The following is a 57,671-nucleotide window of genomic DNA, read 5'->3' as shown; positions in this document are numbered from 1 at the left end:
TTTGGCTGGTGGACAAGGTTCATTACCTTTGGCGGGTACGGCGGTTTATATGACTTCGTACTCTCGTTTAGAAGAAAATCGTCCTTGGGAAAAAGCCGTTAACGAGCGTGATTGGTTGTACCAAACACCGATGGATATTTTGATTAAAGCTTCAAACGGTGCTTCTGATTTTGGTAATAAATTCGGTCAGCCATTAATTACGGGTTCTGTTCTTACTTTTGAACACGAAGAAGAGTCTCGCAAATTAGGTTTCGATAAAGTAATCATGTTGGCTGGTGGTATTGGTTATGGCAAAGAAAGCCAAGCTAAAAAACAAAAGCCAACAGTAGGAGATAAAGTAGTAGTGCTTGGTGGTGAAAACTACCGCATTGGTATGGGTGGAGCAGCGGTTTCTTCGGCTGATACTGGAGCTTTTGGTTCAGGTATCGAGTTGAACGCTATCCAACGTTCAAACCCAGAAATGCAAAAACGTGCTGCCAATGCGATTAGAGGTTTAGTAGAATCAGACCATAATCCAATCGTTTCTATCCATGACCACGGTGCAGGTGGACACTTGAACTGTTTGTCGGAATTGGTAGAAGAAACAGGTGGTTTGATTGATTTAGATAAATTGCCAGTAGGCGACCCTACGCTTTCAGCTAAAGAAATTATCGGTAACGAATCACAAGAACGTATGGGCTTAGTGATTGGTGAAAAAGATTTAGAAACACTTCAACGTGTTGCAGAACGTGAGCGTTCGCCAATGTACACCGTGGGAGATATTACTGGAAATAACCGCTTTACTTTCGAATCGAAATCTACGGGTGCTAAACCAATGGATTTTGCGATTTCAGAAATGTTCGGAAGTTCTCCTAAAATTGTGATGGAAGACAAAACCATTGAGCGTAACTACGCAGGTTTGTCTTATTCAGAAGCCGAAATTCCAACATATTTAGAACAAGTATTACAATTAGAAGCCGTAGCTTGTAAAGATTGGTTAACCAACAAAGTTGACCGTTGCGTAGGCGGACGAGTAGCCAAACAGCAATGTGCAGGACCATTGCAATTACCTTTGAACAACGTAGGCGTAATGGCTTTAGATTTCAAAGGGAAAGACGGTATCGCTACTTCAATCGGGCATTCGCCAGTAGCAGCTATCGTTGACCCAGCGGCTGGTTCACGTACTGCCATTGCGGAGGCGCTTTCAAACATCGTTTTTGCTCCTTTGAAAGACGGTTTAAAATCGGTTTCGCTTTCTGCCAACTGGATGTGGGCTTGTAAAAATGCAGGCGAAGACGCACGTTTGTACGAAGCCGTACAGGCTTGTTCGGATTTTGCTATCGAATTGGGCATCAATATTCCAACAGGAAAAGATTCGCTTTCGATGAAACAAAAATATCCAAACGATGAAGTAATTGCTCCGGGAACTGTAATTATCTCGGCAGGGGCTCATTGTTCGGACATCAATAAAGTAGTTGAGCCAGTGCTACAACGCAATGGCGGAGCGATTTACTATTTGAACTTATCGAAAGATAGCTTCAAATTGGGCGGTAGTTCATTTGCTCAAATCTTGAACAAAGTAGGAAAGGAAGTACCAACGATTCAAGATGCGGCGTATTTTAAAACGGCATTTGATACTTTCCAAGATTTAATCAAAGCAGGCAAAATCGAAGCAGGTCACGACATCGGAAGCGGTGGTTTGATTACTACTTTATTAGAAATGTGTTTTGCTGATGTAAATCTTGGAGCAAATATTGACCTTTCAGGTTTAGGCGAAACTGATACCGTAAAAGCATTATTCAACGAAAACATTGCCTTGGTATTCCAAGCGGATGCTTCGGTAGAAGCGGTTTTTTCAGCAAACAATATTACTATCGTTAAAATTGGTGAAGTAGTAGAAGGTAATACGCTTTCGGTAAAAAACAAGGCTACTTCGTTTGATTTTGCTGTGGCAGAATTAAGAGATGTTTGGTTCAAAACTTCTTTCTTGTTAGATTCAAAACAATCGAAAAACGGAACGGCTTTAGCACGTTATAGCAATTACAAAAATCAGCCATTAAGCTATACTTTCCCTTCACATTTTACTGGAAAATTAACGGATAACAGCACGCTTGCGGTGCGTCCGAAAGCGGCGATTATTCGTGAAAAAGGCTCAAACTCAGAGCGTGAAATGGCGAATGCCATGTATTTGGCAGGTTTTGATGTAAAAGACGTGCACATGACCGACCTAATTGCTGGTCGTGAAACTTTGGAAGACATTCAGTTTATTGGTGCAGTTGGTGGCTTCTCAAACTCTGACGTATTAGGTTCGGCGAAAGGTTGGGCAGGAGCATTCTTGTACAACGAAAAAGCCAATGCTGCTATCAAAAAATTCTTTGCTCGTGAAGATACGCTTTCGGTAGGGATTTGTAATGGTTGTCAGTTATTTATGGAATTGGAATTGATTAATCCAGACCACGAAGTACATGGCAAAATGCACCACAACGAATCGCATAAGCACGAAAGTATCTTTACTTCGGTGACTATCCGGCAAAACAACTCAGTAATGCTTTCTACTTTAGAAGGCACTACATTAGGGGTTTGGGTATCGCACGGAGAAGGAAAATTTGTGTTGCCTTACGGAGAAGAAAAATACAGCATTGTAGGCAAATACGGTTACGAAGCCTATCCAGCCAATCCAAACGGTTCGGATTTCAACACCGCCATGATGTGTGATGCCACAGGTCGCCATTTAGTAACCATGCCACACATCGAGCGTTCGACCTTCCCTTGGAACTGGGCAAACTACCCAGCCAACCGCAAAAACGACGAAGTAAGCCCTTGGTTAGAAGCATTTGTAAATGCAAGGATTTGGATTGAGGAGAAGAATAAGTAGAAAAGTAAATAGAAATAGGAAGCCCTAAGGCTTCCTATTTCTATTTACTCAATATTTCTATCTAAATTTTCGTCTCATTCCACGGCTACCCAATCCTAATCTGTATTTGTATAGAAAAGCAAAAGTATATTTTGTGTCTTGTCCCATAGGTATCTTACGAACAATACCGTTAATAATTAATAATTCTTCTAATTCTTTCAGTGTTTCTATTAATGTATTCTTTTCTTTTGCTTTCGATAGTAAACTCTGAAAATCTCTGTTCCAAAACTCATAGTATCTATACTCAGGTGTGTCATCAATAAATTCAAATATTGCTCTCAAACTTTCATTTCCTCTTTCTATTACTAAATCTTCAAAATGCTTATTCACGGCACCTTTACGTACATTTTTATTTGTATAGTATTTACTTGGAAGAACAGCAGAATTGTCTTTGGGTTGATCTTTAAAAAACTCATCAATTGATAATTTTAGTAAATCAATAAATGGTCTAAGGCTTATTGTTTCATCTGCATTCATCACATTTTTATAAAGCCAATCATAAGATTCTCCATGAGCTTTTATATCGGGATATCTACCAAAGAAAACCCAACAAAGTTTTCGTAATGTAAACTCATCAAAATCTTTCTGGTTTTCAGTTTTAAAATCTGAATGAAATGAGTCTATCCAAGTTGTAGCATCATCAGATTCCGATTCAAAATCATAAAATTTAACAGTAGAAATAAATTCACTTTTGGCAAAAATTCTTACAAGATTGAAAAAATAATTAAAAATTTCCTCTTTTTTCCACTCTATTGAAATTGTTTTATTTACAAGTGCTTGACTATTATTTAATCCTACAATTCTTTTAAACAAATCCGTTCTAACAAATAACTTCGAATGAATTCTTTTGAAATTAGAGTACTCCCAAAAATTGATTAATGAAGCCATTTGGTATTTCCAATCAATAGGTTCAACCATTAAGTCTAAATTGTCATAAATGGCAATTATATCTATTTGCTTTGAGTTTAATAACGAATCTATGGATTCTAATTCTTTTTCGACGAGTATAATATTTTCTATATCTGAGATAAATAATATCATCTCTTTCATCTCTGTATCATTATTCTTAATCGAAAAGTTTATAGGAACCTTAGTCTTAAAATTAATTTGTTCTGCTATCTCTCCTTTTGAAATTTCATCCACTATTGCTTTCCATGTGTACACTTTCCAGAACTTTCTGTAGAAATCATTTTCACCTATTTTCTCTATTAAATCCTTAAAACTACTAAATCCTGAAGTACTTATAAAATAATTATGTGTTTTATCAACAAGATGAAGAAAATGTATGTTTAAATGTTTCTTTTGAGCCAGTTCTTTTAATCTATTTACAATATTTTCATTTTTTAGAGCTTGAAAAAGATATGATTTCCCTGTTCCTTTACTACCTGTTATTAGGAATTTTTGAAAATTAAAAATATCTTTCATTGATTCTCTGTAGAAGAATTTCCCTTTGATGAAATCCCCATTAAAATCTATTTCTCCATTATCAGCATAGAGGTCAGGCCAATTATCTCTAAGCTTAGTAAGAATTTGGCTTTGACATTCATTAAATGAATTTAACTGCTCTTCAATTTGATACTTATCTATTAATTGAGGTGAATATATTTCACTCGATGCTTTCTCGTTTTTAAACTCATTAATGAAGGAATTTAGTTTTTTTGCAATTTCAGGCTCTCCAATTCTTTCTCGGTCTATTTGTTTAAGCCAATTCTCTCTTATTTCCATACTCGTTCCTAATAAAGCTAGTTCAGGCTCGTATGGGAAATAAAAGTATTCAGGAATTAACAAACCATCTTCACTACTCAATGAATTAGTGGAGATATAATCATCAACTCTTGATTTGAAGTCCTCAAAAAGTGTCGGTGTTGAAAATGAATTTACAATAATTGTTCTAAAGTCGCTTTTAGTTTTATTTTCACTAATGTATTTGACGTTATCTATGAAATGATAAATACCGGGTAAATTTTGTACACTATTACTAAAAAAACCAACGATATGGGTTGCTAATTTAAATCCAGTTATTCCTAAAATATCAGTAAAACCGGTTCTACTGTCTATAAAAATCACATCTGGGTTGATTTGGTTAATAATAGTCTTTATAATTGCTTCAAACTTACTTATTATGTATTCTGTTGAAGAGAAATCTAAACGAGATAATCCTTCTAAATAATGATTCAAATCCGTAGAAAATTCTTCATTATCTAAGTTTTGAATACTTAAATTACCTGCTGGAATGATTCTAATTTCTCCATCTTTTGAGAATTCTTTTGATACCTCCCATGAATAATTATTTAGATTTAAGTTACTTTCAATCTCAGAGTCAAAAAAGTATTCTAATAACCCATTTTGATTTCTTGGAGCTCCAGGGTTTTCAAGGAAAAAATTAGAAAATCCTGGCGCTTCAAAGTCACAATCAATAATTACTACTTTTTTTTGATAGTGTCTTGCTAAATAGGTAGATGTAAGCATTAAATTAGTTGACCTACCCATTCCACCCTTATAGCTATAATATGTAATTATTGGTATTTCAGAGTTAAAGTTTGATACAGGATCTAACAAATTCGTTAATTTTCGTCTTGATTTTTTATAACTAACAATTTCATCATTGCTTTGGAATAGGTCACTGTAGTAATAGTCCTCAGATATTTCTGTTAGCGATAAATTAGAATACTCAAACTGTGGTTCTCCAATCTCTTCTTTGTTAACTTTTTGGGATGATACAGTTATTACATTTATCTGGTTTCGTTGGTCAATTTCTATCAAAAATTTAAGAATAATACCACCACTTTTTAGTGATTGCAATTTTCTTAATAATGTATCAAATATGTTTAAAATCTGTATCATATAAAATTTTATTTAAAGTTTTTGAATGAAGGTAGTTTACTTTCTCGAATGAAAGTGAGACACTATTTTTTCTAATGTTTCTACAAACATTCTAATATTGCCTTCATTAAGGTCTATATACTGTCTGCTCATAGCTAAACTGTAACGAATTTGAACATCCCATGACTTAACAAGTTTATTAAAAATGACATTTTGCTTGTTACCAAAGTAGGGGATATCTTGATTAAACGTAACACCATTATTTGAACATAGAGTGTTGAGATTATCAAAATTGTGAATTCTCCATTTTTTTCTAAAACTATCATCGAGAAAAGTATTAATATCATCACTTTCGTTCAATTCTTGTTTTAATTTAAATGCTTCAAAGAACGCAAATTTATAACTAAATTCAACTATATACCCTCCAAGGTAAAAAACCTTATGAAGGATTTCTTTTTTCTGTAATTCATTACAATTTTCTAAAATGTCTAACAATTGTTTGCATACGTTGAGATTCCGATAACTTGCAGTCCTAAAATCCAAATAGTTTAAATATGCCATAGTGCAAATGTGAAATAATATGCTTTTCTATAAAATGATTCAAAGGTTAGGCTACAGTTACGGTAGCAAACGATAAAAGTAAATATTCTTAACATTAAAAAGACTGTTTCTGTGATATTTTTCACTATTTTAACAACAATCATATAATTTTACAATTTAATGCTTAATCAAGCCTCTTTCTTAAAGTTTATACTTTAAGAAACGTAATTAAGTGAAAGACTTAAAGCCCGTCGTTTGTCGATGGGCTTTTTAATTTAATGCTTTCACTTCTTTTTCATAAAGTAGATTGACGAGTATCTAATTGATTCAATCGAGCATTAAAACGATACTCACGAGCATCTAATTGATTCAATCAAGCATTAAAACGATACTCACGAGCATCTAATAGATTCATTCAAGCATTAAAACAATACTCACAAGTATCTAATTTATTCCTTCGAGTCTTAAAACAATGCTCACGAGCATCTAATTAATTCATTTGAGTAATAAAACAATGCTCACGAGTATTGAATTGATTCATTCAAGTATTAAAATGATGCTCTTGCTACTTCATCACCACCCCACCTGACCCTTCCTCCGAAGGAATTAATTGAAATATATTTCTTGGAAAAAGTCCTGCTTCGTTGCGATGCGAGACATACAAAATGGTACTTTCGCTTTCGTTGGCAATTTTATTGATTAATGAAATGACAAGCGAGGCATTGTGGTCATCTAAACCGGCGATGGCTTCGTCTAAAATCAACAAAGGCGGATGTTTTACCATTGCTCTGGCTATCAAAGCCATGCGTTGTTGCCCTGTCGAAAGCATAAAAAATGGCTTTTTACTGAGCTTGTCCATCTCAATTAAAGTAAGCCATTGTTTGGCTAATTTAATTTGTAAATCAGAAGGTTTATTGTACAAACCAATAGAATCATAAAAGCCAGACATTAGCATTTGTTCTAAAGTATGGCTTGCGGTAAATAAATCTGTCATGGCAGGCGTAACATAGCCGATATTATTTTTAATAGACCAAACCGTTTCTCCAGTACCTTTTCTTCTGCCAAAAAGAGTTAAATCCTGCCCATATCCTTTGGGATTATCGCCCGTAATCATCGACAGCATGGTGGTTTTCCCAGAACCATTTGGCCCGACTAAATGCCAAAATTCATTTTTATGGATTGTCCAAGTAATGTCTTTTAAGATATGTTTTTCGCCATAACTTACATTTACTTTATTGAATTTAATCAACTCAGGACTGGCTAAATCATAATGCTTGATAGGAGGAGGGATTTCTCCTGAAAAAGAGGAAGTTTGATTTTTTCTGTAATTTTCAAGAAAAATTTGAAGGTCTTCGTGTACAACTAATTGGTTATTTTTTTCGATACTTACAACATTACTGATGAAAGACAATAAGTCTCTTTCACGATTGATTAGCTGAATTAATGAAGTATGTGTACCAATTTCATGGAGCATTGCTAATAAAGAAGCCTGAGCCGCCACATCCAAATTATCAAAAGGATTATCCAAAATCAAGTAATCGGGCTTTTGTGCAACCAAGTAATACAACAAAGCTTTTTTCTGTTCTCCGCTCGACATCGACTTCAAACTTCTGTCAAGATGTTTGGTTACAGCCGTAAATCCATGACGATTTTCTTCATCAATAAAATCATTGACCGTCAGGCTTGAAAATAACAAACCGTTTGACTTGTTTAAAACTTCAAAAATTCCCGTAGCTTTCTGAGATAGCAATTGTTGAATAAATACTTGTTTGTTGGCACTGTTTGATAAGAATATTGCCCAATGTTTGGTGTTTTTCATAAAATAAACCGCTTGATTTTGAATATTTCTGCAAGATTAAAGGCCTTTATATTTAGGAGAAATAAAAAACTCCTCAAAAGCATTGCTAATGAGGAGTTTTTTGAATGTTAATTTGAAGTTTTGAAGGATAATTTAACTCATAATTCAAAACTCAAAATTCAGAATTGATATTACATCATTCCACCCATTCCGCCGCCACCACCGTGTGCGTGTGGAGCTTCAGCAGCTGGTTTGTCAGCAATAACACATTCAGTAGTCAATAATAAACCTGCGATAGAAGCAGCGTTTTCTAATGCTAAACGAGTTACTTTAGTTGGGTCGATGATACCCGCAGCAATCATGTCTTCGTATTTGTCTTCACGAGCGTTATAACCGAAGTCACCTTCGCCAGCTTTAACAGCGTTAACAACTACAGAACCTTCACCACCAGCGTTAGCAACGATAGTTCTCAATGGAGATTCAATTGCTTGACGGATAATGTTGATACCAGTTGTTTGGTCTTCGTTGTCGCCAGTTAAACCGTCTAATGCTTTGATAGCACGGATTAAAGCAACACCACCACCAGCTACGATACCTTCTTCAACAGCGGCACGTGTAGCGTGAAGAGCATCGTCAACACGGTCTTTCTTTTCTTTCATTTCTACTTCAGTAGCAGCACCGATGTAAAGAATAGCAACACCACCTGACAATTTAGCCAAACGTTCTTGCAATTTCTCACGGTCGTAATCAGAAGTAGTATTTTCGATTTGTGCTTTGATTTGGTTAACACGAGCTTCGATACCATCTTTAGCACCAACTCCGTTTACAACAGTAGTGTTGTCTTTGTCGATGATGATTTTTTCAGCTTGTCCTAAATATTCAATAGTAGCATTTTCTAATTTGAAACCACGTTCTTCAGAAATTACAGTACCACCTGTTAATACTGCGATGTCTTCTAACATAGCTTTACGACGGTCACCGAAACCTGGAGCTTTAACAGCAGCAACTTTCAATGCACCACGGATTTTGTTAACTACTAAAGTAGCCAAAGCTTCTCCGTCAACATCTTCAGCAATGATTAACAAAGGACGACCAGTTTGAGCAACGCCTTCTAATACTGGTAATAATTCTTTCATTGAAGATACTTTCTTCTCAGAAATCAAGATGAACGGACGCTCTAATTCAGCTTCCATTTTCTCAGTATTCGTTACGAAGTATGGAGATAAATATCCACGGTCGAACTGCATACCTTCTACTGTTTTAACTTCAGTTTCAGTACCACGAGCTTCTTCAACAGTGATTACACCTTCACGACCAACTTTGTCCATCGCATCAGCAATCATTGTACCGATTGTAGCATCCGAGTTAGCAGAGATAGTAGCAACTTGAGCAATTTGTTGTGAAGTTTCGATTGCTTTAGATTGAGATTTCAACGAAGCAACAACAGCACCAACTGCTTTGTCAACACCACGTTTCAAATCCATTGGGTTAGCACCCGCAGCAACGTTTTTAGAACCGATAGTGTAAATAGCTTGTGCTAATACAGTTGCAGTAGTAGTACCATCACCAGCTTGGTCAGCAGTTTTAGAAGCAACTTCTTTTACTAACTGAGCACCCATATTTTCAACAGCGTCTTCTAATTCGATTTCTTTCGCTACTGAAACACCATCTTTAGTGATTGAAGGTGATCCAAATTTCTTGTCAATAATTACGTTACGACCTTTTGGTCCTAAAGTTACTTTAACAGCGTTAGCTAAAGTATCGACGCCTTTTTTCAGTTTGTCTCTTGCGTCTGTGTCAAAAAATAATTCTTTTGCCATTTTTTTTAATTTGAAAATTTGAAGATTTGAGGATTTGAAAATGTATATATATTATACATCTAACTTTTCCAAAACTCTATTTTTTTGTTTTACTATATTAGCGTAAACTCAAAGCTTACAGCTTATAGCTTAAAGCCACAATTAAAGAATTGCGAAAATATCGCTTTCACGCATGATAAGGTAATCTTTACCTTCTACTGCAATTTCAGTTCCTGAGTATTTACCGTATAAAACAGTGTCGCCAACTGCAACTGTCAATGGTTCATCTTTTTTACCAGAACCAACTGCTACTACAATTCCTCTTTGTGGTTTTTCTTTAGCAGTGTCAGGAATGATAATCCCAAATGATGTTTTTTCTTCTGCGGCTGCTGGTTCTACCAGAACTCTGTCAGCCAAAGGCTTGATACTAACTGTTGACATTGTTTTTTTGATAAGTTATTTTTTGTATTTGATTTTTTAGGTAATTGTTGAAATGCGATTTGATTTTTGTAAATACGTTTCAAAAAAACCAAACGAATGCTGCATACAACATTGCAATTTCATCATATTTTATGCCATTGTCTGAAAAACGGTAAAATTGTCAGGTTTTGATATAAAATAGAAATCTATGATTAGACGCTAATAACTATTTGACAGACTTTAAAATACTTTTCAGAAATCTTGGCATTTTCGTGGAAATCATTAATTTTATTATTCTAAAGCGAAAGCGAATGCTTTTAAGTTTAGTATGTTTTTAAATAATAATCCTTCACTAAATGATGTCGCCTATGAAAAGCTTAGAGAAAGATTGGCTAACCACTGGACTCATTGATTTTGAGTACAAGAAATATGTGTTACTGGCATATTTGCAACAGGTTAAAAGTAATTTTAAAAGTAAGAAGTTATATCCTGACTTACGAGATTTGCAGTATCATTACGATTATTCTATGTATTTCAAGGATGGTATTAACCAGATGAGTGTTCAGTTTCCCAAAAGAATCAGAGGAGTAAATCCTGAAAGTTTGGATGTTGAATATGAATTTTCAAATCAGCCTCAAAGTGAGTATTTATCTGAGATTGAATCAATCATGGAATATGCCTTACCAAGATTTAAAAATGCTTTGCACGAAGGCGAGCAAATTGTAGAAGAAGTACAAAAGGATATTCATATTGCGCCGATTGGGATTTTACCACTTTACAAAAATGATGGTTACTTGTTATTGCATGAACCCATTATTCATGAAACAAGGGTTTATCAGTACAATCTTACAATTTTTGAAAACAAGCATGAACGATTGCGAGGCTTAAAAACCTTTTATGTAGAGACCATTAAAAAAAGTGCCTTGAGTACTTTCGAGAACATTAAAATAGATTTAGTAAAACGTTATAAACATCTTCCTAATCCTGCTACTTATTTGGTAGAATCAAAATATGTTTTGCCATTGGAAGAAACCTTTTTGCCAATCGCTAAAAAGAAAGTAGTAGAAGTTGTAACGAATTGAGAAAATATGAGTAAATCCAAATTTTAAAATCATTAAAAAAGCGGTAGAAAAACTAATTTCGACCGCTTTTTTATGATTGAGGGAAAACGAATTCCTACTGTTTGAGCGAAGCGAGGCGGTTCGTCGCTGCGATTAGGAATTCTTGATTTTCTTTTGCGGTCCGCCGCTGCGGTTACTTTTCTTTCATCAAGGAAAGAAAAGTAAGGTCTTACTATAGTGAAATATCATTTTTAGATACAAGTCTAATCAATTTTGTAACTACTTATTAGTTAATATCTAAATCTTACTCCTTCAAAATCAAAAAGAATAATCTCCGTTCCATTTTTCTTTTTCAAGATAATCTTTTCAGGTTCTTGTTGATTTACTCTTTGAATAATTTGCGAGTTTTTAGGCAAATAAAAATTAGTAAGTTGAGCATCTACCACTGAATAGGAAGGAATATCTTTTCCGCCCGGCGTAGTATCTTGATGATTAGAATACAATACAGTATCGCCTTCAGCATAATTTTGTACAATTTTATTTGCCACTAATTGATATGGATTGTTTTTGCGTGGTTCTGCAAAACTCATAAAATATCTTGGTGGATTATCCTGCCAAATATTTTGGATGATACCCGTCAATAAGTAACACTGTACGCAACAGATTGCCAATAAAATATATTTTACATTCGATTTCAAATGCCAAATTTCTCTGATTAATAAAGCCACTAAGATAATGCCGAAAGAGTAGGAGTAACCAACATATCTTGGCATAATTCTGAAAGTATTACCATCTTGCCAAGAGAAAAATATCAAGAAAACAAAAGGTAAAACAACTAAAGAGACAAGAAATAAGATTAGGTTATTCCCTTCCTTTTTTCTATTCTTCCAAATAAGATTTATCAAGATAAATACCAATACAATATTTAGTCCTAACACCAAAAATTGCCCTTTGGCAACAGTACAGAAAACTAAAATTGCAATCGCCATTGAAGTACAGAGCGCCATTTTAAGCTTTTCAGATTTTATCAGGATGAATCCTAAGATTCCTGTCAATGAAGCCGCAATGGTTAATAAAGTGTTTCTTAAACCTGTTAACTGAAGATAAAGCCCTTCGCTACTGATAAAAGCACAAGAAATTACATGACGAATTTGTCTGGTAATATTCTTTACTGTAGCTACAGAAAGGTATTCATCGGGTGAATTTTGAGCGAGATAATTATAGGTTTTTACACTGTTCTGCACATAATCGAACAGCCATTTTCCTCCGTCTGACTTTAACCAAAGTATTACGCCAATCAAAGGAATAATCATTGATAAGCTGAGTCCAATCCAAGTACGTAAAACTCTTACATGCAAGAGTACATACAAACCATGAATAAAGAATAATGGGAAAGTAGAAAAATGGCAAAGCTCACAAGCTAATACTGTTAAGCCATAAAGTAAGTAATGTCCAACAGGTTTTTCGGCTTTTTCTTCTTTCTTGACAATCAATAACAAAAGATGTGTTGCTAAAATTGAAAGGAAATATAGTAAAGCATAATTACGAGCTACCTGCGAATAATTGATGTAAAAAGGAGAAATAGCCGCTAAGAAAGATGCTAAAAGTGCTAGTCTGACAGATTGAAAATGTGTTTTGACGAAAACGAAGATGACGAGAATCGTCAATAAATTAAATATCAGCGACGGAAATCTCAAACTTTGGTCAGATACACCAAAGGCACTTGTCCAGTAATGCAATGAATAAGTATAAAGTGCGCCATTGCCTGTATCTAAGCGAGCAATGGAATCAAAGAAATCGTGATAATCCTTTTCAGACCAAAATTCTTGAGGCGTAAAATAAGGATTTTTAGGTTTGCGAACAGAGTCTTTCTGATTGTTCCCTTCATAGCTTGTAAACTGACTTACAAAGAGAGAATACTTTTCATCACCGGCCAACCCGTGTTCGCCGATGTTATGAAAGCGTAAAAAAAAAGCAAGCATTAGTATGCTTGCTAAAATTAAGTATTGATATTTTTTCATTAAGTCTCGCATGAACTATCTTAACTAAAATGGCTATTCTAATTAATTTAATTGTAAAATACGTCTTGAATAGACGATATTCCGAAAACTATTTAATGTGATAAACCTTATTTTTTTGAAGTATCAGTAGGATTTGTTCCTAATGCTGGCGCTGCAGCTGGAATACCTGCTTTTTTAGAAGCTGCCTCTGTATTTACTGATTTGAATGCCTCTGTACTTTCGCTTGGTGTGATAAACTTAGTAGCTAAAACTAATAAAGCGATAGTAATTGCACCTCCCCAAGTAATTTGTTCTAAAAGGTCTCCTGTACGTTGAACACCAAACATTTGGCTTGCACCAGCCGTTCCGAATTCTCCTGATAAACCACCACCTTTAGGATTTTGAACTAATACTACAAAAACTAATAACACTGCAATGATGCAAATAACTACGATAATTGCTCCGAACATCTTTTATTTAATTTGAAAATTTGAAAATGAAATTCTAATATTTTTAAACTCACTGAAACGAGCTGACAAGTCCTTAAATAATAATGGTAAATTTAAAATTCTGATAGCTCTTGAATTTTGCTTGCAAAGTACGCCTTTTTTTCTGGGAATTTCAAAATTAATTTCTCATAAACTCCTATTGCTTTCTCTTTCCTTCCTTGCATCGTAAGGATTTTAGCATAGCTTTCCGTCACAATTCCTTTGTCTAATTTACCGCTATTCAATGATAAATCTTCTTGTTTTCCCATTGCTTCGAGCTGGCTTTTACTACTTCTGATTAAGCCGGGGTCTTTCAATAAAAAGTTTTCAATGATGGTATTTTGCAATTGCTGTTTCTGAGCTATTTCATTCAACAACATATCTTCTGCCACGGTTGAATAACTCAAGAATTCTTTATCCGATAATACTTCTTGCTGATACTCTTGTTGTTTGCGTTTGTCTTCATCTTCTTTGGCTTCTAAGATTGTTTCTAGCTTTCTTAAGAAATCAGAATCGAATTTTGCAGTTGTAGATATGTTCGAGTGGTTTGTAAAAGTACCATTCATGATTCTACGCAGGGCATTTCTGCTTAATGAATAAGCGGCAGCTTTACGTAATTTAGCCTGTTTGGCAAGCTCATCGTTTTCATAAGCTTTTGCCAATAAAGTATGAGCAAGCGAACAATATGGATATTGTTGAATGGTTTCTTCCAGTCCATTTATTTCAAGTGCTGAAACTTCTGAAAGGTTAGCCACCAGATATGTAAAGGTTTCTTTAGTCATTTTATCAATAGCTAGCTTTTTGAGCTTTGAATAATGGGCTTCTAATACAGGAAAAGTGATTCAGGAGTCACAAATTATGTCTTCTGATACAGGAAAAGTGATTCAGGAGTCACAAATTATGTCTTCTGATACAGAAAAAGTGATTCAGGAGTCACAAATTATGTCTTCTGATACAGAAAAAGTGATTCAGGAGTCACAAATTATGTCTTCTGATACAAGAAAAGTGATTCAAGAGTCACAAATTATGTCTTCTGATACAGAAAAAGTGATTCAAGAGTCACAAATTATGTCTTCTAATACAGGGAAAGTGAGTTAAGAGTATCAATTCGCTTTAAATCAATATTTTAAAACTCAAAATTCATAATTCATAACTCATCATTCTTAACTCACCATTCTCCCGCAGTTTTATTGAAAATATCTAATACGATTTGGTCAAGTATTTTAGGAATTAAAGTGCCTTGAGCCGCCGTAATGGTTTGTGTTTGAGGGAAATCCTGATAAAAAGAAAACTCTTGGTCATAGTTTTTGTTTTCATCCTTAGCATTCGTAAACTTCACTTGAATACGAATTGTCAACCTATTCAAACCACCTTTATCATTTGCAGTAGGTGCTTGTGCTTCTACATCAAAACCAGTGATAGCACCTTCAAACATCAAATCAGGATTGCTGTTTGTCATTTTCAAGGAAGTGTTTCTTTGAAAATACTCTTTGATTTTCTCGTTGAAAGTCAAACTCAAATTGGCTGGTCCACCTGCTGTTTGAAAAGCAAAGTTTTGAATTTGAATCGTTTTTAAATTCGGGTCTAAGCTAGCTCCACGAAAAGAATAGCAGCCACTCAACACTAACATACTCAAACTTAAAAGAGCAACAATGCTAACTTTCGAGGAAGCCCAAAAAGGAGTTTTACTCTTCTTCAATATCATACTGTTTGATTTTTCGGTACAATGTTCTTTCTGAAATTCCCAAATCTTGTGCGGCATATTTACGCTTGTTTTTGTTTTTTTGTAAAGCCTTGATAATCATGTCTTTTTCTTGTTTTTCTAAAGAGAAAGATACTTCTTCGGCTTCGTGGGTAACGTCTATGAACGCATTTTTATTCTCAGAATTATTATTTCCTAAGTTAATAATTGTTAATTCGTTATCAGGCTGATTATTCGAGAAATTATTCGCTGTTGGTGGTAATGTTCTCGGATTGCTGAATTCAGGTTGATAATTGGGTTGGAATGGAAATGAACGTTCCTTTTCAATGTTTTGGAAAAGGCTTTCATTTTGTTTCAGAATATCTGGATTCACTTCACCGTTTTGTAGTACTTCCAAGAACATTCTTTTTAATTCAGTCACATCCTTTCGCATGTCAAACAGAATTTTGTAAAGTAATTCTCTTTCGGTGAAATTATCGTTTTGTTGTGCTTCAAAATCTCTTCTAACCAAACTATTGCCCATCATTTTTCCATTGTTCATCTGGAGATAATGTGCTAGTTTTTCGCCATCCACGATTCTCTCATCAGTTTCAAGAATAGAAATCTGCTCGGCAAGATTCTTTAATTGTCTGATATTCCCTGGAAAGCGTTGGGTCAATAAAATTTGTTGTGCATCAGAAGTAAGCTGAATCGGTTTGATACGATATTTTTCAGCAAAATCGCTACTAAATTTTCTGAAAAGTAATTCAATATCCATTCCTCTGTCACGCAAGGGTGGCACAAAAATTGGAACAGTATTCAAACGATAATATAAATCTTCTCTGAATTTACCACGTTCAACGGCAGTCATCAAATTGATGTTGGTTGCCGCAACTACTCTAACATTTGTTTTCTGAACTTTAGAAGAACCTACTCTGATAAACTCGCCGTTTTCTAATACTCTTAGCAAACGAGCTTGTGTTCCCAAAGGCATTTCGGCGATTTCATCTAAGAAGATAGTACCGCCATCAGTTACTTCAAAATAACCTTTTCGGGCATCAATTGCGCCAGTAAAAGCACCTTTTTCATGTCCGAAAAGTTCAGAATCAATCGTTCCTTCTGGAATTGCACCGCAGTTTAAGGCGATGAATTGTCCATGTTTTCTGGCAGAAAGATTGTGGATAATCTTTGAAAATGATTCTTTCCCAGAACCACTTTCTCCAGTAATCAGCACGGTCATATCGGTTGGGGCAACTTGTGAAGCCACCTCAATAGCATGGTTTAATGCTGGAGAATTGCCGATAATACCAAATCGGGCTTTTATGGATTGTAGTTCGGACGTTTGCATTTGAATAAGTGTTTTTTGTAAAAATGAAATGAATCTGTTTAAACAAGGCAGATATTTCTTTTTACTCTACTTCTCCAAACAAAGTAGCTGATGAACATGAAGTGATTTTTACATTCACATAATCGCCTTTTTGATGATTTCCCTTTGGTAAAATCACCATTTTATTTTGGTCATTTCTACCTTGTAAGAAATCTGCTGAACGCTTAGAATCACCTTCAATCAATACTTTTTGAATTGTTCCAACCGACATTTCATTACGTTCTTGAGAAATTTTGCGTTGAAGTGCAATGATTTCTGCCAAACGTCTTTGCTTTTCTTCGTCAGAAATATCATCTACTAATTTCTTAGCCGCAGGCGTACCTGGACGCTCAGAATAAGCAAACATATAACCATAATCGTAGCGAACGTATTCAATTAACGAAAGTGTTTCCTGATGGTCTTCTTCGGTTTCTGTACAAAAACCAGCGATAATATCTTGAGAAATACCACATTCTTCGCCCAATACTTCACGGATTTTATCAACACGATTGATGTACCAGTCACGGTCGTAAGTACGGTTCATCAATTTTAAAATTCTACTGCTTCCGCTTTGCGCTGGTAAGTGAATATAATTACAAACATTTTCGTACTTCTTGATGGTATAAAGTACTTCGTCTGTAATATCTTTTGGATGAGACGTTGAGAAACGAACTCTCAATAATGGGTTAATCAAAGCTACTCTTTCTAATAATTGAGCAAAATTGACAGTTTCAGTTCCATCAGCGGAAGCCCATTTGTAAGAGTCAACATTCTGACCTAATAAAGTAACTTCTTTATAGCCATTGTCTAATAAATCTTGACATTCTTTCAAGATAGAATAAACATCACGAGAACGCTCACGACCACGAGTAAAAGGCACTACGCAGAAAGAACACATATTGTCGCAACCACGCATGATTGAAACAAAAGCCGTTACTCCATTTGAATTCAAACGAACAGGCGAAATGTCTGCATAAGTTTCTTCCTTAGATAAGAAAACGTTAATCGCTTTATTGCCTTCTTCTACTTCTTCAAATAAATTAGGTAAATCACGATATGAATCTGGTCCTGCTACTACGTCAACGATTTTTTCTTCTTCCAAAAACTTCGTTTTCAAACGTTCAGCCATACAACCCAAAACACCTACAACTAAGCTTGGACGTTTTTTCTTGAGATGTGTAAAGTTCTTTAAACGATTTCTTACTTTTTGCTCGGCATTATCACGAATGGCACAAGTATTCAAAAGAATAACGTCTGCTTCGTCGAATAGAGAAGTAGTCGCATAGCCATTTTCTTGTAAAATCGAAGTAACAATCTCGCTGTCAGAGAAATTCATCTGGCAACCGTAACTCTCAATGTAAAGTTTCTTTTTGTCTTGTTTTCCTATTTCATCCACTGTAGTGCGTGGAAGATCTAAAGCTTCTTTATCTTCTTCAGAAAGTATTTCTAAATTTCTCATATCTTATTGTTCACCAATTTTGCTACAAATGATTGAGCAAACGTGAAAATTATTTTTGGACTAATGGAATCACAAGCCTGTGATGAGGGGCAAAATTACGAAGAAATATTGTTATGTCTGACAGAATGTCAGTAAATTGTTGTAATTAAAAAGGATAACCAATTCCGAAGTTTAAAACCAATGGATTACGATAAGTAGAAGGCAGTTTTTCACTAGGTTTAAATAATACCCAACGATTGTTTTCTGGTAAAGAAGGATCTACCATTCTTACCGCCCAATCTAAACGCAAAACAAAAAATGATAAATCGACACGAACACCAAATCCAGTTCCGACGGCAATTTCTTTATAAAATCTATCAAACTGAAAATCGCTACCAGTAATCCCTTCCGTATTTTGTCCTTGAAAACGCCAAACATTACCAGCATCTACAAAAAATGCTCCGTTGATATTATAGTCTCCGTAAAATCTTAAAATTTTGAAACGATATTCTGCACTTGCTTCGAGAAGAATACTTCCGGGTTGGTCGAAATTACCTTGAGCTGAACCAGGGCCTAAACCTCTTGGTTTCCAAGCACGCAAACTGTTTGGTCCGCCTACAAAGAAGTTCTTTTCATAAGGCAAACCTCGTTCTGTACCATAAGCATAAGCCAAACCCGTATTGATTTTATAAACGAAAATGGAATTGCCTTGAGGATTTAAAGCAAGGTATCTCCGATAATCAGCATTAATTTTCAAGAAACGATAGAATTGTAAACTATCACCAAAAACGTCTGCGACAAAACCTATTTTGCCTTTCGGGAAAAAGTTAAGGGTAGTTCCGCCAGATTCTAAGAGTACTCTTAAATAATTTCCTTTGGTGATTTGTCCATAAGGATTATCGGTATAAGTATAAGAAGCACTGATGCTAGAAACAAACGATTTATTAAAGCTTCGCCCCAAATTGTTACCAGCATAGCGTTGAAGGCTATCCAAAAAGTTTTTGAAATCACGAGCTTGCTGATTGTTCGGATACGAAGTAGAAAGTAAGTTTAAGTCAATCAAAGAAACTTGCCAGAATTTATTTGGCGAAGGTCTCCATAAATAAGTCTGGTTAATTTTAAAGTTTAATCGGTTGTATTCTTGTCGTCCTACAAATTCAACTCCACCACCCAAACGAGTTTGTGGTGTAAAATCATTCAATCGTTGAGCGATAAAATTGGGTGCTAAAATTTTTGGAATGATAATCGAAGAGTTGAAACCCAATTCTAAGTTTCTACTCACAATATCAGGGCGAATAAAACCAGCTTGGGCTTCAAAACCAAAGCGGAAATTGGTTTCTAAGGAACTCGCACTACCTCTTAAATTACGCAGTTTGAAAGAAGTATTAAAGAAAGGTCCTAAAACCAATTTATAAATACTTCCACCTGTTTCGGCAGTGAACTGATATTTATCTAAAGGACGAGCATAAATGGTGGCGTCCAAAACACCTTTGGTTGTATCAAAATTTACTCTTGTGAATTGGAATTGGTCAAGTCCATACAGTTTTTTTTGAGTTAAAGTTACCTTTTGAAGACTGTAAGGCTCGTTCGGACGAATATCAATTTTGGTATCTAATAGCTTTTCAGAGAATTTTTTATTCACGAATAAGTACTGAATATTTCCAAAAACTACGGTATCTACTTTTGCCTTAGGAATATTCGGTGAAGTACCATCCGAAATAAATGTTACTTTGTTAAGCAAATACGATTTGTTGTAATTTGGGTTTTGCGGAGGACGGTCGGGATTTGGCACAAAAGTAATTGCCTCAATTCCTTTTGTAATGGCGGTGTCCAAATCGTTAATACGGATACTTACGTTCTCTTTTGTAAAATGATAATAGCCATTGTTTTTCAATAATTCTTCAATTCTACTTTTTTCGGCATTATAAGTTTCTACTTCTAAACGATTGCCATTTTTTAGCAGACTTTGGTGTTGGTTTTTCTTTAAAATAGCATAAATCGCTTTGTCGGGCGTAACCAACGAATCTGTTTTATAAAAAGGATAATAATTGCCTTCGTTTACCAAATAAGTAACAGCAATACTTCTTTTTTTGAAGAAAAGGCTATCAGCTTTATAGCTTACAGCATAATTGAAAAAGCCATGATTTTTGAAAAAGGTTTTAACTTTTTCTACATTTTTCTTGGCATCTTCTTCATAAAAATAAGAGGGGGCTTCGCCAAAAGTGCGCATTCCCCAATTGCCTTCGTTGATTTTTTTAGTGAGTTTTTGTGCTTTACTTTCTTTCTTTTTTGATAATTCTAAGAAAGCCAAAGAATTATTATCAATTGAATTTGCTACACGGTCGAAATCCTCGTTTAACTTTGTTAGTTCTTTTTGCCATTTTAGCTTTTGATTTTGATAATTTTGAGCAAAAAGCTGGTGAAAATATAGTCCAAGTGTAAGAGGGGTTTTAAGTATTCTTTTGTTGGGTCTTTGTGGAAGTAAAGATTCTAGTTTTTCGGTGGTAACAATTTTATTCCCTTTAAAAGTCTGTGAATACAACAAAGGGTCAGTTAATATGACTTTTGGTGAACATCCTGATAAATAGATGATTATCGAAAACAAAGAGATATGGGAAAGCGTTTTTTTCAAGGATAATAATGATAATAGATTTTATAAATAATCAATAATTTTTAGACTGATGCTATCAAAAAATCAAATTAAATACATTAATTCTCTGCAACAAAAAAAGTTTAGACAAGAGCATCAATCTTTTATTGTAGAAGGAGCAAAAAGCGTGCTCGAACTTATTCAATCTGATTTTGAAGTAGAATTACTTTTTGTTACAGATGATTTCTACAAAGAAAACGAAAGCCTTTTAGAGAAACAACCCATTCGTCCAGAAATTGTTACACAAGCTGAATTAGAACGTGTTGGTTCATTTAGTTCAAACAATGCGGCTTTGGCTACTGTGAAAACGAAAGCGAACCAAGAAATATTTGCGCAAGAAAATGAATATGTATTAATCCTCGATGATATTCGAGACCCTGGGAATTTAGGAACAATTATTCGTGTGGCAGATTGGTACGGAATCAAAAAAATTGTATGTTCGAAAGAGACAGTTGATTTTTATAGTCCAAAGGTGATTTCATCAACAATGGGTTCATTTACCCGTGTAGCAATTTATTATACAGACTTGCAGATGTTTCTGGCTGAAAACAAGCTGAAAGTTTATGGTACTTTTTTGGATTCTGCTAATGTTCATCAAACTGTTTTTGCTGAGGCAGGATACATTGTAATTGGAAATGAAGCCAATGGAATTTCGGAAGGAGTAGAGCGTTTGGTGACTGATAAAATTACGATTCCACGCTTCGGAGCAGCCGAATCTTTGAATGCTGGAATAGCCACTGCGGTTATTTGTGATAATCTTAGAAGAGGAAAATAATAAAATCTGAGGTTTTTGTATGAATTTACCTAGTTTAATCAGTTGATTTTCAATATTTTATTTAAATTTAAATTCGAGATAAATCCGTAACGATTTGTTAACTATTTACTAATCACTGTGAAAAGCAATTCTGTTTTTTTTGCATTTATATAAATTCTGGAGCTATGTTTTGGTACGAAGACGAAGTAAAAAGATTAGAGCAAGAGCGTTTGAAATTACCATATCAACCCAAAACGGCTTTTTATGGAAGTTCAACAATAACCCTTTGGGAGAGTTTATATCATGATTTTCAAGAATTTTCTCCTGTTAATTTAGGTTTTGGAGGTTCTACTTTATCGGCTTGTGCTTGGTATTTTGATAGAGTGTTTGCTCAATTTGAAGAAATTAATTCGGTAATCATTTATGCTGGCGACAATGATTTAAGTAATAATCGTCATCCAGAAGAGATTTTTCTTTTTCTTTTTCAATTATTTGAAAATATTCAAAGACGATTTGGATTGATTGATTGTACTTATATATCTATCAAACCGAGTCCACAACGTTGGTATTTGAACGAACAAGTGAAATATACCAACAAGATTATTGAAAGAGAAATAAAAAGTAGAGGCGAACAACTTCATTTTGTAGATATTTATGACCAATATTTGGATGATAAACATCGTCCTGATTCAAGATTTTATCAAAACGATGGTTTACATTTCAATAAGTTGGGTCACGATTTACTAAAAACTAAGCTAGTTGAACATCTTTCAACCCTTGTTTTACAATAAAATCAATATATGGTATGATTAACAAAGCATTTTTTCATCAAGAGTATCGATATACATTACATGGTAATGCTTATAAATCAAATATAATTTTTATTAGTGTTTCTAAACCACAATTTTAGAAAAGTATGAAAAGAGAATATCATAAATGGTTTAGTAATTATCTACAGAAAGATATGGAAATGCTAGTTTTCGGTCATGCCGGAGCTAGGGTTTTGTTTTTTCCTACTCGTGGTGCTCGTTTTTATGATTATGAAGATTGGCATGTGATAGATGCCATTAAAGATAAAATAGAAGCAGGTTATTTACAGATTTTTTGTGTTGATAGCGTAGATGCTGAAAGCCTTTACAGTGTTGAAAGTTCGCCGAGTTATCGTATTCAAAGACACATGCAATACGAAGAATACATCATTAATGAAGTGTTGCCTTTTACTCGACAAATCAATCCAGACATGACGATGATTTCGGCGGGTTGTAGTTTAGGTGCTTATCATGCTATGAATGTTGCCACAAAATACCCCCAGTTTTTTACAAGAGTTGTCGGAATGAGCGGGCGTTATGATTTAACTTGGCAAGTTGGTGTTTTCAAGGATTTGTTTGATGGCTATCATGACGAAAATATTTATTATAACAATCCTGTTCAATTTATTCCTAACATTAATGATGAAAATATACTAAATGAACTGAGAAGAGTAGAGTTTATTTTAGCAATTGGTCAGGATGATGCTTTTCTTGAAAACAATAAGTATTTCAGTGATATTCTCTGGAGAAAAGGAATTGTCAATAAATTATACGTTTGGGACGAAGAAGCTCACAAAGCTCGGTATTGGCGTAAAATGGTTCAGTTATATTTATAAAACCAATATTTTGACGTTAAAAAGCCATTAACATTGTAAACTTAAAGTTTGAATGTTAATGGCTTTTTTATGTATTTTCTTAAAACTTACTCTTCAGAAGCTGCTTCAACTTGTAATTTATCCGTCACATCATTTCCTAGATATTTATCAATCAAATTATGAGCCAAGTAAATAATTGGCGTTAATAAAATTGCCGTAAAGAATTTATACAAATAACTGTTTAATGAAGTAGAAAGCCATTGATCAATTGTCCAATTCCCGAAAAGTACAAATGCAATTCCGATTACAACAAAGCTGTCAATTAATTGTGAAACTAAAGTAGAACCAGTGGCACGCAACCAGATTTTTTTGCCATCTGTTACTTTTCTAATCGCATGGAAAATGTAAGCATCTAATAGTTGACTAATCAAAAATGCTATCAATGAGCCAGTAATAATTCCCAAACCTTGTCTGAAAATTTTTCCGAAAGCATAATCAATATTAAAATTATCAGTGCCTTTATTTACTTCTAACCAAAAAGGAGCAGGAGTAAGGAGCGTAGCACCATAAATAATAATAAAGCAATATGCTATAAAACCAGCGGCTAAATAGGATACTCTTTTAACGCCCCTTTTCCCAAAATATTCATTAATAATATCAGAAGTAATAAATACAAATGGCCAGTTTAATGCACCAGCGGTTTGGTTAATATCCCAAGTACCTAAAAAGGTTTGTAAATGAAGTGGTTTAAAACCAAAAGTAGATTCTACAGAAAAGATTTTAACACCAATAATTTCAGCGACAATAGCATTTGATAAAAAAATGCCAAATAGGAAGATGAATAATTTGTTTCTTTTGGAGCTAAGAATGGAAAATTTCGAGTTCATTATTTTTAAGAATGAATATTGATAAAAATAGAAAGTCAGATAAATACAAAAGAGGCTAGATGTTTGAAAATCTAACCTCTTTACGAAGATAACAAATTATGTTAAAAATTGTTGGTTTCGATTACTTATTTAGCTTGTGTAAGCAAAACGTATCTTTCCCAAAATCTAAATTTACTTTTTACGATGATTATCAAAATGAAGTGCGATTTTATTCATCGCCAATTCTAATTGCTCCAAATGTGGAAGAAAAACGATTCTGAAATGGTCTGGTTCTTTGAAGTTAAAGCCTCTACCTCCAACAACCAAAATACGTTGATCTTCTAATAAACTCAAGACGAAATCTCCATCATTTTTGAAATCAAATTGCTTTAAATCAAACTTTGGAAATAAGTACATTGCACCTTTTGGTCTTACACAAGTTACACCCGGAATTGAAACAAGCTTTTCATGGGCTAAGTGCATTTGCTTGTACAAACGCCCAGTTGGAGCGACTAAATCGTTAATCGACTGATAGCCACCCAAAGCTGTTTGAATACCATATTGCGTAATAACATTAGCGCACAAACGCATTGAAGCTAAAAAAGTAAGTCCTTCAACATACGATTTTGCTTTATGTTTTGCGCCAGTCAAAATCATCCAGCCACCACGGAAACCAGCAGCACGGTAATTTTTTGACATACCACCCATTGTTACAATTAAAGTATCTTCCGACATTCCAGCTGTAGAATGATGAATGGCTCCATCATAAAGAATTTTATCGTAAATCTCATCAGCAAAAACAATCAACTTATGTTTTTCAGCAAGTCTAACAATACCTTCTACAATTTCCTTGTCATAAACAGCTCCAGTCGGATTGTTTGGGTTAATTAAAACAATTCCACGAGTTTTTTTGGTGATTTTTGATTCAATATCCTTTAAGTCTGGATTCCAGTCAGAAGCTTCGTCACATACATAATGTACTGGTGTTCCACCAGCGAGTCCCACAGAGGTTGTCCAAAGTGGATAATCTGGAGATGGAATCAAAATTTCATCATGAGGATTTAACAAAGCCATCATTGTTAATGAAATCAACTCGCTTACACCGTTACCTATATATATATCTTCAATTTCAATATTTTTTACTCCTCTACTTTGATAATATTGCATAACGGCCTTTCTGGCGGCGAAAAGTCCTCTGGAATCAGCATATCCTTGTGCGTTGCGAATGTTCATGATAATATCATGAATGATTTCTTCAGGGGTTTCAAAACCAAATGTCGCCGGATTGCCAATATTTAACGAAGTAATTTTATAGCCTTCACGTTGTAATTGAAGTGCTTTTTCGTAAACTGGCCCACGAATATCGTAGCGTAGCGAATCAAGGCGACTACTTTTTAAGATTTCCATGCAATATTATTTTTACATTGTTGTTTGAAAGCCAAACATATAGATTGAAAATAAGCTATCGTTTGATTTTCAATTTTGAGTCTGCAAAGGTGGGAAAAAATAAGCAAATACACTTAACTGAAAATCAAAAAAGCTTTATTGAAAGCTAACTTGTTTCAATAAACCTTAATAAATATTTAAATTTTGTATTATTTTACCGTTTCTCAAACCATTGTTCAAATAGGAAAATGATATTACTTTTATCTGAAGTATAATTTATCTGAACGTATTTTGCTTGAGTATTTGCTTCTAAGAAAATACCACCACGGATAGAAGTATGTGGTGCCAAAGTAGTGGCTTTGAAGTTTTCATTCATCCAAGTATTTTGTTCCCCACTAAGTTTGTCCATTCTTGAATAATAATGTTCATGGTCTGCAATGCGTTTGATTTGCGCTACTTGTACCATTGTTTCTCCTATATTCGCATTTCGCCAAGCCCTTTCTGGATTTCTATTCGAAGAACTTGCAATCATTGCCACAATGCCTCCTATAAATAAAACAGTATTGACCGTTTTCGCTCTTTTGATTTTCGTTTCCTCATAATTCATTTCTTGGCGTACTTTACTTAACTCTTCTTCAGGTTCAACGGCTTCATAACTATAAGTGTATTGTCCATTCGCAGAAATCAATTGATTTTTATTAATATCAAGAGGTATTGCTTTGAAATCTTTAGGTGAAATAGTAAGAGGTTCGTCGGTATTATTAAAGAGTTCAACATCGAAAACCATATATTTTTGATAACGTCCATCATAAGATGCTACGATTTTTACCTCATTATTTTCTTGTTTAACGATTTCTTTGCCATTATCAACAATACTTTCTTGTTCAATAGGACGCATTTTCATGATATTTATTGAAGAGCAAGAAATAAATAAGCTTGAGCAGCATAGTATTTTTAGGTATTTGATCATTTTTTTCAGAATTATTAAAGATTATTGATAGAACATTGACATACAAAATATAGTTTTCCCCTACACACAAGAGCTAATTTTTATAAAAATGGGATGAGGAAAATGAAAATATTGAAAAAATATTAATTTTTTTTTGGCTTCTAAGTGGTATAATAACCTTTTGATTATCAATTTTGTAAGAAAATGTTATCAAATAAGGTTAAAATTATTTCATTTTTTTTTTGAGAGAGGGCTTGCGAAATAGAAAAATCGCCGTACCTTTGCATCACCTAAACACAACGACAGTATCACAAGCGATACTAAATGTGTTAAGGAGAGTTGCCTGAGAGGCCGAAAGGAGCCGTTTGCTAAACTGCCGTACCTCACAAGGGTACCGAGGGTTCGAATCCCTCACTCTCCGCTTAGAAGTAATGATTATTTCTAGCAAGGGAATATTTCGGGGTGTAGCGTAGCCCGGTATCGCGCTTGGTTTGGGACCAAGAGGTCGTAGGTTCGAATCCTGCCACCCCGACATTTTAAATGTGTTAGTTTGAAGATTTGAGAATTTGAAAATTCATTTCCTTGATTTTCAACTCTTAGAAGTCTCAGATTAACACATTTTTTTTAGGTTCCATAGCTCAGCTGGATAGAGCAACTGCCTTCTAAGCAGTAGGTCTCAGGTTCGAATCCTGATGGAATCACTTTTATTAAAAACCGCTTAGATTCGCTTTCTAAGCGGTTTTTTTGTAGGGAAATACTTTCGATAACGCAAACTCATCCTATGAACCTTTATAAAAACCTGTCGATTATCGCTACAGTAATACTGTTGTTATTTTCAATGTTGAGTGTTTATTACGGAATAATTTCTCCTCCTCCATTAGTTACTTATACTACCGACGAACATTTTATTAGTGAATCAGGTGTTTTCCTTTGGTATGGATGTACGCCAAGAACTTTAGAATGGGCAGGTTTGCCTAGTATTTTTATCGCTTACTCCTTATTTATCATACAGTGTGTATCACAGATTGTGAGCCATTTTTCTGAACTCCATCAAATTACTGATTTTTTGAAAATTTTTGATGACAATGCTTATTATTACTTAAATCATCGAAACGAATTTGTTCTTTGGGAGCGTGCAGCTCAAATTATCATTGTTGGAATTATTCTTTTCAATACAGTTCGCTTTATTCTAAAATCATCCCATTTTTTGTTGACAAATCATACAAAAGTAATTTTGGTGTTGTTATGTGTATGTGTTGAATCTATTTGGGTGACCATTACACTTATCAGACCAGAAGCCATTTCTGGAAGTTTGTTTATTTATGTTGTTCTTAGGATTTTATTTACAGAAAAAATTACACCTCAAATAGCTACTACGATATTTATACTTTTTATCGTAACTGTTTCTCAGCGATTAATTTTCTTATTTATTACTCCATTTATCATTGGAAGTCTGGCTATTCATTTGTGTGCGCAAAAAATTGCACTTAAAACATATTTGAACTATTCTTTAGTAATTCTATTCGCCTTATTTACCTTTATCCCATTTGCGCTTACAGATACTTTTGTGGTATTGAAATCTTTTTTCGGTGTAATTTTTATCAAAATGCACCAAAGCCCGATGCCAACATTTTTTAATTATGCTTTTATCTTGGACTTTCTATCGAGTCCGCTGAGTATATTTTTTACAATTTGTACGATTGTTGGAACTTGGTTTTTATTAAAGGTTTATCCTTCCAAAACAATCATACTTATGTATCTAGGTAATTTGTTGTTTTTCTTATTTACTTCGTTAAAATCAGCTCAATTATATCCTTCTCATCTTTTTCCAGCAACCATGATGTCAATTATCTTAATTGGTTTTGGTTTTGTTGGGGTAATCCAAACTCAAAAGGAACACTTAAAGAAATATTTGGTAACAGTATTTTGCTTGCTATTAGTCGTTAATTCAGTATATGGTATCTATCATAACAATAAAAGAATGACTGCTGAACAAATAAATTTGGCGGAGGCAATTAGTTGGATTAATTCTTTGGATAACAACGAGACAATCGCTTTAGAGCTAGATTTTGATGGATTTATTCCAAAGAATTTAGCCTGTTTAGAAAGAGAAAAACAAGCCAATATTAGTGAAGCTTACAGAGTAGATAAATTAAGTAAACTATTAAAAATTCCAGTATCAGATTCTACTCAACAAGTAAATGCTTTACCAATTATTGCGCAAGCTTTTGCTAGTGAAGATGAAAAACTAATGGATGTTGAATATCAAATTTTACTAAAAAACATTCATACAGATTCTTCAAAACGATTTAATACTTATTATTTCTTTGATACGAGTAGTATGATGAGCCATTGTATGGTTCGTGATGAAGCCTATCAGAAATTTGAGGAAAACCAGTATCATTATTTGATAAGTGCTAAGCAATTGACAAAGTATAAATCAATCAAGGCATTTGATAAAGATGGTGGAGCAAAGTATTGGGTATATGAACAGAAAGGTTTTAGTAAAGTACTAGCTGACTAACAGCTTAAATTTGTTATTTTTGTAATTATGAAAGCGTACTTTAATTTTAAATATAGTATTCAGTCACTTGGTTTGTTCATAGTATTTATGGGAAACCCATTGATTTTCTTTTTTAAAGAAGTTTTAGGCTTTGGAGGAAGTTCAACTTTTACGATAGGGAGCTTATTTTTAGGGTTAATTTTAATGATTTCTCCTTCAGATATTTTTAGAAAGTTCTACAAACCCAATATTCCTATTTTTAGGGTTGCTAGCTTTTTCTTGATTCTAGCATTATTGGCTTGTTTGTTTTATAACCCGTTTTTTGGATATGATAGAGACCGTACTGCATTTATAAGAGACATAGGAAACTTCATTTTTATTTTTGCATTCTTTTTTTTGGTATTAAGTGTTTCGAACGATATTGCTGATTACTTTTTACCTGTAGCCATTTTGCTTACTTTTTTAGGAAGTATATGTTTGATTTATTCAATGGCAACAAATCCTCTGTTTATTATTGGTCAAAGAGCAACGGTTGTTTTTGGTGATGGAACAACTACTGCAAGTGGAAATCCTCACGTATATGCAAGGAATGCTTTTGCGGGTGTCTTTGCTTCTTATTTTTTCTTGAAATCAAAAAGTCTTTTTTGGAAATTATTATCATTTGCGAACTTAATCTTATCAGTAATTGTAATTATTCTTGCTCAAGCAAGGTCAATATTGCTGGCATTTTTATTTGCTGTTGCTTTGTTTTTTTACTTCAATGTAACAAGAGAGTCTGTTTCTGGATTTATTAGAGGTATCTTCAAACCTTTAAACCTAATAGGTATTTTCTTGTTTATTGCAGGAGTAATTTACTTTATAAGTACTCAGCAAAGGATTGTTGACATTATTGATTTATATTATAATACATTTTTAGATACTTTTTCAAGAGCTTTATTAACTGCCTTTGGATTACAAGATGAAAAAACGGTAGATTATTCAGCATTGGGGAGAGTAAACAATATTGATAATATCATATTTATTTTTTCTGAAATTCCTTATGCTTTTATATTGGGTGGAGGTTTTAGGTTTATTTATGTAGATGTCCCGATTATTGAAACATTTGTAGATTTAGGCGTAGCCGGAATAGTTTCTTTTTCATTATTCAACTACATGATTTTTAAAGAAGCTATTTATACTTTAAAATGGAAAGTAAATCCCTTTGCCTGTTTTATAGCCTATTTTTATATGACTTATTTTGTAGGGATTTTTACTGGAGGTGAACCATACGGAACTTCTTACTGGTTTATTTTTGGAGTAGCTATTCGTTTTTTGGGCGTTAAATATTTAGAGAAAAATCCTGAAAATAATTCATCAGAAGACGAACTTTCACCTGTTCAGCCACCTGTTCTTACTTCTTAAAAATGAAGGTTTTAATTGTTCATAATCAACTTTGGGCTCATTACAAAGCCATTGTTTTCAACGAATTACAGCTAATTTCAAATCAAGAAAAAGATTTTGAGCTTTTGGTTTTACAATTAGCCAGAATTGAAAAAAGTAGATTGAAATTTGATGATACAAGTGTATTTAAGCATCAATACAACTATCAACTTTTGCATGATGGTGTGCTTGAAGATTTAAGCTTGAAACAAAGGGTTCTCGGAATTTTACGAACAATTCAGAGCTATCGTCCTGATATTGTTAACTTGACTGGCTACTATGATTTGGCTTCATTAATTGTTCTATGGTATTGTAAACTGAAAGGTATAAAAACGGTACTTTCCAATGAATCTACAAGTGGTGATCATACTCGTAACTTTTCAAAAGAGTTGTTTAAATCACTTTTTATCATAAAGCTTTTTGATGGATTTTTTAATTTTGGACAACAATCTAAAGAGTATATGTTAGCTTTGGGAGCAAAGGCTTCTCAGATGTTAGTAAATAGAAATTGTGTTGATAATCAATTGCTTGAAGAAATTTATAAGGAGAATTATCAGCAAAGAGTAAGTAAACAATCATCACTGAATTTACCCAAACACAATTTTATTTTTGTAGGTCGATTAATTGAGTTTAAAAATTTATTTAGACTTTTAGATGCCTTTAAAATAGCACAAAAAAATGAAGATTGGGGATTAATAATTCTTGGGGATGGTGAATTGAAATCTACTTTAAAACAATATGCTCAGGATTTAGTAGTAAAAAATGTGTTCTTTTTCGAAGGGGTAAATTGGCAGCAAGTTCCTCAATATTTATCATTGAGCGATGTGTTGGTTTTACCAAGTTTTTCGGAACCTTGGGGTTTGGTTGTCAATGAAGCGATGGCTTGTGGTTTGCCAGTAGCAGTTTCAAACAAATGTGGTTGCGCTGCCGAATTAGTAAAAGAATCTGAAAACGGATTCACGTTTAATCCAGAAAATGTTAACGAAATAGCTGAGACATTGGTGAAATTTATGGATAAAAAGCTAGATTTAGTGAAAATGGGAGAGGCTTCAAAAAAAATAATCCAAGAATATTCACCCATAAATGTGGCAAAAGAAATGTTTCAGGGCTATCAAAAATTATGTCATCCAAAAAAGTAATTAATTCAATACAGTTTTTAAGAGGTTTTGCGGCTTTTGTGGTAGTTTTTTATCATATCGGTGGCTATATCAAAAAGAATTTTCCAGTTGATTTTTTAGGAGATTTTTTTGGTTTTGGCTTTGCTGGTGTCGATTTGTTCTTTGTCATTAGTGGTTTTATTATTCATTTTACGAGCAAACAATACTTTGGTAAACCAGATTATTTACTTGAATACCTCAAAAAACGATTTTTTAGAGTATTTCCGATATATTGGTTGGTCATGACAAGCCTATTTTTGTTAGGCTGGTTAATGAGTAATTTTCTTCATAAAGAGGTTTTAAGTACGGCTTATCCTCATACATTTTCTGCTTATTTTCAAACATACTTTTTAATTCCTTTTCACTTTGCCATCAATCCAGTTACTTGGACACTCAGTTACGAACTGTTTTTTTATGTATGTTTTGCCATTTTAATTCTTTCAAAACGACTCTGGATTATACCTGTAGCTATTTTGCTGATTTCGATATGTAATATGATTGTTGGAAATCCTTTCAACAACAAATATTATGATTTCATTTTTAGTGGTTACAATCTTGAGTTTTTCTTTGGCTTCATCATTTGTAAGTATTACGAACAATTCAAATTGAGTAATCTAATCGCTAGCATATTGCTCATCATTGCCATTATTATCATTGTTATTTTTGGTTTTGAGATTAGTGATTTTGATTATTGGCAACGTGTACTGGTATTTGGTTTTCCTTCAGGATTTATACTAATATCTTTGTTAAATCTTGAAGCAAACGCTACGATTACTGTACCAAAATTTACGATTTTACTTGGAGATGCTTCCTATGTTTTATATCTGATTCATTTTCCAATGCTAATTTTATTGAATAAAATGCCTTCAATTTTAGGAAGTACTTTGTCGGCTACTCAAACAGTTTTTTACAATTATGTTATCGGAATCTTGATTCTTCTTGTAAGTATTTTGATTCATAAAATGATTGAAAAGCCACTTTCTAAGTATTTGATGAATTTATCAAAATGATAAAACCTGTGAAGATTTTAAATATTTGTGCTTATTCTTGGGACATTGGCGGACCGCCCAAAATTATTTATGACCATGCCGTTGAGCAAATAAAACTTGGTGCTGAAGTAACCATTTTAACGCCAATTACCGAAGGACAAAAATTATATGCTTTGCCAGAAGGAGCTAAAATAGTAGTGTGTAAAAGACATTGGTTAGCAAAATTCTGGGCAGAATTTTCGCCAGAACTATTTTTTTGGATAAAAAAACATGGAAATGAATATGATGTAATTCATATTCATGGGCTTTGGCATTTTGCGGGTTTAGCACCATATTTAGCAGGTGTAAAAACGCCAAAATGTGTAACAATTCATGGCTTGCTCGACCGCTGGGCTTTGGCAAATGGTTATTGGAAGAAAAAACTTTTTGGTACACTTTTTCAAAAAAGTGTTTTGGATAAAACGGAATTGATTCAAATCAATAATCTTGACGAAAAAAATGATTTACAAAACTTTTTAGGACACACTCATCCAAATGTTAAAATTGTTCCAAATGGAATGAATTTGAGAAATTTTGAAAAGCTTCCAGAAAAAGGCATTTTTAAGGAAAAGTACAATATTCCAAAAGATAAAAAACTGATATTATTTTTAAGCAGGATAAATATTAAAAAAGGCTTAGATTTATTGTTGCCAGCTTTTAAAACACTTCTTGCTAAAAGAACCGATTGTATTTTGGTTTTAGCTGGTCCAGACGATGGTTATTTAAGCGAAACAGAAAGATTTATCAAAACAGAATCATTACAAGAGAGTATCAAATTGGTAGGAATGTTGGTTGGCGAAGATAAATTAGCAGTTTTTTCAGATGCCGATATTTTTGTATTACCATCACATTCAGAAGGTTTTTCGATTGCAACACTTGAAGCCTTAGTTTCTGGAATTCCATCTTTATTGTCAGATAGAGTAGGTTTTGGTGAAAGTATTCGTGAGAGTAACGCCGCTCATTTAGTAGAATTGAATCCAGAAAGTATTGTAAATGGATTGACCAAAATGCTTGATGATGAAAAGTATTGTGAACTTTTAGCCAACAATGGAAAAGCTTTGGTAAAAGAAAAATATGATATTGAATTAGTTGCCAAGAATTTATTTGAAGAGTTTAAGAAAATTGCTAAATAAGAATTAATGCAAGATATTTCCGTCATCATCCTTACTTTCAATGAAGAAAAACACATCAAAAGATGTATAGAATCTTTGTTGCTTTTTACTGATAAAATTTTCATAATTGATTCTGGCTCTACCGATAAAACTGTTGAAATAGCCGAATCTCTTGGTGCAAAAGTGGTACAGAATACTTGGGTGAATTATGCAGTTCAGTTTAATTTTGGTATTCAGAATAATCCTTTCAATACCAAATGGTTAATGAGGATGGATGCAGATGAGTATGTATTGCCTGAATTAGCGAAAGAAATTAACCAGAAATTGGGAAATATCACACCTGAAATTGCTGGGATGTATATCAAAAGAAGAGTAATTTTCATGGACAAATGGATTCGTCGTGGAGCTTATTATCCCATTTGGTTATTGAGAGTTTGGCGAAATGGACAAGGCGCTTGCGAAGAAAGTTGGATGGATGAACACATTACTTTGACGACTGGAAAAACAATACAATTAGAAAACGATTTGGTAGATCATAATTTGAATAATCTTACCTGGTGGACGCAAAAACACAATTTATACGCTATCAGAGAAGTAATTGATTTATTAAATATTAAATACAATTTCAGAAATTTTGAATCGGTAGAACCAAATTTTTTTGGTTCACAAGAGCAAAGAACTAGATTTTTGAAAGTAAAATATGCTTCAATTCCATTGTTTATTCGTCCGATAATTTACTTTCTTTATCGATATATTTTCAGATTAGGGTTTTTAGATGGAAAGCAAGGATTCATTTGGCATTTTTTACAAGGTTTCTGGTATAGATTTTTAGTAGATGCTAAGGTGTATGAAGTATATCATCGTGTAGGAAGAGACAAAAAAGCTATTGAAAAGTTTTTCAAGGAGGAATTTAATAAAGATTTAACGAAATGAAAAAAACAACAGATTTGTCTCTGTACGATAATGCTTGGTATCAACCTGGAGGCTTTATTAAAAGAACAATTTGGCATATTGTAGGGGCTATCGTAATCAATTCTAATATTCCATTCCCAGTGTCGTTTAAGATTTTTATGTTGAAATTGTTTGGAGCGAAGATAGGAAAAGGAGTAATGATTAAGCCCCAAGTAACGATTAAATATCCTTGGTTTTTATCAATTGGTGATTACGTTTGGATTGGAGAAATGGTCTGGATTGATAATTTGGCAATGGTGAGCTTGGGAAATCATGTTTGTATTTCGCAAGGAGCGATGTTATTAACCGGAAATCATGATTATTCAAAAACAACTTTTGATTTAAAAATAGCTGGGATTAATTTAGAAGATGGGGTTTGGATTGGTGCTAAATCTGTTGTTTGTCCGGGAGTATTGGCAAAATCTCATTCGGTTTTATCGGTTAATTCAGTGATGACAAAGCAAATGGAGGCATATACCATTTATCAGGGAAATCCAGCGAAAGAAATTAGACAAAGAAATATCATCAACTAAAGCGTTTGGTGCTTTTATATTTTAATTGTAATTTGTGTTGCATAGTACTACTTTAACCCTATTAGGATACTTCCTGATATTTTAGCTAAATTTTGAATTGATAATATACAACGATGACTAACTTCTTTTGGACATTTTATAACAACAACCTTTTCCATATCATTGTTTCGGCAGTGGTTGCTTGTGCTACATCAATTACTGCAATTCCTGTTATCATTAATATTTCCAGACTCAAGAATTTGGTTGCAACACCAGTAGAGAGAAGTTCTCATGAAGTTGCAACGCCTACTTTAGGTGGTGTAGCAGTCTTTGCTTCTACTTTAATTAGTTATTTTTTATGGGAAAACCCTGATGAAGGGCAGCTTATCCATCTTTCAATATCAGCGATTGTAATTTTGTTTTTTTTGGGTGTGAAAGACGATATACTTATCCTTGCACCCAAGAAGAAAATGTATATCCAAATTGCAGCTTCGTTGCTCGTTGTTGTACTTGGTGACTTACGGATTGAAAACCTTTTTGGTATTTTTGGTATTTACTCAGTTCCTTATATTATTAGCTTGCCACTTACTGTTTTCGTTTTTATTGCTTTGATTAATGCTGTAAACCTAATTGATGGTATTGATGGCCTGATGGGAGGAATAGGAATGATAGCGGGAGGATTGTTCGGTATTTGGTTTTATTTGAACGAACATTATGCTTTGGCTTGTTTGGCTGCATCAATGTCTGGAGCCTTACTTGGTTTTTTGAGATTTAACTTTTCCAAAACCTCTAAAATATTTATGGGCGATACTGGGTCTTTAATTGTTGGCTTTATTTTAGCACTTTTTGCGGTTAGATTTATTCAGTTAAATATCCAATACAGATTCGATCCAAACAGTACTTTTGCTGCACCAATATTAGCCATTATAGTATTGGTTGTACCGATTTTTGATACATTAAGAGTATTTATTATTCGTCTGAAAAACAAGAAATCCCCTTTTGTTGCTGATAGAAATCACTTACATCATCTTTTGATTGATAGTGGTCTCTCTCATTTTCAAGCTTCGCTAGTACTTTGGAGTTTTACGGTTATTGCTACCTTATTATTTGTTTTCATCAGCAGAAAAGCCGAAAATACTACTTCACTTTACTTATTATGTGCTTTGTTTGGCTTATATATGTTTACAGCACATTTACTGAAAAAAAATAATGAAAAGCATTTAAAGAAATTATCAAATGAAGTAAAATCTGAAGAAAAAACATCAAAAAAGAAATTACAATCAATCAACAAAGAAGTAATGAAAGCTTAGTTTTTATTCATTTTTCTTGCGCTTTCTTGTAGTTTTTGTTCAATTCTTTGAATTACTTTTTTGCTATTTTCTAATTGCTCACTTACGGAAGAATCTCCATTATTGTATTTATCTTGTAAATCTCTTCTAATGCTAATCCATTTGTCTTTTTGTTCTACAAGTGCGTTATAGTTTTGTTCTTCTTTCTGAACATTGAAATTATTGGTTTTCTTCTCCGATTTTTGTGATGTTTTGGCTGGTTCTGAGCTTGGTAAATCAGCATTTGCTGTTTCTACTTTGCTGGTAATTGGTTTGGCATTTGGCTCATCAAATGAATTATTGCTTTCGATATTTTCTTCCGTTGGATTATTACTTTCAAACGAATTGTCGGTAGCTTGATTAGACTGAAAAGGAGTAAGTGAATCTTTTTTAATAACGCTAACACTATCACTAGCAACGGCAGTTTGATTTGTTTGGCGATTGAAAAAGCCTGAAATATCAAAAGTGTTTTTCCTTCCGTAAGAATAAACTAATAACCCAATACCCAATAAAACAATTGGAATGAACAAGTATTTATCATTTGATTTAGTAATGAAAGGATTGTTTTCGTCAGAAATAATCGGAGTGATAATTTTTTGTTGATCAATTACTTCTAAAACAACAACATTGTGTACGTTGTAAACATTGTATGGAGTATCAATATTGGCTATTTTTAATAAATTCAAGCAAGAATCTTTTGGTCCAGAACTGTTTTGAAGAATTTCGTCAATCTCATTATCTGATATTTTCTTACGTAAAGAATCTCCACAAATTAAAAGCTTATCACCTTCTTCAAGATGAAAACTGATAATTTCTAATTTTGACGGTCTAGCCAAAAACTGCAATTTCTGTCCTTTTCTACTAATATAACAATGAGTATCACTAATCCAATTTATTAAAGAAAGGTCTCCTAATTCCCAGAATGCTTGAAGTTCATGACTTGGATTTGATTTCTTAGCGAGCTTATTAGTGAACCTTTGTATTTTCAAAATGGAGTTCTCCAAAGTTCGATAAGTTTTATCAGACTCATTTAATTCAGAAGTATTTGTCATGATTTTGGTATCCATTCGAAAAAAGCTATAACTAAATAAAACAAAATATTTTTGATGTTTTCAATAATGTTCAACGCCGAAAATAATACGTTTAAAACATATATTCATTATCGAAATAATGATTACAAAAAGGATGCCGAATTTAGTAGTTTCAACAAATTAGTTTTATTCATGACAGGATTATAGATAAATAAATGAAAATTTATATTCAAAAACATGTGTTTTTACTTCAAATCAAACAATTCGGTCATCGCTAAAGTTGCTACTTTGGGTAAACTTAGCTCGTCTAAAGAAGGAATGTATTGAATCTTCATTTGTTTTCTGAACGAAGTAATATTTTTTGAATATTTATGATCATGAATAATGTAGGTAGGTTTGGCATTAATTGGAAAATACTCTAAACCAGTCCCTTCTTTAAAAAGACAAAGCGTAGAAGTAAGGGTAGAAGCAATATGAGCAGGAAACGAATCTAGCGTTAGCGCACCAGCTGCTTTTTGTAAAATAGGAACCATTTGAGGAATAGAAACTTTTCCAACGGCATCAATAATTTTTTCTGGATGTTTTTTTTCAAGCTCAATCTTTAATTTGGTTGAATATTCTGTAAGCCCGCAAATCATCACTTTAGCCTCAGGTCTTTTTAGCAAAAGATAGTTAATCAAGAAAATCCAAAAATTATTTGAAAACATTCTGTTCCTCGTTCCAGCTTCTGGAAATAACATAAAATACTCTCCGCTAATATTGAAGTTTTTGTTTACTTCAACAGCCATTGAAAGAACTGGCTCTATATTTTTACTTGTCTGCTCGATTCCTAAACTTCTTAAACTTTGTATCTGCTGGTCAACAGAATGAAATGGCGTTGGAAGCATATAATATTCAATATCCAACAAACTTCCCATTCCTCTAGTCCCAAAACCTATTTTTTGGTCAGCATTTAAAAAAGGGAAAAGCATATTGGCATTATAACCAGAATACCTAAAATCAAAAGAATGAGTATAGTGTAACGATTTATGCGTTGTTAAAAAGTCGTTTATATCATTAATATACAATTTGAATTTAGCATAAAGTGATAAAGCACTCCTGTTTGTTCTGTAGTGATTAATGAAAAAGACTTTGTCGTATAAAGGATTATTAACGATTAAATTTTTACACCAACTTCCCGCTACAATATGAATTTCAACATTGGGATATTTTTTTTTGAAGATATCTATCATGTAGCTCATCATCAGCATATCACCAAGATGACCAAAGTTGAAAAGTAAAATTCTCTCTGGTAATATGAACGCTTTATTTTTATGTTTTCGGAAAATAAAAACAAAAAAGTCAACAAGGAGGTCTAATACTCTTAGTCTAAGTTTTGTTGGTCTATTTCCGCAATACTCTCTTTTTAGCATAATCTTTAAATACCTTCTTGTATGAAACACAGGTTAGACGAAAAACAGTACTGTTTGTTAATCAATTAACGCCAGTACTTTTCTAAATGGTAGCTGTAAAGCTTTTCGAACTCTTTTATATCTTTTTACTTTAGGTGGTTTAATATAGAAACAAGGAATTTGAATATAATAATCATTAAAATTATCTTTTAATTTTTGTGCATAATCTTTAAATAATTCAATAATATCTGGTCTGTTTTCAAAAGTTGAGCGATCTTGATATTTAGAAACACTGTTAGGTTTACTAAGTTGATAGCCACTGTAATGAAAAAAGATAATGGGTTCATGATTACTTAAAAAAGTATCGCCTTCTTTGGTGATTTGCCTCTCATGAAGATTCCAATAGGCAACATTATAACCTGGATGTTTTTCAATCAGTACTGAATCTTTATAGAAAATAGGCACAAAATTTATCCAGTGTTGATCTACAAATAAACCATTGCATAAATCAATCCTACAATCATTTTTAAGGCGCTCTTTCCACCAATCAATCATTTGTAAGCTTTCATTACTTCTTCCAACTCCGATAAATCCTAGATTGTAAATTCCAGTATTCAAATGTGCTATTTCCTTAGTGTCAAAATCATCGAGAATCGGAGAAGAAATATGTGGTGTAATCACGATACTTTTTTCTGCCAGACTTTCAGTTAATCTACTCAGTTTTTGATAAACAATGATGTCTGGGTCGAAATAAATAACATTTTGAATGTCTTTTCTATTTTTAAAGAAGTAATCAAAATAGAAAGGTTTTACAGCCGTATTGAGTTCCGTGATGTCATAATTTTCACACATTTCATCCAAACAATCAATACCTATTTTGTCAATTTCTAATAGTTGAAAGGGAGGGATTTTATCTGTATCCAAAGTAACTTGGTCAAGCCTGTCAACTAAGCCAATTACATATTCAATATCGGGGTTAGTTTTTTGGAGAGACTGCCCCAAAGTCTGTGCTTGAGCAAGATAATTTATGGAACAAATGGTAAATGCTAAAGTCATAATTTCTTGAAAATTAAGCCAAACTTTGTCTGATGAAGTAAATAGGGTTTAATTAATATGTGAAAATAGGGATGCTTTATCAATTAACAAACATTGTTTAATACAATATTTTATCATAAACAAGGCTTCTCTGTTGAATGAAAAGATAATATACTCGAAAATAAAGTTACAACATTATCCCTAAAAGGGAATACAATATCTTTTTTATCAAGTAAGTTGCTCAAAACCAATCCTCAATTTTAACATTACTTTCTATTTTTTGCTCTAAATCATCAGGTAATTTTGCAAAAAAATCAATTGAAGTAAGTTTTTCAATAGCGTTGATACTAACAGCGAAAGATTTAATCGATTTTGTTGAACCTTCGTTAGGAATTAAAAATGCGATGGCTTCTTCTGTTTCAGGGTCATAAACTATTTTATAAAACGAATTAGGAACTGCTACTAAATTACTTTTTCCGATAGTTTTTAAGCCTTTTTTCAGAACAGGACCAGTCACAATAATCAAATGTTTTCTACTAATAACCCAATGACGAATTTTATCTTCTAAATTACTCCAAATTCCTCTATTAAAATCAGGGTTCTGTGGGGACATGTTCGACATATAAAAGGTTTCGTCTTGTAATTCCTTGTCGTGTTTGAAATCTGCCGCTGGACATAAATGCCCACGGTCATAACCAGAGCGTGAGTAATCTCGTGTATGAGATGAACCTGTTTCAACCAAAGGGTCTTCAATGAATTCGTTTGAACGAGCCTCGTGACCATCCACCGCTTCTTTTTCCAAACGATGCAAAACCCATGACGCTTGTTCATATTCTTCACGATAATTTAGGATAAAAGCTTTATGACGAACAATTTCAGTATTGTTTTTGAAGTATGGAATATAATCATCCAAAGTTCCGCCATCGGTATTTTCTTCATGCTTATTAGAATTCCCGAAAACCTTTTCTTGGATTGTTTCTAAAACAGAGCTTTCTACTTTTTCTTTAATTTTCTTAGAAACATCATCGGTAAAGCTGTCAGTTTCCTCTTCATTCGTTGTTTCTTCTTCTTGATTTGGCGCTTCCTTTTCTTTACTTTTTTTCTGGCTACCAATTTTTGCAAAGTCATTTTGCAAAGATTTCATCGGCGAAGGTTTGCCCCAATAGTATAGAACAATACCAAGGAATAGTAGAAAAACTAGAAATTTTATTTTACCCATAATTTTGTTGCGTAAAACACACCGCTTTAAATGATAATTGATGTTAGAAAATACTCAAATTAAAATTCAGAGAACATTTTTCGTAATTTTACTTTTCGAGCAAGTAAACAAATACGGCTTCGATAAACTAATCAATGTCTCAAAAAAATATAATTATTATTGGTGCCGGAGCTGCGGGATATTTCGGAGTAATATCTGCTGCTGAAAGTAATCCAGATGCGAAAATAATACTTTTAGAAAAGAATAGAACGGTTTTGAACAAAGTTCGTATCTCTGGTGGTGGGCGTTGTAATGTTACACATGCTTGTTTTGATAATAAACAGCTATCTAAGTTTTATCCAAGAGGAGGGAGTTTTCTGAGAAACTTATTCAATCAATTTAATGCAAGAAATACTGTTGAATGGTTTGAAAAACAAGGAGTTACTTTAAAGACAGAAGCTGATGGAAGGATGTTTCCCGATACGGATAGTTCTGAAACGATTGCCCAGTGTTTAGAGAAAAAGGCGAAAGAATTAGGCGTAAAAATCATTACTTCTGCTGGTGTTAAATCTGTTTTAACAAATAAAAATAAAGTAACAGGAGTACAACTTTTGAGTGAAGAAAAGTTAGATTGCGACGCTTTACTGATTACAACAGGTGGAAACCCTCAAAAATCTGCTTATCAATGGTTGGCAGATTTAGGGCATCAAATCGTTGAGCCTGTTCCTTCATTGTTTACTTTTAATGTGCCTGATTCACTTTTTACTGAATTATCAGGAGTAAGTGTTCAACGTGCTTCGGTTAGAATTGCAGGAAAGAAAATTATGCAAGAAGGTGCTTTATTGGTAACACATTGGGGTTTTTCTGGACCAGCAATTTTAAAACTTTCAGCTTGGGGAGCGAGGGAATTAGCGGATACAAATTATGATTTTACGGCATTAATTAATTGGATTCCTGAATTTTCAGAAAATCAAGTCAGAGAAAATTTTACTTTACAAAAGAAAGTAAGTCCGAAGAAACTTATTCAATCGAATCCTCAATTTACTTTACCTACAAGACTTTGGAAGAAGTTTTGTGAACTTGCTGAAATTGATGAAACAATGCGTTGGATTGATATTTCGAATAAATCAACCAATAAATTGATTGAAAATTTGCTGAACTCTCCACAAAAAGTAAAAGGTAAAACCACTTTTAAAGAGGAGTTTGTTACTTGTGGAGGCATTGATTTGACTGAAGTAAATCCACAAACAATGGAAAGTAAATACATCAAAAATCTGTTTTTTGCTGGCGAGATTTTAGACATTGATGCAGTAACAGGCGGTTTTAACTTTCAAGCAGCTTGGACAACGGGTTTTGTAGCAGGGAAAAATATGTAATTTATTTTAATTATTTTCATGTTTTTTGAAACAACTGACAAAATGAATTGAGTCATGTTATCAGTGAGCTTTCTTCATCAAAAAATATTAATTTTCAAATCTTCAAATCACCACATTTTCAAATTATCATGTATTCTCAACAAATAACAGTAACTTCTGATTTTATTCAACAACAAGTACCCAATTTTAAACCTGATTTTGGAATCATTCTTGGTACAGGACTAGGTGCATTGGTAAAAGAAATAGATGTTTTCAAAAGTATTAATTATGCTGATATTCCAAATTTCCCTGTGTCAACGGTTGAGTTTCATCAAGGGAAATTGATTTTTGGTCAGATCGGAGGGAAGAATGTAATTTGTATGCAAGGTCGCTTTCATTTTTATGAAGGCTATTCTATGAAAGAAGTTACTTTTCCTGTTAGAGTAATGCAGCAATTGGGCGTGAAAGAATTAATCGTTTCAAATGCTTCGGGTGGCATGAATCCAGCTTTTAAAGTAGGCGATTTAATGATTATTCAAGACCATATCAGTTTGTTTATGCCTGAAAATCCTTTGACTGGCAAACATACTCCTTCTTTTGGCGACCGTTTTCCTGATATGTGTGACCCTTACGATTTAACTTTGATTACTAAAGCCGAAAGTATCGCTCAATCCCTGAATATTCCTGTACAAAAAGGTACTTATGTTATGGTATCTGGACCTCAATTAGAAACTCGTGCAGAATATAAATTACTTCGAATATTAGGAGCTGATGCCGTTGGAATGTCAACCGTGCCTGAAATTATTGTAGCACATCAAATGGGAATAAAGTGTTTCGGGATGTCAATCATTACAGATATGGGCATTCCAGAAACTTTAGAAAAAGCAAGTTTAGAAAAAATTATTGCCGCCGCCGCTAAGTCTGAACCTTTGATGACAAAAATTATCAGTACTTTGATAAAAAGTGCTTAATTTAAGATAATCGGGTATCCTTACAGGAATTATGATGAAAGGATACCCAGTTTTTTATAGTTCTAATCTTTGTTTATCTCTTAACAATACAGCTTTCAGCTTACTATAAGGTAGTTGCTGAGGCGATACTTTGTTGTTAATAGAAAGTACTGCTGCCGTAGCTGCCGATTGCCCTAAAATCATAAAAACGGGTTCCATCCTGATAGAACCATAAGCAATATGCGAACTTGATAAACAAACAGGAACTAATAAATTATTGCATTCTTTTTCTTTAGGTAAAATAGAGCCATAAGCAATTGAATAAGGCTTATCTGGATGTACTCCTATATCTCCTTCGTTTTGTACGTAGCCATCCTTTTTAATATAACGTTGTGCATTATGAGCATCCAAAGCATAAGAGCCCATTCCGATTGGATTAGGAACCTGGGTTTTTCCTAAAGCATCAGCCTCTTTCATCACAAATTCACCAATCATTCTTCTTGCTTCACGAATATACAATTGATGTGGCCAATTACCATTGTCTTTAAATTCATCTTTGGGTAATCCCCATTCCTGCATTTTATCACGAACATCAGCAGGAACACTTTTATCATTTTGTAAAAAGTACATTAGTCCTTTTTGATATAATTCATGTTCTTTGATGATTTGCTTACGGCGTTCATAACTTGCTTCTGGATAATCATAGTTTTTACCAATATAGTCTGTACTAAATGGTCCATGATTATTGGTATCTGTTTTTCGATTAGGAATGTTGTCAAATTTATCAAATGTTTCACGCCAGCCAGAGGCAAAAACTCGGGTAAGTAATTCATATCGAGCAGGGTCATAACCTTCTGGTTTAGGAAAAGGTACTCTATTTTCTGGATGATTACTCAGGCACATTCTGAAACAATAAGCTTGAATTTTATTATCTCCTGAACCATATTCTGCAATTGGTTCTGATGAAATTTCAGGTAAAAGTCCACTTGTGGAATCGTTGGCTATTTTATATGGACTAATTTTCGTTTTGAAATGATGACCATGTTGAAATACTTCTGGTTGAACCCCATTCCATTGCTCACCATAGACACTATTGGCTTCACGACCAACATGATAATCGACACCTGCCACCGCCATGAGGTCGCCTTCATAAGTAGCATCAATAAACATTTTTGCTTGATAAACATTCCCACTTAAAGTTCGAAAAGAGTGAATACTTCCTGATACTTTTACTACGCCTTTCTCAGAGCGGTCAAGCCATTCATTTCGGTAAACAAGTAGTTTGTTTTTTTTGACAAAATCTTCAAACACTTGTTCTGCTACATGTGGTTCAAAAATCCACATTGTTCGATTTGTTCCATCAATTGCAGGTGTACCTTGCCCTTTATTGCCATATTCTTCTTTTTTCTGCCATTGCCAAGTACTATTATTTTGATAATATTGATACAGTCTTTGATAAAATTCACGAGAAAGTCCACCAATTACTTCTTTGTTACCTGTATCAGTAAAACCTAAACCACCAGAAGACAAACCGCCCAAATGTGTGTCAGGTGAAACAACGATTACGCTTTTCCCCATTTTTTTTACTTGTACCGCCGCTATAACTGCAGCCGAAGTTCCGCCATAAATAATTACATCTGCTTTGTAAACTTGTGCTTTGGTATTGTTATTTAGCTGGAATCCAGAGAATAAAAAAACTGTAATCGTGGCTTTCAAAAGCCAAAATAAAGGTTTAAATTTTTTCATAGTTTAGTTTGAGATTAATTTACGGAAGAACAACTATTACCAAAACACATAAAAATTTCTACATATCCAATTCATCCAAGAATAATTGATAAGCCCCTTTCAATTCCTTTAAAGCTTTTTCATTTCCTACTTTTTGGGCTAAAGCAATGCCATCTTGATAGGTCTTTTCAGCCAATTCATTTTCTCCAAACTCCGAAAATAAAGCGCCTGCATGATAATAAGTAGGCAAGTAGTCGGCATGGTTTTTTAATAAATATAAATAAATCTTACTGGCTTCTTCTGCATCAGTTTTTAATAATTCTGTTGCTAATGCGTAATGATTAAAAGGGTTTTCTGGCTCTTCTTCCAGAAACTGTTTTAATAATGCTAATCTGTTAAATGACATTTTATAAAATATTTAGAAATAATAGTATGCTTGCATACTATTATTAAAACTTTTCGTTATTATTGTGAATAAATAAGGAATACTACAAATTAAACCTTAAAAAGTTAAATTTATGTACTGTTCTTTGAAACAAAACTCAAAAGATTAACAAAAATAAACGATATACGATGAAAATTTTAGTTTGTGTAACCAGCGTACCCGATACCACAGCGAAAATTTCGTTCACGGACGGAGATACAAAATTCAATAAAGCGGGCGTAACCTACATTACGGGTCCTTATGATGATTATGCACTTTCTCGTGCAGTAGAATTAAAAGAACAACATGGAGGAACAGTAACAGTACTAAACGTTGGTGAAGCTGATGCAGAGCCTGTTATCCGTAAATGTTTGGCAATTGGTGCTGACGATGCCATTCGTGTGAATTGCGAAGCGACGGATTCTTATTTTGTAGCGACACAAATCGCCAACATTGCTTCGCAAGAAAAGTACGATTTAATCCTAATGGGTCGTGAATCTATTGATTTCAACAGTGGTGTTGTACATGGATTGGTGGCTGAATTACTTGGCATTCCATCATTATCGCCTGTAATGAAATTGGATATTGAAGGAAGTACTGCAAAAATTACTCGTGAAATAGAAGGAGGAAAAGAGGATTTAGAAGCTAGTTTACCTTTAGTGTTTGGTTGTCAGGAACCCATTGCAGAATGGAAAATCCCGAATATGAGAGGTATCATGACAGCTAGAACAAAACCGTTGAAAGTAGTTGAGCCAGTAGGAGAAGGTTTGACAAGTACTGATAAATACGAACTTCCTGCTCCCAAAGGTGCTTGCAAAATGATTCTGGCTGAGAATGCAGAAGAATTAATTACACTTTTAAAAACTGAAGCAAAAGTCTTGTAAGCTAGGAATTATGAATTGTGAAAGATGAAGCATTACCTAAAATACTAACTATTTTGAGTAATAACAAATTCATAACTCAGCATTCACAATTCAAAACTTATACTTACTTCCATCAAAAATCTGAAAAAATATGTCTGTTTTAATATTCACCGAATTAGATAATGGAGCGATTAAAAAATCATCGCTCGAAGCCGTTTTTTATGGTGCAGAATTGGCTAAAATACAAGGTACAAGTGTTACAGTTTTAGCCATCGGCGATGCTTCTGAAGCTGAACTTGCTAAAGCTGGAAATTTTGGAGCTTCTAAAGTACTTCATGCCAATGATGCTCGTTTAGCTGTTTCAAATATTCAAGCTTATGCTTCAGTTTTAACAGAGGCAGTCAATGCGGATGGTGCCGATACAGTTATTTTAGCAAAATCATCTTTGGGTGATGCCGTTGCTGCCAGAGTTGCGGCTAAATTGAAGGCTTCAATCGTTTCTAATGTTACGGCTTTGCCAAATCTTTCAAATGGTTTTGTCGTGACAAGAAGTATTTACACTGGGAAAGCTTTTGCAAGTGTTTCGATGAAAAGTGATAAAAAAATTATCGCTATCAAGAAAAATGCCGTGAGTCCAGTTGAAACGGATGCTTTGGCGAAAGTTGAAGTTTTCTCACCAGCTTTATCTGATGCAGATTTTGGTGTAAAACTCGTTGCTACACACAAAGCTTCAAGTACCATTTCATTGCCAGAAGCAGATTTAGTGGTGTCAGCTGGTCGTGGTTTGAAAGGACCAGAAAATTGGGGAATTGTTGAAGATTTAGCCAATGCTTTGGGGGCTGCTACGGCTTGTTCTAAGCCTGTTTCAGATTTAGATTGGCGTCCTCACCACGAACACGTTGGTCAAACAGGTATCAAGGTTTCTCCGAATTTGTACATTGCGGCTGGTATTTCTGGTGCAATTCAACATTTGGCTGGCGTAAATTCATCCAAAGTAATTGTGGTGATTAATAAAGACCCTGAAGCTCCTTTTTTCAAAGCAGCTGATTACGGAATCGTAGGAGATGTTTTTGATATTTTACCAAGATTAACCAAGGTTGTTTTGGCTACGAAGTAATATTTTTTAGATAAAATATCTTTAAGACCTGTGAATTTTATAATTTCACAGGTCTTTTGTTTTGAATGAATATCCAGAAAACTTTTTTAAATTTATCGGGGTTTATATCTTTGTTCCCTGCTAATGGCAAAACCCTCAATTATTAAAAGCATATATTTGTAAAGTGGAAAAAATAAAATTAGAAATATTAGGATTGTCGCCTAGTTCATCTCAAACGGGTTCGTTCGCATTGATATTAGGAGAAGAGTTTGGACCTCGAAGATTGCCCATCATTATTGGTATGTTTGAAGCACAGGCGATTGCTATTGAAATTGAGAAGATTGAGCCTAATCGTCCGATGACGCATGATTTATTCAAATCTTTTGCCCGTACTTTTCATTATTCAGTCAGTGAAATTTCAATTACCGATATAAAAGAAGGTGTCTTTTTTGCAAGAATTCATTGTACTGATGGCATCAAAGATACTTATATTGATGCTCGTCCATCAGATGCCATTGCGATTGCCTTACGTTTCAATGTTCCGATTTATACTTTTGAAAATGTATTATCTGAAGCAGGTATTTCAACTAACGAAAGTTCGAAAGACCCATTAATTGATGATATTGAACCAGAAATTAAGCCAAAAAAGACTTTCGGTGAGATTTTGAAAGAAAATCCAATCGAACAATTGAATAAAATGTTGCAAGAAGCCTTGGCAAATGAAGAATACGAAAAGGCTGCCAAAATTCGTGATGAATTAGACAAAAGAAATTAAACATGATTCTCGTAAAAGCCATCTGAAAACCTCAGATGGCTTTTTGTTAAAAAGCGTTAATTGCCTTTCATTGCGATAGAAAAATCGTAAATTTGTTTGTAATCTTTGCCTCAAGATATTATGGCTAAAATAAAGAAATTAGGAAGTACTCCGAATGTCATGGTTGTTATTAGTTTAACAATTGCACTTTTCTTAATCGGAATGTGTGGTTTGTTGACATTAAATGCCCGTAAACTCGCAGAATTGGTTAAACAAAATGTGGAGCTACAAGTGTATTTAGACGATGATTTGACAACCAGCAAGCTAGATTCAATCTATAAAATATTGATTAAAAAAGAGTTTGTATTGCTCAAAGAAAACTCTCCACAAATCAATTTTATTTCTAAGGAAGTAGCTGCAAAACAATTCATTGAAGAGTCGGGAGAGGATTATAGAAGATTACTTGGCGATAATAATCCACTTCATAATTTATATGCTGTAAAGATTAAGCAAGAGTATTTTAACGATGCTAAATTAAAAGAAATTAAAGCAGCTTTAGAATTAATTCCGGGTGTTCACGAAGTAGCTTATGTTGAGAATTTTGTGGATGAAGTCAACAAAAATATTTCAAAAATCTATTTAGTGCTTTCGGTTTTTGTGATGTTGTTACTCTTGATTATTATCATTTTAGTGAATAATACCATCAAATTATCATTGTATTCTCAGCGATTTTTAATCAGAAGTATGCAATTAGTGGGAGCGACCAACGGTTTTATTCGTAAACCATTTATTATAAAAGGTGCTTTGCAAGGGCTTACGAGTGGTTTAGTGGCAAGTTCTTTTTTGATTTTATTACAACAATTAGCTGTGCGTAAAGTAGAAGGATTAGTTTTATTACAAGAAATGGATAAAATGATTTATTTACTTTTGGGCATTTTAATCATCGGTACTTTGATGGGGATATTAAGTACTTTCCAGTCGGTTGAAAGATATTTAAGATTATCACTTGATGAATTGTATTAAGCTTTTACCAATTAATTTTCATACGAAATTCAAAATAAAAATATAAAATGACTAATAAAGAAAAACTCCCTTTTGGAAAAACAAATTATCTAATCATGTTGCTAGGAATAGCCATTATTCTTATCGGTTTTTTTATCATGAGTTTAGATAAAGAAGAATTTGGATTTGGGTTTTTAGGTTTAACACTAGGACCAATCATTGTTTTGGCAGGTTTTACCATTGAATTTTTTGCCATCCTTAAAAAATCATAAAGACTGAAAATATTCATTCAAAAAGCTCTCTTTAACCAATGTGTTGAAGAGAGCTTTTTGTTTATCATAGAGTATGTCGTTTGATACTTTTTTGCGGGAAATTGCGGTATTTAGTATGAATGGAGATACTTGAAGTATGTCGTTTGATACTTTTTTGCGGGAAATTGCGGTATTTAGTATGAACGGAGATACTTGGAGTATGTCGTTTGATACTTTTTTGCGGGAAATTGCGGTATTTAGTATGAATGGAGACACTTGAAGTATATCATTTGATACTTTTTGCGGGAAATTGCGGTATTTAGTATAAATGGAGATACTTGAAGTATATCATTTGATACTTTTAAGTATTAAACTATCAGCTTACTCCACATCCAACATTTTTAAACAAACTGGAGTTGGTACTGAGATTTCCTTTCCCGTAGCTGTCAAAGTACCTTTAAGAGCGTCACGTTCAAAAATGGTGATATTATCACTGTCTTGATTGGCTATCAAAACAAATTTTCCAGTAGGGTCAATCATGAAATTTCTTGGTTTTTTTCCTAACACCGACTGATTGGTAATATAAGTAAGTTCGCCTGTTTTTTGATTGATTGAATAAATCGCAATGCTATCATGAACTCTGTTTGAACCATACAAAAACTTACCATCGGGCGAAATATGAATATCTGCACAAGATTTTCCACCTGTATAATCTGCTGGCAAAGTACTAATCGTTTGAAAAGCCTCAAGCGAACCTTTTTTATAATTAAAGCCCGTGATTTCTCCACTTAATTCCTGAATAACATAAGCAAACTTTTTGTTAGGATGAAAAGTGAAATGTCTAGGACCTGTACCGTCTTTTACTTTGGTGAAAGCTGGATTTCCCACATTTAATTTTCCAGTTTTAGCATCCAATTGATAAGTAACGATTTTATCAATTCCTAAATCAGGCACAAAAACATCTAAATTATTTGGAGCAATGTTAATTGAATGCACATGTGGTTTGTCTTGTCTGTTCACATCTACACTTTTTCCTTCGTGTTGGATGGTTTGAATCGCTGCGGCTACGCCTCCATTGCTTTCTACAGGCAAAACACTTAGGCTTCCAGCCCCATAATTCCCCACAATTACCCATTTTCCTGTTTTATCAACAGCTACATGGCAAGGACCAGAACCATTGGCAGATTGTGTACTCAATTGTGTTAATTCCCCTTTTGTTTTATCGAACTCAAAAGCATACACAGCACCGCCATTATTGAATTCACCAACAGAATAAACATACTTTTGATTAGGAGAAATCGCTAAAAAAGCTGGATTCTTTAGATTTTTAGCAATACTAATTGCTTGGAAATTACCTGTTTCACTATTGAATTTATAGACATAAATTCCTTCACTTTTTCCAGAAGTATAAGTGCCTACCAATAAATAAAATTCTTTTGAAGGAGGTTGATTGTACTTTACAGTAGCAAAAGCAATGCTTTGAAACAGCACAAAAAGTACTAGTAAGAGTTTAGTTTTAATATTCATAATAAGGAGATTTAGGATGAATTCGATTATGGCTGAAAGATAAGTATTTTCCAGTTTTTACTTGTAGAGTATTGTAAGGATAGATTTTTACTCAATTTTTCCAAAAATCTTTTAGAATTTACTTTTGTGGATTTATTGAGGATTATTTTCTACAAAATAGCAGGATTCCCTTTGGTATAATTATTTAGAAATGCTTTTTGATTAAATTATTAACAACATTAACATGAAAAAACTCTTATTCAGTGCTTTTATACTCGTTTTATTGGGTGTAAGTACTTCGGTAAAAGCTCAAGGGCAGTACAAGTCAGCTTTAGGTATTCGTTTGGGTAATACGAATGGTATTACATTCAAAACCTTTGTGAATAACAAAGATGCTGTAGAATTGATTGGTTCATTCCGTTATGACGGTTTTGGCTTAACAGGACTTTATGAAGTACACGGTAGGGCTTTTAATTCCAGAGATTTCAACTGGTTCATTGGTGGTGGTGGTCACGTATATGTTTGGGGAGATAAACGTCCAGGCTTTTTAGATAGAGACCAAACAACCGTATTAGGTTTAGATGGTATTTTAGGCTTAGAAGCTTATGCTAGAACTATTCCTTTAGCTATCAGTTTAGACTGGAAACCGGCAATCAATATCATCAATTATAGTAGTTTCTGGGCAGATGAAATAGCATTATCGTTCAGATATACTTTCTAAGATTTTGAGAAAAAGAAAAGCCCTACGAAAGCGTAATCGTAGGGCTTATATATTGCATTTTGTTTGCTTAGATTTCTACATCAATTCTCTTCTTGAACCCTTTTCTATGTTCATCAATTGGCATTACAATTTTCCATTGATGGTTATAATACTTCGCTGAAATATTTTCTAGGTCAACAAAATTGGGCAGCATAATTTGTCCGATGGTTTGTGGAACAAAATTTTGTGCTTCGTCTTCTTCCGCCTTTTTCAAAACAGGTTGTAAAGCATATAACCAAAGTCGGTTATCCTGAACATCCATTTGTAAATGGTCTGCACTTAAACCAGCTACTTTTACAAAAACTTCATAAGCATTTTCAGTTTGATTCACCTCAATATTAGGTTCTGTTCTACCGCCATTTAAAGTATTGTTAAAATCAATGTCAGCTAATATATTTCTCGGAATTTCTATTTTCTTTTTCATCTTCATTTACTTATTAAAGGTTTACACAGATTCCTTTTTAGGTTATCTACCTTCTTTCAAATCCTATACCAGTGGATTTTATCAGACAAAACGGCTTGTTTTTAAATACTCTTCAGTCATTATGTCCTTTTTTCCCTTTTTAAGAAAGACTAATAAGCCATTTTGTAAAGAAATAGCCGAACGACTTTTTATTTGAACCTACTTAGTATGTAACTTTATGGCTCATTTAAAAATGTTAGATTCGATGACTTACGCTGAATTTAAAGCAACACTTGCTCAACCTGCTCCGCCTTCTTCTGTTCATGAATTACTCGTAGCACTTTGGTACGATGCTAATGACGATTGGGAACAAGCACATGAAGTAGCGCAAAGTAACGAAGGTTCGAAAAATTATGACCAATTACACGCTTATTTGCACAGAAAGGAAGGCGATAATTGGAATGCCAGATATTGGTACACTCGTGCAAAATCGTCAGTTTTTGTAGGTTCATTGGCAGATGAGTGGGAAATGTTAGTAAAGCAGTTTTTGACTCTGTAAGTTTTGCCTACCTTTGTAAAAATATAAATTAATGCTATCTACGATACTTTGTTGAAGCAATTCACCGAAAGGACGGAGATTTATTATCTTAATTATGACCAAAATTACCCAATACATCGAGCAAGCAAAAGGTAAGACCTTGTTTTCAATAGAGATTATTCCGCCAGTTAAAGGGGAAAGTATTCAAGCATTGATGAGTAATATTGAGCCTTTGATGGAATTTAAACCGCCTTTTATTGAGGTAACCTATCACCGTGAAGAATTTTTAGAGAAAATAGTGAACGGTCAGATTGATAGAATTCCAATTCGCAAACGTCCTGGTACAGTTGGTATTTGTGCAAGTTTGATGAATCGTTTCAATGTTGATGCAGTGCCACATGTAATTTGCGGAGGATTCACAAAAGAAGAAACAGAAGATTTTTTGTTTGATTTACACTATTTGGGTATTGATAATGTATTAGTACTTCGTGGTGACCCGGTGAAAGGAAATCCAGCATTTACACCTGAAAAAGGTGGTCATGCTTTTGCAAGTGATTTATTGCAACAAGTAGTAAGAATGAATAATGGAGAACTTTTGCATGAAGAAACACAAGCGTCGCCAACTAATTTTTGTATAGGCGTAGCGGGTTATCCAGAAAAACATTTTGAAGCACCCAACTTCAATACCGATTTTGATTATTTAAAAAAGAAAGTAGCATTAGGTGCAGATTATATCGTTACACAAATGTTTTTTGATAATCAGAAATACTTTGATTTTGTAAAGAAATGTCGTGAAGAAGGAATTAATGTACCAATTATTCCGGGCTTAAAACCTTTGGCAACTAAGAAACAATTGACAGTTTTACCAAGAATTTTCCATTTAGATATGCCAGAAGATTTGGTAACAGCAGTAACAAATTGCAAAACAGATAAAGACGTTAAACAAGTTGGCATAGAATGGTGTATTCAGCAATGTAAAGAATTGATGGCTTTTGAAGCACCAATTTTACACTTCTATACCATGAGTAAATCAGAAAGTACTAAGAAGATTGCTGAGGCAATTTTTTAAGTAATTTCATCCAAAAATATTTTAATTCCCTTTTAGAAGAGTCTTTTGAACAATAGACTCTTCTTTTTGTTTCATCAAAAACACTTATTTTAAAAAAATAGAGTATTTTTGATAAAATGAGTAAATCCTCTTTGTCCAATAAAACTTTAAAAACCATGTTTGTGCTATTTTTTGTTTGAAAAGGCTTCTGTTTCAGATATAAAGAATAGATTGCCCACAAGTAAAATGTTATGAATCATACATTTACTAAATTTCTTATCTCATTTTTCCTTAAGAGAAATATCTTTTTGAGTTTGGCTTTTTTGTGCTTTGGAATAGCAGCATTTTTATATGTTGTTATTGGCGATGGAATTAGTAAAACATTCGAAGAGAAGTATCTGTTTGATGTTCAAAACAAAGTGAGCCAAGAAATTAAGCAATCAAATTCGGATTTAGACAAAGTTTTTGGAACAATTACGAATGCAAAGAGTAATAGATTTAGTGCTTTCAGAACTACAACAGCTTATCCATATTTCGTTTTTAGAAATGGAAAATTGATATTTTGGTCTGATTACCAATTTGTACCTGATTATACTTTTATCAAAGGAAATTACAGTACCAAAGCCTTAGAATTAGAAACAGGGAAGTTTATTTTGAATCGACGTTGGGTAACAGTTGGCACTAATACTTTTGAAGTTTTTTCGATGATTAATCTTTCTTATTCAAAAGAGTATCGAGGAAATGGACAAAAAACGGTTTTCAATGAAAGTGTTTTTAAGGTTGACCCGAAAGAAATCAGCATCATTCCAGCATCAAAAGTTCAGTATAATATTTTTACTCCTTCCAAAACCTTCCTATTTTCTGTATTTTCAGACGAAACAGATAATTCCCAGCATCATATTATTCCTGATGCGGTTATCATCGTTGGCTTTTTGTGTTTACTTTTTTCAATCATATATTTATTTACTTGGATTTGGTACTTCAATAATAGTCATCAATACGGTTTGGCTTTTATGATTTTGGTGGCTTTCTTTTTGTTATTAAGAGTAGCCATGTTGTTTTGTTCAATTCCATTTATTTTCAGTGAATCAGAGCTTTTTAATCCCAAATATTTTAGCGTATCCATTTTCTCACCTTCTTTGGGCGACCTAATTATTAACTTATTAGTGCTTGTATTTATCTTGTTTTACTTGATAAATTACTTCTACAAAATGAGTGTGTATTTGTGGCTGATGAATTTAGAAAAGCCTATCAAACGCATTATTTCAGTGGTACTTCTGATTGGCAGTTTTGGAGTGAGCCAATTAATGTACAGCGTGCTGTTAGATATTTATCAAAAGTCAAATAATGAATTGAGTTTGGCATTGAATATTGATATTTGGGAAAAACCACTGGTTTTTTATTCATTGCTGATTTATGTTTTAATATCATTAGGATACTTCTTAATCTGTCATTTTCTTATCATTTTGGTGATAAAACTTAATCGACAACATACAAAATGGGTTTATCAAGCCTTGCTATTGGCTTTCGTTTTTGCGAGTTTAGTTTGCTTTGTTTTCTCCAATTTTAATATTGTCGTTTTCGGAATACACGCTGTTTATGTGTTAGTGCTGTTTTTCACCTCTTTCCCACGTTATTTATATACTTTCCGTTATCAAACTTCCATTTATTTCTTTTGTGGAGCATTAGTGTGTGCAGGTATTGGAAATTATGTAGTTAGTCAGCAAAATGTGGAAGAAGATTTTACTCAGAAAAAACAATTTGCCAAGAGTTATTTTGACGAAAATGATGAAAAAGCAGAATTTCTTTTAAGTAAAGCAAGTCTTGTAATTAGTAGAGATTCAATAGTAATGAACTTGTTGAAATCAGACTTTTTACCCAAAGAACAAGTAGAGAATTATATCAAGCATAATTTATTAGACAGCTATTTTTCTTATTATGATGTTAATGTTTTTGTATTTGATTACACAGGAAAATCCCTTGATAATACGGATGAAATAGAGAATTATGAAACTTTTGAAAAGATATTTAAACTGCCTAAGTACCAAACAAAAAATGCCAATGTATATTTTGTGAATGATTTAGAGGTTTATTCGGGTAAACAGTATTTTAATTTTATTCCACTTTTAAATAAAGAAGACTTAGTAACTGGCTATATAATTTTAGACTTAAAAAAGAAAAAAGAATTTACTGAAAGCTCAACTGACGGAGAATCACCCATTATTTCAGGAAATAAACTGAAAGCTAATACTTATAGTTTTGCGATTTATGAAAATGGGAAAATTGTAAAAACAGGAGGAGAGGGCTTCAACTACGAAAGTAAATTATCGAACGAAACTTTATTAGGAAAAGAGATTATTGAAGAAGGTGTAGAAGAAAATGGCTACAAACATGTAGGTTTTATTGGTAAAAATGGCAGAGCAATTGTGGTTTCATCAGAAACACAAAGTATTGCATCTATTTATGCCAATTTTTCTTTTCTCTTTTTAATATTAGTTTTTACTATCATCGTTGTCATTTTATTTTATGCTTCGCAATATGGATTGTCGAAGATGAATATCAATATTGCTAGTAAAATTCAAATCTATCTTAATATTGCTTTTTTACTTCCGCTGATTTTGGTAGTAAGTATTACATTTAGTATTATCGGAACCAAATTTTCAGAAAGCCAAGAAAATAGTTATTTAAACCAAACTGAAAGTATTGGCATCAATCTGATGCCAGCTGTTGATAGATATATTCAGGGGAAAATGAGTAAACAGTTTTTGTCTGATACCATCAATAGCATCGCTGTAAGTACTAAAAAGTACATCAGCGTTTTTGACACGAAAGGTCATTTATTAGCAAGTAATAAACCTTTGAGTTTTGAACAAGGCTTTATTTCTTCATACATTAATCCAATTGCTTATACGCAATTGATGGAAGAAAAAGAGAAGAAAGTGATTTTAGATGAAGCCATTGGGGACTTATCTTTTAAAACTTCTTACTTAGAATTAAAATCGAATGAAGGTAAGTTCTTGGGAATTGTTTGTATTCCCTTCTACGATTCAAAAACTTATTTTACCAAAGAAGTAAGTTCTGTCATTGGTTCTTTATTGAATACTTTTACCACTATTTTCTTAGTATTATTATGGTTTTCGTATTTGGCTTCTAATCTTTTGGTTGTTCCGTTACAGATGATTACCAATAAATTGCGGAAAATTGATTTAAGTAAACCAAGCGAACCACTTTCTTGGCGTTCGGATGATGAAATTGGTGTTTTGGTAAAAGCCTATAACGAAATGCTGGTAAAGTTGGATGAATCTAAAGTGGCTTTGACCGATGCCAATAAGCAATCTGCTTGGCAACAAATGGCAAAACAAGTAGCTCATGAGATTAAAAATCCGTTGACGCCAATGAAATTGTCTTTGCAATTATTGTTACGTAAGATTTCAAGAGGTACAGAATTGGATATGTCGCAAGTAAAGGACCAAATTGAATCTTTGACAGGGCAAATTGATAATCTTTCATACATCGCTACTTCTTTTTCAGATTTTGCTAGATTGCCAATTCCTAAAAGTGAAGTATTTGATTTTGCCTATGAAACTAGAAAAGTAGTCAATCTTTTCAAAGACGATACTCAACAACATATTCGAATGATGGTTCCTGTAAAAGCCATTAAAGTAGTTGGTGACCGCCAATTAACTGGAAATATCATTAAGAATTTGATAATGAATGCCATTCAATCCATCCCAGAAAGTAGAAATGCGGAGGTGATTATTGCCGTAGAAGTTGGGCTTGAAGCAGTGACTTTCA

Annotated in this window: 48 protein-coding genes and 3 tRNA genes (2 of these 51 running past the window's edge); 28 read left to right on the top strand and 23 right to left on the bottom strand. The window is 33.5% G+C overall.

The window, feature by feature from the left end; genetic code table 11:
* A protein-coding gene (purL, locus tag ABID42_RS19540; protein WP_367285089.1) for a phosphoribosylformylglycinamidine synthase crosses the window boundary here: on the top strand, positions 1–2,854 show its 3' portion. 836 nt of this gene lie to the left of the window's left edge; 2,854 of the gene's 3,690 nt are visible here — the last part of the coding sequence; its start codon lies off the left edge, out of view; it ends in the stop codon at positions 2,852–2,854.
* 57 nt (positions 2,855–2,911) lie between these two features.
* Here the strand turns inward: purL and ABID42_RS19535 are convergent, their stop codons facing one another.
* From ABID42_RS19535 to ABID42_RS19515, 5 genes are all read right to left on the bottom strand, one after another.
* Entirely contained in the window at positions 2,912–5,737 is a 2,826-nt protein-coding gene (locus ABID42_RS19535) for a KGGVGR-motif variant AAA ATPase (protein ID WP_367285088.1), read from the bottom strand.
* Positions 5,738–5,773: 36 nt separating this feature from the next.
* Complete coding sequence (locus ABID42_RS19530) at positions 5,774–6,211, bottom strand: hypothetical protein (RefSeq protein WP_367285087.1); 438 nt, start codon at positions 6,209–6,211, stop codon at positions 5,774–5,776.
* A gap of 610 nt (positions 6,212–6,821) precedes the next feature.
* Positions 6,822–8,075: an ATP-binding cassette domain-containing protein gene (locus ABID42_RS19525; protein ID WP_367285086.1), complete on the bottom strand. Its 1,254-nt coding sequence runs from the start codon at positions 8,073–8,075 to the stop codon at positions 6,822–6,824.
* A 170-nt stretch (positions 8,076–8,245) separates the two neighbouring features.
* Positions 8,246–9,874: a chaperonin GroEL gene (gene groL / locus ABID42_RS19520; protein ID WP_323689108.1), complete on the bottom strand. Its 1,629-nt coding sequence runs from the start codon at positions 9,872–9,874 to the stop codon at positions 8,246–8,248.
* 141 nt (positions 9,875–10,015) lie between these two features.
* Positions 10,016–10,294 carry a co-chaperone GroES gene (locus tag ABID42_RS19515; protein ID WP_184135555.1) on the bottom strand — a complete coding sequence of 93 codons (279 nt, stop codon included), beginning with the start codon at positions 10,292–10,294 and terminating at the stop codon, positions 10,016–10,018.
* Positions 10,295–10,641: 347 nt separating this feature from the next.
* Here ABID42_RS19515 and ABID42_RS19510 point away from each other — a divergent pair, with 347 nt between their 5' ends.
* Positions 10,642–11,355, top strand: a complete 714-nt coding sequence (locus ABID42_RS19510; RefSeq protein ID WP_367285085.1) for a hypothetical protein — start codon at positions 10,642–10,644, stop codon at positions 11,353–11,355.
* A gap of 269 nt (positions 11,356–11,624) precedes the next feature.
* Here the strand turns inward: ABID42_RS19510 and ABID42_RS19505 are convergent, their stop codons facing one another.
* From ABID42_RS19505 to ABID42_RS19495, 3 genes are all read right to left on the bottom strand, one after another.
* Positions 11,625–13,316, bottom strand: a complete 1,692-nt coding sequence (locus tag ABID42_RS19505; RefSeq protein ID WP_367285084.1) for a glycosyltransferase family 39 protein — start codon at positions 13,314–13,316, stop codon at positions 11,625–11,627.
* A gap of 146 nt (positions 13,317–13,462) precedes the next feature.
* Positions 13,463–13,804, bottom strand: a complete 342-nt coding sequence (gene secG / locus ABID42_RS19500) for a preprotein translocase subunit SecG (protein WP_367285083.1) — start codon at positions 13,802–13,804, stop codon at positions 13,463–13,465.
* Positions 13,805–13,896: 92 nt separating this feature from the next.
* Positions 13,897–14,604 carry a DUF8458 domain-containing protein gene (locus ABID42_RS19495; protein WP_367285082.1) on the bottom strand — a complete coding sequence of 236 codons (708 nt, stop codon included), beginning with the start codon at positions 14,602–14,604 and terminating at the stop codon, positions 13,897–13,899.
* Positions 14,605–14,680: 76 nt separating this feature from the next.
* Between ABID42_RS19495 and ABID42_RS19490 the strand changes: the two genes are divergently transcribed.
* On the top strand, positions 14,681–14,920 hold the full coding sequence (locus ABID42_RS19490; protein ID WP_367285081.1) for a hypothetical protein: 240 nt from the start codon (positions 14,681–14,683) through the stop codon (positions 14,918–14,920).
* 70 nt (positions 14,921–14,990) lie between these two features.
* Here the strand turns inward: ABID42_RS19490 and ABID42_RS19485 are convergent, their stop codons facing one another.
* The 4 genes from ABID42_RS19485 to tamL all read right to left on the bottom strand — a co-directional run bounded on the left by ABID42_RS19485 (position 14,991) and on the right by tamL (position 20,939).
* A complete protein-coding gene (locus ABID42_RS19485) occupies positions 14,991–15,527 on the bottom strand; it encodes an LptE family protein (RefSeq protein WP_323689113.1) in 537 nt (178 codons plus the stop codon).
* Positions 15,508–16,851 (bottom strand): sigma-54 interaction domain-containing protein, encoded by a 1,344-nt coding sequence (locus tag ABID42_RS19480; protein WP_367285079.1) that lies wholly within the window; start codon positions 16,849–16,851, stop codon positions 15,508–15,510. Before ABID42_RS19480 ends, ABID42_RS19485 begins: the two co-directional genes overlap by 20 nt.
* Before the next feature lie 61 nt (positions 16,852–16,912).
* On the bottom strand, positions 16,913–18,328 hold the full coding sequence (gene miaB / locus ABID42_RS19475; RefSeq protein ID WP_367285078.1) for a tRNA (N6-isopentenyl adenosine(37)-C2)-methylthiotransferase MiaB: 1,416 nt from the start codon (positions 18,326–18,328) through the stop codon (positions 16,913–16,915).
* Between the two features lie 145 nt (positions 18,329–18,473).
* Complete coding sequence (tamL, locus tag ABID42_RS19470; protein WP_367285077.1) at positions 18,474–20,939, bottom strand: translocation and assembly module lipoprotein TamL; 2,466 nt, start codon at positions 20,937–20,939, stop codon at positions 18,474–18,476.
* A 49-nt stretch (positions 20,940–20,988) separates the two neighbouring features.
* Between tamL and ABID42_RS19465 the strand changes: the two genes are divergently transcribed.
* The 3 genes from ABID42_RS19465 to ABID42_RS19455 all read left to right on the top strand — a co-directional run bounded on the left by ABID42_RS19465 (position 20,989) and on the right by ABID42_RS19455 (position 23,356).
* The gene (locus ABID42_RS19465) at positions 20,989–21,732 is read left to right on the top strand and encodes a TrmH family RNA methyltransferase (protein ID WP_367285076.1); all 744 of its coding nucleotides are present in this window, start codon (positions 20,989–20,991) and stop codon (positions 21,730–21,732) included.
* A gap of 164 nt (positions 21,733–21,896) precedes the next feature.
* Complete coding sequence (locus ABID42_RS19460) at positions 21,897–22,502, top strand: GDSL-type esterase/lipase family protein (protein WP_323689118.1); 606 nt, start codon at positions 21,897–21,899, stop codon at positions 22,500–22,502.
* Between the two features lie 125 nt (positions 22,503–22,627).
* The gene (locus ABID42_RS19455; protein WP_323325403.1) at positions 22,628–23,356 is read left to right on the top strand and encodes an esterase family protein; all 729 of its coding nucleotides are present in this window, start codon (positions 22,628–22,630) and stop codon (positions 23,354–23,356) included.
* A gap of 86 nt (positions 23,357–23,442) precedes the next feature.
* On the opposite strand, the gene ABID42_RS19450 is transcribed toward ABID42_RS19455, so the two are convergent.
* The 3 genes from ABID42_RS19450 to ABID42_RS19440 all read right to left on the bottom strand — a co-directional run bounded on the left by ABID42_RS19450 (position 23,443) and on the right by ABID42_RS19440 (position 26,491).
* Positions 23,443–24,222 (bottom strand): queuosine precursor transporter, encoded by a 780-nt coding sequence (locus ABID42_RS19450; RefSeq protein ID WP_367285075.1) that lies wholly within the window; start codon positions 24,220–24,222, stop codon positions 23,443–23,445.
* A gap of 171 nt (positions 24,223–24,393) precedes the next feature.
* Positions 24,394–25,608, bottom strand: a complete 1,215-nt coding sequence (locus ABID42_RS19445) for a pyridoxal phosphate-dependent aminotransferase (protein ID WP_367285074.1) — start codon at positions 25,606–25,608, stop codon at positions 24,394–24,396.
* A 193-nt stretch (positions 25,609–25,801) separates the two neighbouring features.
* On the bottom strand, positions 25,802–26,491 hold the full coding sequence (locus tag ABID42_RS19440) for a hypothetical protein (protein WP_367285073.1): 690 nt from the start codon (positions 26,489–26,491) through the stop codon (positions 25,802–25,804).
* A gap of 378 nt (positions 26,492–26,869) precedes the next feature.
* Here ABID42_RS19440 and ABID42_RS19435 point away from each other — a divergent pair.
* From ABID42_RS19435 to ABID42_RS19385, 11 genes are all read left to right on the top strand, one after another.
* Positions 26,870–26,957: transfer RNA gene (locus tag ABID42_RS19435), tRNA-Ser, on the top strand.
* Between the two features lie 37 nt (positions 26,958–26,994).
* Positions 26,995–27,068 (top strand) — tRNA-Pro (locus ABID42_RS19430).
* Between the two features lie 95 nt (positions 27,069–27,163).
* Positions 27,164–27,237: transfer RNA gene (locus ABID42_RS19425), tRNA-Arg, on the top strand.
* A gap of 80 nt (positions 27,238–27,317) precedes the next feature.
* Complete coding sequence (locus ABID42_RS19420) at positions 27,318–29,060, top strand: hypothetical protein (RefSeq protein WP_367285072.1); 1,743 nt, start codon at positions 27,318–27,320, stop codon at positions 29,058–29,060.
* 87 nt (positions 29,061–29,147) lie between these two features.
* Complete coding sequence (locus ABID42_RS19415; protein ID WP_323689123.1) at positions 29,148–30,440, top strand: hypothetical protein; 1,293 nt, start codon at positions 29,148–29,150, stop codon at positions 30,438–30,440.
* Positions 30,441–30,580: 140 nt separating this feature from the next.
* On the top strand, positions 30,581–31,597 hold the full coding sequence (locus ABID42_RS19410) for a glycosyltransferase (RefSeq protein ID WP_367285071.1): 1,017 nt from the start codon (positions 30,581–30,583) through the stop codon (positions 31,595–31,597).
* Positions 31,579–32,625: an acyltransferase family protein gene (locus ABID42_RS19405; RefSeq protein ID WP_367285070.1), complete on the top strand. Its 1,047-nt coding sequence runs from the start codon at positions 31,579–31,581 to the stop codon at positions 32,623–32,625. Before ABID42_RS19410 ends, ABID42_RS19405 begins: the two co-directional genes overlap by 19 nt.
* On the top strand, positions 32,622–33,776 hold the full coding sequence (locus tag ABID42_RS19400; protein WP_367285069.1) for a glycosyltransferase: 1,155 nt from the start codon (positions 32,622–32,624) through the stop codon (positions 33,774–33,776). Before ABID42_RS19405 ends, ABID42_RS19400 begins: the two co-directional genes overlap by 4 nt.
* A gap of 6 nt (positions 33,777–33,782) precedes the next feature.
* The gene (locus ABID42_RS19395) at positions 33,783–34,688 is read left to right on the top strand and encodes a glycosyltransferase family 2 protein (RefSeq protein ID WP_367285068.1); all 906 of its coding nucleotides are present in this window, start codon (positions 33,783–33,785) and stop codon (positions 34,686–34,688) included.
* Entirely contained in the window at positions 34,685–35,239 is a 555-nt protein-coding gene (locus ABID42_RS19390; RefSeq protein ID WP_367285067.1) for a WcaF family extracellular polysaccharide biosynthesis acetyltransferase, read from the top strand. Before ABID42_RS19395 ends, ABID42_RS19390 begins: the two co-directional genes overlap by 4 nt.
* Positions 35,240–35,352: 113 nt before the next feature.
* Positions 35,353–36,528: a glycosyltransferase family 4 protein gene (locus ABID42_RS19385; RefSeq protein WP_367285066.1), complete on the top strand. Its 1,176-nt coding sequence runs from the start codon at positions 35,353–35,355 to the stop codon at positions 36,526–36,528.
* On the opposite strand, the gene ABID42_RS19380 is transcribed toward ABID42_RS19385, so the two are convergent.
* The 4 genes from ABID42_RS19380 to ABID42_RS19365 all read right to left on the bottom strand — a co-directional run bounded on the left by ABID42_RS19380 (position 36,525) and on the right by ABID42_RS19365 (position 41,222).
* Positions 36,525–37,598: a hypothetical protein gene (locus tag ABID42_RS19380; protein ID WP_367285065.1), complete on the bottom strand. Its 1,074-nt coding sequence runs from the start codon at positions 37,596–37,598 to the stop codon at positions 36,525–36,527. The genes ABID42_RS19385 and ABID42_RS19380 overlap by 4 nt on opposite strands.
* Positions 37,599–37,822: 224 nt before the next feature.
* Positions 37,823–38,989, bottom strand: coding sequence for a glycosyltransferase family 9 protein (locus ABID42_RS19375; protein WP_367285064.1), 1,167 nt, complete (start codon positions 38,987–38,989; stop codon positions 37,823–37,825).
* Between the two features lie 57 nt (positions 38,990–39,046).
* The gene (locus tag ABID42_RS19370) at positions 39,047–40,024 is read right to left on the bottom strand and encodes a glycosyl transferase (RefSeq protein WP_367285063.1); all 978 of its coding nucleotides are present in this window, start codon (positions 40,022–40,024) and stop codon (positions 39,047–39,049) included.
* A 220-nt stretch (positions 40,025–40,244) separates the two neighbouring features.
* Positions 40,245–41,222, bottom strand: a complete 978-nt coding sequence (locus ABID42_RS19365; RefSeq protein WP_367285062.1) for a DNA/RNA non-specific endonuclease — start codon at positions 41,220–41,222, stop codon at positions 40,245–40,247.
* Positions 41,223–41,356: 134 nt separating this feature from the next.
* On the opposite strand from ABID42_RS19365, the gene ABID42_RS19360 reads away from it, so the two are divergent.
* Entirely contained in the window at positions 41,357–42,577 is a 1,221-nt protein-coding gene (locus ABID42_RS19360) for a BaiN/RdsA family NAD(P)/FAD-dependent oxidoreductase (RefSeq protein ID WP_367285061.1), read from the top strand.
* Between the two features lie 128 nt (positions 42,578–42,705).
* Complete coding sequence (locus tag ABID42_RS19355) at positions 42,706–43,527, top strand: purine-nucleoside phosphorylase (protein WP_367285060.1); 822 nt, start codon at positions 42,706–42,708, stop codon at positions 43,525–43,527.
* Between the two features lie 54 nt (positions 43,528–43,581).
* Here the strand turns inward: ABID42_RS19355 and ABID42_RS19350 are convergent, their stop codons facing one another.
* Positions 43,582–45,252, bottom strand: coding sequence for an FAD-dependent oxidoreductase (locus ABID42_RS19350; protein ID WP_367285059.1), 1,671 nt, complete (start codon positions 45,250–45,252; stop codon positions 43,582–43,584).
* Between the two features lie 58 nt (positions 45,253–45,310).
* On the bottom strand, positions 45,311–45,637 hold the full coding sequence (locus tag ABID42_RS19345; protein WP_323689137.1) for a tetratricopeptide repeat protein: 327 nt from the start codon (positions 45,635–45,637) through the stop codon (positions 45,311–45,313).
* Between the two features lie 167 nt (positions 45,638–45,804).
* Between ABID42_RS19345 and ABID42_RS19340 the strand changes: the two genes are divergently transcribed.
* From ABID42_RS19340 to ABID42_RS19320, 5 genes are all read left to right on the top strand, one after another.
* Positions 45,805–46,539 (top strand): electron transfer flavoprotein subunit beta/FixA family protein, encoded by a 735-nt coding sequence (locus tag ABID42_RS19340; RefSeq protein WP_367285058.1) that lies wholly within the window; start codon positions 45,805–45,807, stop codon positions 46,537–46,539.
* Between the two features lie 130 nt (positions 46,540–46,669).
* Entirely contained in the window at positions 46,670–47,635 is a 966-nt protein-coding gene (locus ABID42_RS19335; protein WP_367285057.1) for an electron transfer flavoprotein subunit alpha/FixB family protein, read from the top strand.
* Between the two features lie 163 nt (positions 47,636–47,798).
* Entirely contained in the window at positions 47,799–48,389 is a 591-nt protein-coding gene (locus ABID42_RS19330) for a bifunctional nuclease domain-containing protein (RefSeq protein ID WP_184135498.1), read from the top strand.
* 120 nt (positions 48,390–48,509) lie between these two features.
* Entirely contained in the window at positions 48,510–49,391 is an 882-nt protein-coding gene (locus ABID42_RS19325) for a cell division protein FtsX (protein WP_323689140.1), read from the top strand.
* A gap of 47 nt (positions 49,392–49,438) precedes the next feature.
* The gene (locus tag ABID42_RS19320; protein WP_367285056.1) at positions 49,439–49,642 is read left to right on the top strand and encodes a DUF3098 domain-containing protein; all 204 of its coding nucleotides are present in this window, start codon (positions 49,439–49,441) and stop codon (positions 49,640–49,642) included.
* 360 nt (positions 49,643–50,002) lie between these two features.
* Here the strand turns inward: ABID42_RS19320 and ABID42_RS19315 are convergent, their stop codons facing one another.
* The gene (locus ABID42_RS19315) at positions 50,003–51,148 is read right to left on the bottom strand and encodes a lactonase family protein (RefSeq protein WP_367285055.1); all 1,146 of its coding nucleotides are present in this window, start codon (positions 51,146–51,148) and stop codon (positions 50,003–50,005) included.
* A gap of 223 nt (positions 51,149–51,371) precedes the next feature.
* On the opposite strand from ABID42_RS19315, the gene ABID42_RS19310 reads away from it, so the two are divergent.
* On the top strand, positions 51,372–51,848 hold the full coding sequence (locus ABID42_RS19310; RefSeq protein ID WP_323689143.1) for a hypothetical protein: 477 nt from the start codon (positions 51,372–51,374) through the stop codon (positions 51,846–51,848).
* A 67-nt stretch (positions 51,849–51,915) separates the two neighbouring features.
* On the opposite strand, the gene ABID42_RS19305 is transcribed toward ABID42_RS19310, so the two are convergent.
* Positions 51,916–52,311 (bottom strand): Hsp20/alpha crystallin family protein, encoded by a 396-nt coding sequence (locus ABID42_RS19305; protein WP_323689144.1) that lies wholly within the window; start codon positions 52,309–52,311, stop codon positions 51,916–51,918.
* 217 nt (positions 52,312–52,528) lie between these two features.
* On the opposite strand from ABID42_RS19305, the gene ABID42_RS19300 reads away from it, so the two are divergent.
* From ABID42_RS19300 to ABID42_RS19290, 3 genes are all read left to right on the top strand, one after another.
* Positions 52,529–52,849, top strand: coding sequence for a hypothetical protein (locus ABID42_RS19300; RefSeq protein WP_435521487.1), 321 nt, complete (start codon positions 52,529–52,531; stop codon positions 52,847–52,849).
* Positions 52,850–52,943: 94 nt separating this feature from the next.
* Positions 52,944–53,897, top strand: coding sequence for a methylenetetrahydrofolate reductase (locus tag ABID42_RS19295; RefSeq protein WP_367285054.1), 954 nt, complete (start codon positions 52,944–52,946; stop codon positions 53,895–53,897).
* A gap of 230 nt (positions 53,898–54,127) precedes the next feature.
* Positions 54,128–57,671 carry the 5' portion of an ATP-binding protein gene (locus ABID42_RS19290; protein WP_367285053.1) on the top strand. It continues 203 nt past the right edge of the window, so the window shows 3,544 of its 3,747 coding nt (coding positions 1–3,544); the start codon lies at positions 54,128–54,130; its stop codon lies off the right edge, out of view.

The organism is Arcicella rosea (assembly GCF_040543805.1).
Classification (GTDB): domain Bacteria; phylum Bacteroidota; class Bacteroidia; order Cytophagales; family Spirosomataceae; genus Arcicella; species Arcicella rosea.
The sequence above is the reverse complement of the archived record's forward strand: the minus strand, read 5'-3'. Positions and strand labels throughout refer to the sequence as shown.

Coding starts and splice junctions, on each gene's coding strand:
- ABID42_RS19535 (WP_367285088.1), bottom strand. CDS start 5,737: ATGATACAGATTTTAAACATATTTGATACATTATTAAGAAAATTGCAA.
- ABID42_RS19525 (WP_367285086.1), bottom strand. CDS start 8,075: ATGAAAAACACCAAACATTGGGCAATATTCTTATCAAACAGTGCCAAC.
- groL (WP_323689108.1), bottom strand. CDS start 9,874: ATGGCAAAAGAATTATTTTTTGACACAGACGCAAGAGACAAACTGAAA.
- ABID42_RS19515 (WP_184135555.1), bottom strand. CDS start 10,294: ATGTCAACAGTTAGTATCAAGCCTTTGGCTGACAGAGTTCTGGTAGAA.
- ABID42_RS19510 (WP_367285085.1), top strand. CDS start 10,642: ATGAAAAGCTTAGAGAAAGATTGGCTAACCACTGGACTCATTGATTTT.
- ABID42_RS19505 (WP_367285084.1), bottom strand. CDS start 13,316: ATGCTTGCTTTTTTTTTACGCTTTCATAACATCGGCGAACACGGGTTG.
- secG (WP_367285083.1), bottom strand. CDS start 13,804: ATGTTCGGAGCAATTATCGTAGTTATTTGCATCATTGCAGTGTTATTA.
- ABID42_RS19495 (WP_367285082.1), bottom strand. CDS start 14,604: ATGACTAAAGAAACCTTTACATATCTGGTGGCTAACCTTTCAGAAGTT.
- ABID42_RS19490 (WP_367285081.1), top strand. CDS start 14,681: ATGTCTTCTGATACAGGAAAAGTGATTCAGGAGTCACAAATTATGTCT.
- ABID42_RS19485 (WP_323689113.1), bottom strand. CDS start 15,527: ATGATATTGAAGAAGAGTAAAACTCCTTTTTGGGCTTCCTCGAAAGTT.
- ABID42_RS19480 (WP_367285079.1), bottom strand. CDS start 16,851: ATGCAAACGTCCGAACTACAATCCATAAAAGCCCGATTTGGTATTATC.
- miaB (WP_367285078.1), bottom strand. CDS start 18,328: ATGAGAAATTTAGAAATACTTTCTGAAGAAGATAAAGAAGCTTTAGAT.
- ABID42_RS19465 (WP_367285076.1), top strand. CDS start 20,989: ATGCTATCAAAAAATCAAATTAAATACATTAATTCTCTGCAACAAAAA.
- ABID42_RS19460 (WP_323689118.1), top strand. CDS start 21,897: ATGTTTTGGTACGAAGACGAAGTAAAAAGATTAGAGCAAGAGCGTTTG.
- ABID42_RS19455 (WP_323325403.1), top strand. CDS start 22,628: ATGAAAAGAGAATATCATAAATGGTTTAGTAATTATCTACAGAAAGAT.
- ABID42_RS19450 (WP_367285075.1), bottom strand. CDS start 24,222: ATGAACTCGAAATTTTCCATTCTTAGCTCCAAAAGAAACAAATTATTC.
- ABID42_RS19445 (WP_367285074.1), bottom strand. CDS start 25,608: ATGGAAATCTTAAAAAGTAGTCGCCTTGATTCGCTACGCTACGATATT.
- ABID42_RS19440 (WP_367285073.1), bottom strand. CDS start 26,491: ATGAAAATGCGTCCTATTGAACAAGAAAGTATTGTTGATAATGGCAAA.
- ABID42_RS19420 (WP_367285072.1), top strand. CDS start 27,318: ATGAACCTTTATAAAAACCTGTCGATTATCGCTACAGTAATACTGTTG.
- ABID42_RS19415 (WP_323689123.1), top strand. CDS start 29,148: ATGGGAAACCCATTGATTTTCTTTTTTAAAGAAGTTTTAGGCTTTGGA.
- ABID42_RS19405 (WP_367285070.1), top strand. CDS start 31,579: ATGTCATCCAAAAAAGTAATTAATTCAATACAGTTTTTAAGAGGTTTT.
- ABID42_RS19400 (WP_367285069.1), top strand. CDS start 32,622: ATGATAAAACCTGTGAAGATTTTAAATATTTGTGCTTATTCTTGGGAC.
- ABID42_RS19395 (WP_367285068.1), top strand. CDS start 33,783: ATGCAAGATATTTCCGTCATCATCCTTACTTTCAATGAAGAAAAACAC.
- ABID42_RS19390 (WP_367285067.1), top strand. CDS start 34,685: ATGAAAAAAACAACAGATTTGTCTCTGTACGATAATGCTTGGTATCAA.
- ABID42_RS19385 (WP_367285066.1), top strand. CDS start 35,353: ATGACTAACTTCTTTTGGACATTTTATAACAACAACCTTTTCCATATC.
- ABID42_RS19380 (WP_367285065.1), bottom strand. CDS start 37,598: ATGACAAATACTTCTGAATTAAATGAGTCTGATAAAACTTATCGAACT.
- ABID42_RS19375 (WP_367285064.1), bottom strand. CDS start 38,989: ATGCTAAAAAGAGAGTATTGCGGAAATAGACCAACAAAACTTAGACTA.
- ABID42_RS19370 (WP_367285063.1), bottom strand. CDS start 40,024: ATGACTTTAGCATTTACCATTTGTTCCATAAATTATCTTGCTCAAGCA.
- ABID42_RS19365 (WP_367285062.1), bottom strand. CDS start 41,222: ATGGGTAAAATAAAATTTCTAGTTTTTCTACTATTCCTTGGTATTGTT.
- ABID42_RS19360 (WP_367285061.1), top strand. CDS start 41,357: ATGTCTCAAAAAAATATAATTATTATTGGTGCCGGAGCTGCGGGATAT.
- ABID42_RS19355 (WP_367285060.1), top strand. CDS start 42,706: ATGTATTCTCAACAAATAACAGTAACTTCTGATTTTATTCAACAACAA.
- ABID42_RS19350 (WP_367285059.1), bottom strand. CDS start 45,252: ATGAAAAAATTTAAACCTTTATTTTGGCTTTTGAAAGCCACGATTACA.
- ABID42_RS19345 (WP_323689137.1), bottom strand. CDS start 45,637: ATGTCATTTAACAGATTAGCATTATTAAAACAGTTTCTGGAAGAAGAG.
- ABID42_RS19340 (WP_367285058.1), top strand. CDS start 45,805: ATGAAAATTTTAGTTTGTGTAACCAGCGTACCCGATACCACAGCGAAA.
- ABID42_RS19335 (WP_367285057.1), top strand. CDS start 46,670: ATGTCTGTTTTAATATTCACCGAATTAGATAATGGAGCGATTAAAAAA.
- ABID42_RS19325 (WP_323689140.1), top strand. CDS start 48,510: ATGGCTAAAATAAAGAAATTAGGAAGTACTCCGAATGTCATGGTTGTT.
- ABID42_RS19320 (WP_367285056.1), top strand. CDS start 49,439: ATGACTAATAAAGAAAAACTCCCTTTTGGAAAAACAAATTATCTAATC.
- ABID42_RS19315 (WP_367285055.1), bottom strand. CDS start 51,148: ATGAATATTAAAACTAAACTCTTACTAGTACTTTTTGTGCTGTTTCAA.
- ABID42_RS19310 (WP_323689143.1), top strand. CDS start 51,372: ATGAAAAAACTCTTATTCAGTGCTTTTATACTCGTTTTATTGGGTGTA.
- ABID42_RS19305 (WP_323689144.1), bottom strand. CDS start 52,311: ATGAAAAAGAAAATAGAAATTCCGAGAAATATATTAGCTGACATTGAT.
- ABID42_RS19300 (WP_435521487.1), top strand. CDS start 52,529: ATGGCTCATTTAAAAATGTTAGATTCGATGACTTACGCTGAATTTAAA.
- ABID42_RS19295 (WP_367285054.1), top strand. CDS start 52,944: ATGACCAAAATTACCCAATACATCGAGCAAGCAAAAGGTAAGACCTTG.